The organism is Nonomuraea sp. NPDC004186 (assembly GCF_053603495.1).
This window is the reverse complement of record NZ_JBSGFQ010000019.1, coordinates 1-56,481: the sequence shown is the minus strand read 5'-3', so window position 1 is coordinate 56,481 and position 56,481 is coordinate 1. Positions and strand designations below refer to the sequence as shown.

General features: G+C 69.6%; 55 protein-coding genes (1 of these 55 only partly in view). 33 read left to right on the top strand and 22 right to left on the bottom strand.

The features are described 5' to 3' along the window. The 9 genes in view from ACWEPL_RS17975 to ACWEPL_RS17935 are tightly spaced (at most 55 nt apart) and all read left to right on the top strand, a layout consistent with a single transcriptional unit that may run on beyond the window. Positions 1–2,880, top strand: partial view of an amino acid adenylation domain-containing protein gene (locus ACWEPL_RS17975; RefSeq protein ID WP_452436826.1) — the 3' portion only. 204 nt of this gene lie to the left of the window's left edge; the window shows 2,880 of its 3,084 coding nt (coding positions 205–3,084); the start codon falls outside the window, past its left edge; the stop codon is at positions 2,878–2,880. A gap of 4 nt (positions 2,881–2,884) precedes the next feature. Continuing rightward, positions 2,885–3,061, top strand: coding sequence for an MbtH family protein (locus ACWEPL_RS17970; RefSeq protein ID WP_350734967.1), 177 nt, complete (start codon positions 2,885–2,887; stop codon positions 3,059–3,061). A 17-nt stretch (positions 3,062–3,078) separates the two neighbouring features. Then, entirely contained in the window at positions 3,079–6,372 is a 3,294-nt protein-coding gene (locus ACWEPL_RS17965; RefSeq protein WP_452436824.1) for a non-ribosomal peptide synthetase, read from the top strand. Next, positions 6,372–7,169, top strand: a complete 798-nt coding sequence (locus ACWEPL_RS17960; protein WP_452436823.1) for a thioesterase domain-containing protein — start codon at positions 6,372–6,374, stop codon at positions 7,167–7,169. Before ACWEPL_RS17965 ends, ACWEPL_RS17960 begins: the two co-directional genes overlap by 1 nt. Continuing rightward, positions 7,166–8,302: an acyl-CoA dehydrogenase family protein gene (locus tag ACWEPL_RS17955; RefSeq protein ID WP_452436822.1), complete on the top strand. Its 1,137-nt coding sequence runs from the start codon at positions 7,166–7,168 to the stop codon at positions 8,300–8,302. Before ACWEPL_RS17960 ends, ACWEPL_RS17955 begins: the two co-directional genes overlap by 4 nt. Further along, on the top strand, positions 8,299–9,249 hold the full coding sequence (locus ACWEPL_RS17950) for an acyl-CoA dehydrogenase family protein (protein ID WP_452436821.1): 951 nt from the start codon (positions 8,299–8,301) through the stop codon (positions 9,247–9,249). Before ACWEPL_RS17955 ends, ACWEPL_RS17950 begins: the two co-directional genes overlap by 4 nt. 51 nt (positions 9,250–9,300) lie before the next feature. Further along, a complete protein-coding gene (locus ACWEPL_RS17945) occupies positions 9,301–10,515 on the top strand; it encodes an aspartate kinase (RefSeq protein WP_363964627.1) in 1,215 nt (404 codons plus the stop codon). 34 nt (positions 10,516–10,549) lie between these two features. Beyond that, on the top strand, positions 10,550–11,944 hold the full coding sequence (locus ACWEPL_RS17940; RefSeq protein WP_452436820.1) for an MFS transporter: 1,395 nt from the start codon (positions 10,550–10,552) through the stop codon (positions 11,942–11,944). 55 nt (positions 11,945–11,999) lie between these two features. After that, positions 12,000–12,605 carry a CGNR zinc finger domain-containing protein gene (locus tag ACWEPL_RS17935; RefSeq protein ID WP_363964623.1) on the top strand — a complete coding sequence of 202 codons (606 nt, stop codon included), beginning with the start codon at positions 12,000–12,002 and terminating at the stop codon, positions 12,603–12,605. 12 nt (positions 12,606–12,617) lie between these two features. Here ACWEPL_RS17935 and ACWEPL_RS17930 read toward each other — a convergent pair whose 3' ends face one another. Beyond that, on the bottom strand, positions 12,618–13,196 hold the full coding sequence (locus tag ACWEPL_RS17930) for a GNAT family N-acetyltransferase (protein WP_452436819.1): 579 nt from the start codon (positions 13,194–13,196) through the stop codon (positions 12,618–12,620). Between the two features lie 175 nt (positions 13,197–13,371). On the opposite strand from ACWEPL_RS17930, the gene cysD reads away from it, so the two are divergent. Next, positions 13,372–14,262: a sulfate adenylyltransferase subunit CysD gene (gene cysD / locus ACWEPL_RS17925; protein ID WP_350734951.1), complete on the top strand. Its 891-nt coding sequence runs from the start codon at positions 13,372–13,374 to the stop codon at positions 14,260–14,262. Between the two features lie 8 nt (positions 14,263–14,270). Continuing rightward, the gene (gene cysC / locus ACWEPL_RS17920) at positions 14,271–16,106 is read left to right on the top strand and encodes an adenylyl-sulfate kinase (RefSeq protein WP_452436818.1); all 1,836 of its coding nucleotides are present in this window, start codon (positions 14,271–14,273) and stop codon (positions 16,104–16,106) included. Between the two features lie 25 nt (positions 16,107–16,131). Here the strand turns inward: cysC and ACWEPL_RS17915 are convergent, their stop codons facing one another. Beyond that, complete coding sequence (locus ACWEPL_RS17915; protein WP_452436817.1) at positions 16,132–17,004, bottom strand: alpha/beta hydrolase; 873 nt, start codon at positions 17,002–17,004, stop codon at positions 16,132–16,134. A gap of 269 nt (positions 17,005–17,273) precedes the next feature. Continuing rightward, on the bottom strand, positions 17,274–19,445 hold the full coding sequence (locus tag ACWEPL_RS17910; protein ID WP_452436816.1) for an NACHT domain-containing protein: 2,172 nt from the start codon (positions 19,443–19,445) through the stop codon (positions 17,274–17,276). 635 nt (positions 19,446–20,080) lie between these two features. Between ACWEPL_RS17910 and ACWEPL_RS17905 the strand changes: the two genes are divergently transcribed. Then, positions 20,081–21,619 (top strand): pectate lyase family protein, encoded by a 1,539-nt coding sequence (locus ACWEPL_RS17905; RefSeq protein ID WP_452436815.1) that lies wholly within the window; start codon positions 20,081–20,083, stop codon positions 21,617–21,619. 145 nt (positions 21,620–21,764) lie between these two features. On the opposite strand, the gene ACWEPL_RS17900 is transcribed toward ACWEPL_RS17905, so the two are convergent. Beyond that, positions 21,765–22,154, bottom strand: a complete 390-nt coding sequence (locus ACWEPL_RS17900) for an ArsR/SmtB family transcription factor (RefSeq protein WP_452436814.1) — start codon at positions 22,152–22,154, stop codon at positions 21,765–21,767. A 164-nt stretch (positions 22,155–22,318) separates the two neighbouring features. After that, entirely contained in the window at positions 22,319–23,290 is a 972-nt protein-coding gene (locus ACWEPL_RS17895; RefSeq protein ID WP_452436813.1) for a cation diffusion facilitator family transporter, read from the bottom strand. 175 nt (positions 23,291–23,465) lie between these two features. Between ACWEPL_RS17895 and ACWEPL_RS17890 the strand changes: the two genes are divergently transcribed. The 5 genes from ACWEPL_RS17890 (at position 23,466) to ACWEPL_RS17870 (ending at position 26,004) form a co-directional block, all read left to right on the top strand. After that, positions 23,466–23,639: a hypothetical protein gene (locus ACWEPL_RS17890; RefSeq protein WP_452436812.1), complete on the top strand. Its 174-nt coding sequence runs from the start codon at positions 23,466–23,468 to the stop codon at positions 23,637–23,639. A 104-nt stretch (positions 23,640–23,743) separates the two neighbouring features. Further along, positions 23,744–24,514 carry a glycerophosphodiester phosphodiesterase gene (locus ACWEPL_RS17885; protein ID WP_452436811.1) on the top strand — a complete coding sequence of 257 codons (771 nt, stop codon included), beginning with the start codon at positions 23,744–23,746 and terminating at the stop codon, positions 24,512–24,514. A gap of 22 nt (positions 24,515–24,536) precedes the next feature. After that, the gene (locus tag ACWEPL_RS17880) at positions 24,537–24,698 is read left to right on the top strand and encodes a hypothetical protein (RefSeq protein WP_363964609.1); all 162 of its coding nucleotides are present in this window, start codon (positions 24,537–24,539) and stop codon (positions 24,696–24,698) included. Between the two features lie 20 nt (positions 24,699–24,718). Further along, on the top strand, positions 24,719–25,075 hold the full coding sequence (locus ACWEPL_RS17875) for a BlaI/MecI/CopY family transcriptional regulator (protein ID WP_452436810.1): 357 nt from the start codon (positions 24,719–24,721) through the stop codon (positions 25,073–25,075). Further along, positions 25,072–26,004: a M56 family metallopeptidase gene (locus ACWEPL_RS17870; RefSeq protein WP_452436809.1), complete on the top strand. Its 933-nt coding sequence runs from the start codon at positions 25,072–25,074 to the stop codon at positions 26,002–26,004. The genes ACWEPL_RS17875 and ACWEPL_RS17870 overlap by 4 nt, the downstream gene beginning before the upstream one ends. A 68-nt stretch (positions 26,005–26,072) precedes the next feature. Here the strand turns inward: ACWEPL_RS17870 and ACWEPL_RS17865 are convergent, their stop codons facing one another. Both ACWEPL_RS17865 and ACWEPL_RS17860 read right to left on the bottom strand, forming a co-directional pair. Beyond that, on the bottom strand, positions 26,073–27,284 hold the full coding sequence (locus ACWEPL_RS17865) for a hypothetical protein (RefSeq protein ID WP_452436808.1): 1,212 nt from the start codon (positions 27,282–27,284) through the stop codon (positions 26,073–26,075). Positions 27,285–27,500: 216 nt separating this feature from the next. Continuing rightward, positions 27,501–28,400: an FKBP-type peptidyl-prolyl cis-trans isomerase gene (locus ACWEPL_RS17860; RefSeq protein ID WP_452436807.1), complete on the bottom strand. Its 900-nt coding sequence runs from the start codon at positions 28,398–28,400 to the stop codon at positions 27,501–27,503. A gap of 282 nt (positions 28,401–28,682) precedes the next feature. Between ACWEPL_RS17860 and ACWEPL_RS17855 the strand changes: the two genes are divergently transcribed. From ACWEPL_RS17855 to ACWEPL_RS17845, 3 genes are all read left to right on the top strand, one after another. Next, the gene (locus tag ACWEPL_RS17855) at positions 28,683–29,651 is read left to right on the top strand and encodes a coiled-coil domain-containing protein (RefSeq protein WP_452436806.1); all 969 of its coding nucleotides are present in this window, start codon (positions 28,683–28,685) and stop codon (positions 29,649–29,651) included. Positions 29,652–29,777: 126 nt separating this feature from the next. After that, positions 29,778–31,748: a cytochrome c oxidase assembly protein gene (locus tag ACWEPL_RS17850; protein WP_452436805.1), complete on the top strand. Its 1,971-nt coding sequence runs from the start codon at positions 29,778–29,780 to the stop codon at positions 31,746–31,748. A 199-nt stretch (positions 31,749–31,947) separates the two neighbouring features. Beyond that, positions 31,948–32,121, top strand: a complete 174-nt coding sequence (locus tag ACWEPL_RS17845) for a hypothetical protein (protein ID WP_452436804.1) — start codon at positions 31,948–31,950, stop codon at positions 32,119–32,121. A gap of 183 nt (positions 32,122–32,304) precedes the next feature. On the opposite strand, the gene ACWEPL_RS17840 is transcribed toward ACWEPL_RS17845, so the two are convergent. Continuing rightward, positions 32,305–32,724, bottom strand: coding sequence for a hypothetical protein (locus ACWEPL_RS17840; RefSeq protein WP_452436803.1), 420 nt, complete (start codon positions 32,722–32,724; stop codon positions 32,305–32,307). A gap of 305 nt (positions 32,725–33,029) precedes the next feature. Between ACWEPL_RS17840 and ACWEPL_RS17835 the strand changes: the two genes are divergently transcribed. Beyond that, positions 33,030–34,361, top strand: coding sequence for a sensor histidine kinase (locus ACWEPL_RS17835; RefSeq protein ID WP_452436802.1), 1,332 nt, complete (start codon positions 33,030–33,032; stop codon positions 34,359–34,361). 98 nt (positions 34,362–34,459) lie between these two features. Beyond that, positions 34,460–35,122 carry a DUF4142 domain-containing protein gene (locus tag ACWEPL_RS17830; RefSeq protein WP_452436801.1) on the top strand — a complete coding sequence of 221 codons (663 nt, stop codon included), beginning with the start codon at positions 34,460–34,462 and terminating at the stop codon, positions 35,120–35,122. A gap of 125 nt (positions 35,123–35,247) precedes the next feature. Here the strand turns inward: ACWEPL_RS17830 and ACWEPL_RS17825 are convergent, their stop codons facing one another. From ACWEPL_RS17825 to ACWEPL_RS17790, 8 genes are all read right to left on the bottom strand, one after another. Further along, a complete protein-coding gene (locus ACWEPL_RS17825; protein ID WP_452436800.1) occupies positions 35,248–36,096 on the bottom strand; it encodes a F510_1955 family glycosylhydrolase in 849 nt (282 codons plus the stop codon). Between the two features lie 13 nt (positions 36,097–36,109). Continuing rightward, on the bottom strand, positions 36,110–37,648 hold the full coding sequence (locus tag ACWEPL_RS17820; RefSeq protein ID WP_452436799.1) for a multicopper oxidase family protein: 1,539 nt from the start codon (positions 37,646–37,648) through the stop codon (positions 36,110–36,112). Between the two features lie 66 nt (positions 37,649–37,714). Further along, a complete protein-coding gene (locus ACWEPL_RS17815; RefSeq protein ID WP_452436798.1) occupies positions 37,715–38,107 on the bottom strand; it encodes a hypothetical protein in 393 nt (130 codons plus the stop codon). Positions 38,108–38,315: 208 nt separating this feature from the next. Beyond that, entirely contained in the window at positions 38,316–39,248 is a 933-nt protein-coding gene (locus ACWEPL_RS17810; RefSeq protein WP_452436797.1) for a M56 family metallopeptidase, read from the bottom strand. Continuing rightward, on the bottom strand, positions 39,245–39,604 hold the full coding sequence (locus ACWEPL_RS17805) for a BlaI/MecI/CopY family transcriptional regulator (RefSeq protein ID WP_452436796.1): 360 nt from the start codon (positions 39,602–39,604) through the stop codon (positions 39,245–39,247). Before ACWEPL_RS17805 ends, ACWEPL_RS17810 begins: the two co-directional genes overlap by 4 nt. 79 nt (positions 39,605–39,683) lie before the next feature. Further along, positions 39,684–40,907: a hypothetical protein gene (locus ACWEPL_RS17800; RefSeq protein WP_452436795.1), complete on the bottom strand. Its 1,224-nt coding sequence runs from the start codon at positions 40,905–40,907 to the stop codon at positions 39,684–39,686. Positions 40,908–40,995: 88 nt separating this feature from the next. Next, positions 40,996–41,664: a DivIVA domain-containing protein gene (locus ACWEPL_RS17795; RefSeq protein WP_452436794.1), complete on the bottom strand. Its 669-nt coding sequence runs from the start codon at positions 41,662–41,664 to the stop codon at positions 40,996–40,998. 264 nt (positions 41,665–41,928) lie between these two features. Further along, the gene (locus ACWEPL_RS17790) at positions 41,929–42,453 is read right to left on the bottom strand and encodes an SH3 domain-containing protein (RefSeq protein WP_452436793.1); all 525 of its coding nucleotides are present in this window, start codon (positions 42,451–42,453) and stop codon (positions 41,929–41,931) included. Positions 42,454–42,673: 220 nt separating this feature from the next. Here ACWEPL_RS17790 and ACWEPL_RS17785 point away from each other — a divergent pair, with 220 nt between their 5' ends. The 7 genes from ACWEPL_RS17785 to ACWEPL_RS17755 all read left to right on the top strand — a co-directional run bounded on the left by ACWEPL_RS17785 (position 42,674) and on the right by ACWEPL_RS17755 (position 48,931). Continuing rightward, complete coding sequence (locus ACWEPL_RS17785) at positions 42,674–42,961, top strand: helix-turn-helix domain-containing protein (RefSeq protein WP_452436792.1); 288 nt, start codon at positions 42,674–42,676, stop codon at positions 42,959–42,961. Then, the gene (locus ACWEPL_RS17780) at positions 42,954–44,009 is read left to right on the top strand and encodes a cation diffusion facilitator family transporter (RefSeq protein WP_452436791.1); all 1,056 of its coding nucleotides are present in this window, start codon (positions 42,954–42,956) and stop codon (positions 44,007–44,009) included. Before ACWEPL_RS17785 ends, ACWEPL_RS17780 begins: the two co-directional genes overlap by 8 nt. 713 nt (positions 44,010–44,722) lie before the next feature. Beyond that, the gene (locus ACWEPL_RS17775) at positions 44,723–45,082 is read left to right on the top strand and encodes an ArsR/SmtB family transcription factor (RefSeq protein ID WP_452436790.1); all 360 of its coding nucleotides are present in this window, start codon (positions 44,723–44,725) and stop codon (positions 45,080–45,082) included. Then, entirely contained in the window at positions 45,082–45,981 is a 900-nt protein-coding gene (locus ACWEPL_RS17770) for a cation diffusion facilitator family transporter (protein WP_452436789.1), read from the top strand. The genes ACWEPL_RS17775 and ACWEPL_RS17770 overlap by 1 nt, the downstream gene beginning before the upstream one ends. Before the next feature lie 100 nt (positions 45,982–46,081). Next, positions 46,082–47,308 carry a S1C family serine protease gene (locus tag ACWEPL_RS17765; protein ID WP_452436788.1) on the top strand — a complete coding sequence of 409 codons (1,227 nt, stop codon included), beginning with the start codon at positions 46,082–46,084 and terminating at the stop codon, positions 47,306–47,308. Between the two features lie 551 nt (positions 47,309–47,859). Continuing rightward, positions 47,860–48,327, top strand: a complete 468-nt coding sequence (locus ACWEPL_RS17760) for a DsbA family protein (RefSeq protein ID WP_452436787.1) — start codon at positions 47,860–47,862, stop codon at positions 48,325–48,327. Next, a complete protein-coding gene (locus tag ACWEPL_RS17755; RefSeq protein ID WP_452436786.1) occupies positions 48,308–48,931 on the top strand; it encodes a vitamin K epoxide reductase family protein in 624 nt (207 codons plus the stop codon). The genes ACWEPL_RS17760 and ACWEPL_RS17755 overlap by 20 nt, the downstream gene beginning before the upstream one ends. A 20-nt stretch (positions 48,932–48,951) precedes the next feature. Here ACWEPL_RS17755 and ACWEPL_RS17750 read toward each other — a convergent pair whose 3' ends face one another. The 3 genes from ACWEPL_RS17750 to ACWEPL_RS17740 form a co-directional block, all read right to left on the bottom strand. Next, on the bottom strand, positions 48,952–49,521 hold the full coding sequence (locus tag ACWEPL_RS17750) for a hypothetical protein (RefSeq protein ID WP_452436785.1): 570 nt from the start codon (positions 49,519–49,521) through the stop codon (positions 48,952–48,954). 322 nt (positions 49,522–49,843) lie between these two features. Continuing rightward, entirely contained in the window at positions 49,844–50,698 is an 855-nt protein-coding gene (locus tag ACWEPL_RS17745; RefSeq protein ID WP_452436784.1) for an NAD(P)H-binding protein, read from the bottom strand. After that, the gene (locus ACWEPL_RS17740; RefSeq protein ID WP_452436783.1) at positions 50,695–51,726 is read right to left on the bottom strand and encodes an NADP-dependent oxidoreductase; all 1,032 of its coding nucleotides are present in this window, start codon (positions 51,724–51,726) and stop codon (positions 50,695–50,697) included. Before ACWEPL_RS17740 ends, ACWEPL_RS17745 begins: the two co-directional genes overlap by 4 nt. 90 nt (positions 51,727–51,816) lie before the next feature. On the opposite strand from ACWEPL_RS17740, the gene ACWEPL_RS17735 reads away from it, so the two are divergent. After that, complete coding sequence (locus ACWEPL_RS17735; protein ID WP_350734908.1) at positions 51,817–52,254, top strand: MarR family winged helix-turn-helix transcriptional regulator; 438 nt, start codon at positions 51,817–51,819, stop codon at positions 52,252–52,254. A 209-nt stretch (positions 52,255–52,463) separates the two neighbouring features. Here ACWEPL_RS17735 and ACWEPL_RS17730 read toward each other — a convergent pair whose 3' ends face one another. From ACWEPL_RS17730 to ACWEPL_RS17720, 3 genes are read right to left on the bottom strand one after another with little or no spacing between them, the layout of a single operon-like run. Then, a complete protein-coding gene (locus tag ACWEPL_RS17730; RefSeq protein WP_452436782.1) occupies positions 52,464–52,919 on the bottom strand; it encodes a DUF6069 family protein in 456 nt (151 codons plus the stop codon). Positions 52,920–52,931: 12 nt separating this feature from the next. Beyond that, on the bottom strand, positions 52,932–53,189 hold the full coding sequence (locus tag ACWEPL_RS17725) for a hypothetical protein (protein WP_452436781.1): 258 nt from the start codon (positions 53,187–53,189) through the stop codon (positions 52,932–52,934). 5 nt (positions 53,190–53,194) lie between these two features. Next, on the bottom strand, positions 53,195–54,238 hold the full coding sequence (locus tag ACWEPL_RS17720) for an RNA polymerase subunit sigma-70 (protein WP_452436780.1): 1,044 nt from the start codon (positions 54,236–54,238) through the stop codon (positions 53,195–53,197). Between the two features lie 590 nt (positions 54,239–54,828). Between ACWEPL_RS17720 and ACWEPL_RS17715 the strand changes: the two genes are divergently transcribed. The 3 genes from ACWEPL_RS17715 to ACWEPL_RS17705 are packed head-to-tail and all read left to right on the top strand — an operon-like array spanning position 54,829 to position 56,446. After that, entirely contained in the window at positions 54,829–55,107 is a 279-nt protein-coding gene (locus ACWEPL_RS17715; RefSeq protein ID WP_452436779.1) for a hypothetical protein, read from the top strand. 4 nt (positions 55,108–55,111) lie between these two features. Beyond that, entirely contained in the window at positions 55,112–56,272 is a 1,161-nt protein-coding gene (locus ACWEPL_RS17710) for a hypothetical protein (RefSeq protein WP_452436778.1), read from the top strand. An 18-nt stretch (positions 56,273–56,290) separates the two neighbouring features. Then, the gene (locus ACWEPL_RS17705; protein WP_355192567.1) at positions 56,291–56,446 is read left to right on the top strand and encodes a hypothetical protein; all 156 of its coding nucleotides are present in this window, start codon (positions 56,291–56,293) and stop codon (positions 56,444–56,446) included. Positions 56,447–56,481: the final 35 nt, after the last annotated feature.

Genomic DNA, 56,481 nt, shown 5'->3' with positions numbered 1-56,481 from the left:
ACGGCCAATCGACTGATCCGCAACGGCGTTCCGGCCCGGCAATTGATACCCGTGCTGGCCGCGGACGGGCCCGAATTCCCGATCTCGCTCTTCGGGGTGCTGAAAACAGGCTCGGCCTTCGTGCCGCTGGATCCGGCCTGGCCGATCGACCGGCTCAACGCGATCATGGCCGAGCTGTCGCCGCCCGCCATCGTGGCGTCGCCGTCGACTGCGGAGATCGTCGCCGAACTGAAGCCGTCCCTCCCGACGGTGATCGTCGACTGCGCGGAGCGGCCGTACGATCCGGCTGACCGCACACCCCCGCCGGCCGGCCGTGAACCTCGACCCGAAGACCTGATTTACGGGTTCTACACCTCCGGCTCCACCGGCACGCCCAAATGCGCGCTCAACCACCACCGCGGCCTGGTCAACAGGTTGACCACGATGTCGCGCCGGTTCGGTGACGGCGCCGATCACGTGACGCTGCAGAACAGCCGGTCCACGTTCGACTCCTCGATGTGGCAGGTGTTGTGGCCGCTGGTGTCCGGCGGGCAGGTCGTGCTGCCGCACCGCGACGGGATCCTCGACCTTGAGGAGACCGCGATGACCATCGGCCGCCACGGCGTCACGATGACCGACTTCGTGCCGTCCGTGCTCGCGGCGTTCGTGTCGCTGCTGGAGGCGCGCGAGGACCTGCGGGAGGCGACGTCGAGCCTGCGGCGCATGCTGATCGGCGGGGAGGCGGCCGGCCCCGGCGTGGTGCACCGGCTGCGCGCGCTGCTGCCCGAGCTCAAGGTCACCAACACGTTCGGGCCGACGGAGTGCTCGATCGGGTCGGTGTTCCACGAGGTCACGGACGCCGACGTGGACCGGATCCCTCTCGGTCGCGCCATCGACAACACCGCCGCGATCGTGCTCGACGACGACCTCAGGCCCGTCCCCGTGAACACGCCCGGCGAGCTGTACCTCGGCGGTGAGTGCATCGGCGCGGGCTACCTCGACGATCCCGAGCGCACCGCGCGGGTGTTCGTGGCCAACCCGTTCCCCCAGATCCCGGGCGAGAAGCTCTACCGGACAGGTGACCTGGCGCGGGTCGGCGAGGACGGGCTGCTGTACTTCATCGGCCGGCTCGACGAGCAGGTCAAGCTCGGCGGGGTGCGGGTGGAGCTCGGCGACGTCGCCTCGGCCCTGGCCGAGCATCCGCTCGTGGGCAGCGCGGTGGCGGTCGTGCTCGGTGAGGCGCCCCGATCCACTCTGGTCTGCTGCGTCACGCCACGCTCGCCGGACGACTCGCCGTCCGCGGAGGAGCTTCGCGGGTACGCGGCGGAGAAGCTGCCGGCCGAGCAGGTCCCTCATAAAGTCGTGGTGCTGGAAGCGCTTCCACTCAACCGCAACGGCAAAGCGGACCGCAAGGCACTGGCCGCGCTCATCGTGGCCGGGTCCGCGTGGCAGGCGGACCCGGAAGAGCACGTCGAGCCGCCGGCCAACCCGATGGAGGAGCTGGTCTGCTCGGCGTGGCGCGAAGTCCTCGAGCAAGAACAGGTCTCGGTGGTCGTCCCGTTCTCCGACTACGGGGGCACCTCGCTGATCGCCTACCGGCTCACGGCCGCGGTCAGCCGGCGGCTGGGCAGGCCGGTGCGCCCCAGGGATCTGCTCGTCGCCTCGACCGTGCGCGCGCAGGCGGCGCGGCTGACCAAGGGCATCGACGACGACAGCGCCGAACTGGCCTACATCAAGCACGACCTGGCGTGGCGCCCGCCGCAGACGCTGCTGCTCACCGGCGCGACCGGGTTCGTCGGGGCGCACATCTTCGCCGAGTTGCTGATGCACTCCAACGCCGAGCTGATCTGCCTGGTGCGGTGCTCCGACCCCCCTGACGGTGCCCGGCGGCTGACCGAGGTCCTCGATCAGTACGGGCTGACCTCCGCCTGGCAGCTACTGCCCATGGCGCTCAAGACCGGACGCGTCGAGGTCGTCCCCGGCGACCTGGGCAGCGAGCTGCTCGGCCTGCCGCAGCGGCGATTCGACGCGATCGCGTCGGCCGTGTCCGGGGTCGTCAACGCCGCGGGCGCGGTGAACTTCCTGTCCGGCTATCTGGACCACCGCCCGGCCAACGTGCTGGGCGTGCAGGAGCTCATCAAACTTGCCTCAGGCGGCGCCCGCGTGCACGCCCTGTCCACCCTGAGCATCTTCCCGCCCGCCGGGAGGGCCGCCCCGCGCATCACCGAGGACCAGATCCCGGAGACGGACCAGGTCGCCGCGGACGGCTACAACAGATCGAAGTACGTCGCGGAGAGCCTGCTCGCCGACGCGCACCGGCAGGGCGTCAGCTCGGTGGTGTACCGCCTCGGCGAGATCTGGCCGCACCAGGCGATAGGCGTGGCCAACCCGGATTCGCTGGCACACAACCTGTTGTACGCGTGCGCGCGCACCGGATGCGTGTTCCCGACCGAAGCAGAGACCGACGTGACGCCGGTGGACGTCGTCGGCCAGTTCGTGGCACGCGCCGCGACCGGCGACATCAAGGTGCCCGACGGCGCGATGCACGTGCTGTGGCCGGCGAGGCTGCGCTTCGCCGAGGCGTTCGGCGTGCTCGCCGACCGGTGCGGGCTCGACCGGGTCGGCTACGCGCAGTTTCACGATCGCCTGGAGGCCGTCGCCGAGCCCGACGAGAGGCTCGCCGGGCTGCGCCTGCTGCTGCCGCCTCCGGCCGGCGACTGTGACGCGGCGCCGGTCGAGTTCGACCAGCTGTTCACCGACAGCTCCCGGCACTTCGACGCCCGGCGGTTCAGCCGGCACGCGGTCTCGCTGGCGCGGCCGACGGCGGACGGGCTCAGGACGCTCGATCGCTACCTCAGCGAGCTGACCGACATTCCCGCCTTCGTACCTCAAGAAAGGTAAGCGAATGGAAGAGAAATTCGTCGTGGTGATCAACCACGAGGACCAGTACTCGATCTGGCCCGCCGGCCGGGAGATTCCGACCGGCTGGCGCGAGGCCGGAGCCGAGGGCGGCAAGAGCGATTGCCTGGCCCACATCGCGCAGGTGTGGACCGATCTGCGCCCGCTGAGCGTGCGACGGTGAAGGAGGAACCCGAGATCATGTCTGCCCCGAAGGAACGCAACGTCGCCGACATCAGGCGCGCGTTGCTGGAGATGAAGGTCCGCCAGCGCGTGGCGGAGAAGGCCGAGCGGGAGCGGATCGTCGCCGTCCCGCGTACGGGCAAGATGGCCATCGCCGAGCAGCAGCGGTTCCTGTGGTTCCTGCACCAGATGGTCGCGGGCGCACCGGTCTACAACGTGCCGTTCGCGATGCGCGTGCGCGGGCCGCTCGACGTGGCCGCCCTCTCCGAGGCGCTGCGCGGGATAGTCGCGCGGCACGAGAGCCTGCGCACCCGGTTCGGCGACGAGCACGGCGTGCCCTTCCAGACCGTCGATCCACCGCCCGAGACGTGGGACCTGCCGGTGACCGACGGGACCGAGGAATCCGTCCAGGACTGGATCGACGGGCAGGTGCGCGAGGAGTTCGACCTGCGCAACAGCCCGCCGTACCGGTTCGCCCTGCTGCGCCTGGGCCCTGAGGACCACGTGCTGTCCATCGTCTGGCATCACATCGTCATCGACGGATGGTCCTCGCGCCAGTTCGCCGAGGAGCTGACGGCCCGCTACACCGATCCGAGCGGCGCGGAGTTCCCCCCGCTGGCCCTTCAGCCCGCCGACTTCGCGGCGTGGCAGCGACTCTGGCTGCTCAGCGAGGAGCCGGCCAAGCAGATCGATTACTGGCACTCCGCAGTGGACGGGATGGAACCGCTGGAGTGGCGTACCGACCGGCAGCGCCCGTCGGCACCCACCGGCGCCGGCCGTATCTACGAGACCCGCCTGCCCGACGACCTCGCACGCGGGATCCGCAATCTGGCCAAGGCCGAGGGCGTCTCCCTGCTCGCCCTGACGATGGCCGGATACCAGGTCCTGGTGAACCGCTACACCGGCCAGCAGGACATCGCGCTCGGCTCGGTCCTTTCCGGGCGGACGCGCTCGGAGATCGAACCCATGATGGGGTTCTTCGCCAACACGGTGGTGGTCCGCGGCGATCTCGAGGGCAACCCCGTGTTCCGCGACCTGGTGCACGCCGCCAACGACAACATCCTCGAGGCGATGGCCCACCAGGACGTGCCGTTCGGCCGCCTGGTGGAGGAGCTCAAACCGGAGCGGCTGCCGGGGCGGAATCCGCTGGTCGCGCACCTGTTCACGCTGCTGCCCGAGCCGATGATCGCGCGCTGGCGCCTGCCCGGCGTAGAGGTCGAGATGCTGACCCCGCAGCCGGAGACGACCCGGTTCGACATCACGTTCCAGATCAACGACCTGCCGGACGGCGGCTTGGGCGTGTGGATCGAATACTCCTCCGAGCTGTTCGACCACGAGCGCATCGAGCGGCTGGTGGAACACTTCGCCACGGTCATGGCCGACGCGCTGTCCAGGCCGGACGCCCGGGTGGACGCGCTGGACATCATGCCCAGCAGCGAGTATCTGCGCGTACTCACCGAATGGAATCCCCCGCCCGGCGAGCACGACGAGCGCCTGCTGCACGAGCTGTTCGCGGCGCGTGTGACCGAGACGCCCGACGCGGTCGCGATGCGTTTCGCGGACGAGGACCTGACCTACGCGCAGCTGGACGAGCGGTCCAGCCGGCTGGCGCACGCGCTCGTCGAGGAGTTCAAGGTGACGCCCGGGCGCGTGGTCGGGGTACTGCTCGATCGCGGCTTCGATCTGCCGGCCGCCGAACTCGGCGTGCTCAAGGCGGGCGGGGCGTGGCTGCCGCTCGACCCGCAGTATCCGCCGGAGCGGCTGGCCTACCAGCTCGGCGACGCCGACGTGGCGGCGGTGGTGACGACGTCGGATCTCGCCGACCGCGTGCCCGCGGACGTGGGGCGGATCCTGCTGGACACGGACGCGCTCGACGGGCGGCCTGCTTCGCCGCCTTCGGTGCACGTGGCGCGGGAGGACACGGCGTACGTCATCTACACCTCGGGCTCGACCGGCACCCCCAAGGGGGTCATGGTCCCCCACCGGGCGGTGGTGAACTTCTGCACCACCTTCCGGCGGATGTTCTCGGTGACGCCGGACGACCGGATCCTGCAGTTCTCCAACCCCGCCTTCGACGTGAGCGTGTCGGACGTGTTCTCGACGCTGACCGCCGGCGGGACCATCGTCGGCGCGCCGCGCTCCGAACTGCTCGACCCCGAAGCGTTGCAGCGGCTGCTGGCCCGCGAGCGGGTGACGATGGTGGACATCCCGCCGGCCGTGCTGGGGCTGCTCGATCCGTCCGCTCTGGACGATCTGCGGGTGTGCTTCATCGGTATGGAGCCGTTCGGCCCCGATCTGGTCAACCGGTGGCGCAAGCCGGGGCGCGAGTTCCACAACGGATACGGGCCGACGGAGGTCACGGTGACGTGCGTGGACTACCTGTGCCCGCCGGAGCCGCTGGACGGGCCGCCGCCGATCGGCCGGGCGATGGCCAATCAGCGGGCCTACGTCCTGGACAAGGGGCTGCGGCCCGTGCCGGTCGGCGTTCCCGGGGAGCTGTTCATGGCGGGCGCCGGTCTGGCCATCGGCTACCTCGGCCGGCCCGACCAGACCGCCGAGAAGTTCCTGCCCGACCCGTTCGCCGTCACCCCGGGCGAGCGCATGTACGCCACCGGCGACCTGGTGCGCTGGAACGCCGACGGCGATCTGGAGTTCCTGGGCCGGGTCGACCGCCAGGTGAAGCTGCGCGGGCTGCGCGTGGAGCTCGGCGAGATCGAGCACGCCATCGAGAGCTTCGACGGCGTGCAGCAGTGCGTCGTGACGGTGCGCGACGCGGGCACGACGTCGGCCTGGCTGGCCGCGTACGTGGTCGGCGGGTTCGAGCCGGACGCGCTGCGCGAACACCTGGCCGGGCGGCTGCCCCTGCACATGGTGCCCACCGACTACGTACAGCTGGAGCAGCTCCCGCTGACCTCGACCGGAAAGGTGGACCACGCGCGGTTGCCCGATCCTCGCCCCGACGGCGAGGCGGGACAGGTCGAGCTGACCACCGAGACGCAGCGCCGGCTGGCCGAGATCTGGCAGGGCCTGCTGAGCCTCGACGCCGGCCGCATCGGAGCGCAGGACAACTTCTTCGTCCTCGGCGGCAACTCCCTGCAGGTGACGCAGATGATCTCGCGGGTGCGCGACACCTTCCAGGTGACGCTCGACCCGCGGCGGCTGTTCAGCTACCCGCTGCTCAGCCAGTTCGCCGCCCAGATCGACGATGCGCAGCGCGCGCTGCTGGGCGAGGACGAGGTGGCGCGGCTGGAGGCCCAGGTCGCCGACCTGCCCGAGGACGAGCTCGATCGGCTGCTGAAGGAGTCGGGCTGATGGCCGGTCCGCCTCCCTCCACGGTGGAGGAGAAACGACACGCGCTGCTGCAACGACGGTTACGGCACAAACGGGAGGAAGCCCTCGCTTCCGCCCCGCAGGAGGGGCGGACGATGTCCCCGCTGGTGCCGCTCAGCCCCGCGGGCGCGAAGCCACCGCTGTTCCTCGTGCACGCGGCGGGCGGATCGGTGGCGCCCTACGCCGCGCTGGCCGCGCTGCTGGGCGACGACCGGCCCGTCTACGCGCTGGAGGATCCGGGCCTGCACGGCGGCACGATCGGGGAACGGCGGCTGCCCGGCCTCGCGGCCACCTATCTGGCCGCGGTCCGCGAGGTCCAGCCCGACAGGCCGCTACACGTGGGCGGCTGGTCGGTCGGCGGGGCGGTGGCGCTCGAAATGGCGCGCCAGGACGGCGATGTCGCGCTGACGTTCGTGCTCGACACCGCCATCCCGGACGGCGCGCCATCCCGTCCCGGCGACGACGAGCTGAGCGCGTGGTTCGCCGCCGACGTCGCGGCGATGGGCGCCGAGCCGGACGAGGCCGAGCTGGCCGAGCGGTTCCCGGTGTTCGCCGCGAACGTGCGCGCGCTCCTGGCCTTCCGTCCGTCGCGGGTGGACAGCCGGGTGGTGCTGCTGTCCGCCGCGGACTCGGAGCCAGGACGGCTCGACCGATGGCGGGCCTACGCCGATGAGATCCAGGTGGTGCGGGGCGACCACTACACCATGCTGCAATCCCCACACATCGAAGCGCTGGCGGAAGCCATGCGCGACAGACTGAGCGAGGTGAGTGTCCGATGATGCCGGCCTTCACGCCGGAGCAGGACGGCTTCCGGGAAGAGGTCTGCAGGCTGCTGTGCGAGGACGCGGTACGCGCCGAGATCGCACAGTCCCGGCGGATGCCGTACGGACAGGAGAGCGGACTGCTCGACGTGCACCAGCGGCTGGGCAAGCTCGGCTGGCTCGCGGTCAACTGGCCCGAGCGTTACGGCGGAGCGGACGCCACGATCGTCGAGAAGGCGATCCTCACCGAGGAGATGATCCGCCACGGCGTGCCCGACAACGTGCACTCCCTGGGCATCGACATCGTCGGGATGGCCATCCACCTGTTCGGCACGCAGGAGCAGAAGGAACGGCTCCTGCCGGGCCTCGCGCGCGGCGAGATCACGGCCAACGTGCTGTTCAGCGAGCCGGAGGTCGGATCCGACCTGGCGTCGCTGGCCACGCGCGCCGAGCCGGACGGCGACGGCTGGCGCCTGTACGGCCGGAAGATCTACAACATGAAGGCGCAGCACAGCGATTTCGCGCTGTGCGCGGCCCGCACGTCGACCGGCCCGGTGAACTTCTTCGGGATCACGCTGTTCCTGGTCCCGCTGCAGAGCATGGGCGTGGTCATCGAGCCGGTGTGGAACCTGTCCGAGGAGCGGTTCGACCTGGTCACGCTCGACGGGATCCGGGTCGGGCGCGACGACGTGCTCGGCGAGGTCGACGACGGGTGGCAGGTGCTCGGCAAGGTGCTTCCGCTGGAGCGCACCGGGCTGGACCACTCCGCCAAGGCGGAGCGCACGCTGGCCGCGCTGCGCGAGCACGCGCCGCCCGGGTGCGAGCAGCGGCTGGTGCAGTTGGAGACGCGGGTACGCGCGGCGCGGCTGCTGGCCTGGCGGTGCGTGGCCAACCTGCACGACGGGCGGCCCGACGAGGTGCACTCGGCGACCGCCAAGTGGTACACGTCGGAGACGGCCAAGGAAGTGTCGGTGGCGGCGGTCGAGCTACTCGGGCCGCGAGCGCTGCTGGACGCACGCGATCCCGACGCGATCGCCGAGGGCGTCTTCGACGCCGCGCTCCGGGAGGCTCCGGGGCTCACGCTCGCCCAGGGTTCTTCGGAGATCATGCTGTTCTTTGTCGCGACATCGAAATTGGGGTTGCCGTCATGACCGCGGTGGAGACCACGGCGATCGCCGACTTCTTCGACGAGGATCTGGCGCCGCTGGTGCGGCGGATGGCCGATCGGCCGCGCGCTGAGGGCGGAGGCGACGACAGTCGCGAGATCCGCGCGATGGTGTGGGAGGGGCTGGTCGGGCTCGGCGCGCTCCGCGCCTCCGACACCGTACGGCTGGCCGAACTGCTCGGCTCGGTGCTGTATCAGGGGCCGCTGCTCGACACCCTCACCGCTCGGGAGCTGCTGCGGGACGGCGACCTCGGCCAGGCGCCGGTGGCGCTGGCGGTCGCGGCCGAGCCGTGGTCCGATCAGGACGGGGCGATCTCCGCGCGACGGGCCTTCGTCGGGTTCGCGGCGGAAGTGGACCACTTCGTCGTGGGCGGCGTCGACGACGTCGCCGGGCTGCGCCTGGCGCTCGTACGTGCGGGCCATCCGTCGATCACGATGCGGCGGTACGAGGAGACGAGCCGCGGCGAGGCGTACGAGGTCGAGTTCGCGGGCACGCCCGTGGCCGCCTGGGCCGGCTCCGCCGCCGAGTGGGAGGCGGCGCTGGCCGGCGCGCGGGTGCGCCAGGCGGCGTACCTGGTGGGCCTTGCCCAGGCGGCGCTCGATCACGCCGTCGACCACGCCAGGACGCGCCGCCAGTTCGGCCAGCCCATCGGCAAGTTCCAGGGGCTGGCGTTCCGGCTCAGCGAGCTGTCGATGCACATCGACGCGACGCGCCTGCTGGTGCACGACCGCGACGCGGCCGCGCACGCGGCGGCCAACCTCGCGGCGGCCTCGGATCTGGCCCGCACCGTCACGACGCGGACCATGCAGATCCACGGTGCCGCGGGCATGCGGTCCGACAACGACGCGCAGTTGTACTACAGGCGGGCGGCGGCCGAATCGGTGCGGCTCGGCACGCCGCCCCAGCTGCGCCGCGAAAGCCGGGGGACGTGATGACGGCGGCCGGGAAGCCTGCGGAAGACGACGTGGCGCAGGAGTAGACCGATGGACCTGGTGATACAGAAGTACGGCGGAACATCACTGGGTGACGTGAGCAAGATCAGTCACGCGGCGAAGCGCATAGCCGCCGCGGACGGGTCCGTGGTCGCCGTGGTCTCCGCGATGGGCAGCGCCACCGACACCATGCTCGACCTGGCGCGTAACCTCACGGCCACGCCACACGCCCGGGAGCTGGACCTCCTGCTCAGCACCGGTGAGCAGGCCTCCGCGGCCGCGCTCGCCCTGGCGCTGCACGAACTGGGCGTGCCTGCCCGGTCGTTCAGCGCCCGCGACGGCGGCATCATCACCGACGGAGTGCACGGCTGCGCACGCATCGTCAGCGTCGACCCGGTGCGGATCCGCGAATGCGTCGCGACCGGCCATGTCCCTGTGGTGACCGGTTTCCAGGGCATCGCCGCGGACAGCGGCGAGCTCACCACGCTGAGCCGAGGCGGCTCCGACACCACCGCCGTGGCCCTGGCCGCGGCGCTGCGGGCCGAGGCGTGCGAGATATTCACCGACGTCGAGGGCGTGTTCACCGCCGATCCGCGACTCATCGCCGACGCCCGCAAACTGGACCATCTCTCCTACGAGGACATGGCCGAGCTGGCCGCCGGCGGCGCCACGGTGCTCGCGCACTCCAGCGTGCAGTACGCCAGCACCCATCGCGTCCCCGTTCACGTCCGATCCAGCACGACCGAGACGGCCGGCACCTGGGTGACCGGCCTGCGCTCGGCCGCGCCGCTCGACGGCGAGCGGTTCACCGCCGTCGGCGTCGCCCACCGCACCGGTCAGCTCCGCTGCCGGCTCGACGGAGTCGACCCCGCCGCCCTGACCGCGATCGCGGCCGCGCTGGCCGATCCGCTGCTGCACGTGGACCTGCTCGGGTTCGCCGACACCCCGTGTTCGCTGCGGTTCGTCGTGCACGCCGCCGACCGGGACCAGGTCGACGGGGTGCTCGCCGACCTGCGCGACGCCTTCACCGGGTGCCGCTGGTCCGGGCCCGTGGGGAAGGTGTCGTTGGTGGGCCGCGGGTTCCGTACCCGCCATCCCCAGGTGGGGCTCCTTCTCGACACGCTCAAGGCCCATGGCGTCGCGGTGCGGGACATGACCGTCCATGCCCGGAGGATCTCCATCACCTGCGCCGAGCACGACGTACTCGACGCGGTGACGCACCTTCACCGGATGTTCCTCGACCCGACTCCCGCGAAAGGGATGTGAAATGAGCCAAGCATCGTCGCACGCGACTGGAAGGGTGGAGAGCAGATTCCAGTCCCGGCAGTTCTGGCAGCTCACCGTCATCTGCGGCACCCAGTTCCTGGTCGCCCTTGACTATTCGATCATCAACGTCGCCGCCCCGAGCATTCGCGAGGGCATGGAATTCACCGGAGGCGGCATCGCCTGGGTTCTTTCCGCCTATCCCCTCGCTTTCTGCGGCTTCCTCCTCCTCGGGGGAAGGATCGCCGATCTGTTCGGGAGAAAGCGGGTGTTCATCTGGAGCATGGCCGGCTTCGTTCTCGCTTCGCTCCTTGCGGGCCTCGCCTGGTCGCCGGCGGCTCTCATCGCGGGCCGCGCCTTGCAGGGGGTCGCCGCCGCGTTCATCGCCCCGGCGGGTCTGGGGTTGCTCCAGGCGGCCGTCCCGGAAGGAGCGCAACGCGAACGCGCTCTCGGCATCTACGGGTCGGCGCTGTCGGCGGGGTTCGTCTCCGGCATGGTGCTCGGGGGCGTTCTCACCGAGTACGCCGGCTGGCGGTCCGTCTTCCTGATCAACGTGCCCGTCGTCCTGGTCGCCGGTCTGCTCGCGAGGGCCTATCTCGATGAGAGCCGGGATACGCACGCATCCCGCCATCTCGATCTCATCGGGGTCGCCTTGGCGACGACGGGCATGGTCGCGCTGGTGTTCGCCCTCACCGACGGGGAGAAGTACGGCTGGCTGTCGGCTCCGATCCTGCTCTCCGCCGGGATCGCGGTGCCTGCCGTGGCCCTGTTCGTCTGGGTGGAGTCGCGGAAGGACAGCGCCCTCGTGCCGATCTCCATCTTCCGCACCTCCGCCATCGGCGCGGCCAACCTGGTCAACGTCCTGCTGATCTGCTCCTACGGCGGAATGCTGTTCATTCTCACCCTCTACCTTCAGACGCATCTCGGTCTGGGCGCGCTCACGACCGGCTTGACGTTCGCGGTCTCGGGCGCGATCGCGATCGTCACCGGAATCTACGCGGGCAGGCTGGTCGAGCACTTCGGGCTTTACCGCGTTCTCCTTTCCGGAATCGTCATCGAGACGTTCGGCATCCTGATCATGGTGGGCCTGCCGGAAGGTTACGGACTCGCTCTCGTCCTGATCGGCACCTCGGTGAACGCCTTCGGCCACATCCTCGCGCTGATCACGACCAGCATCGCCGGCACGAACGGCGCCGACGAGGGGCGACGGGCCACGGCCGGCGCTCTGATCAACGTCTCCCAGCAGCTGGGGCTGGCCGTGGGCGTCGGAGTCGTGACGTCGGTGGCGGCCCACTTCGCCAGGGTCACCGGTGGAACCGATGCCGTCCTCGCGGGCTGGCGCTGGTCTCTCTGGTGCTCGGTCGGGTTCGCGGTCGCGGCGGTCATCGCGACCGTCCTTCTCCGGAAACGCTTCAAGGGAGAGGTCACGTAGGTCGGACTCCCGGTGTGCCCTGGCCTGCGAGCAAGAACCATATATACTACTTATAATGGTTACTTTCGCTTCCAAGGCCCGGTCACCCTGGCAGGACGCCCACTTCATCGGCGGCCACCCGGTCCTGGACCTCACGAACACCGTCTTCGATCGCACACACCCGGCCGAGGACGGAGAACTGCTGAAAGCACCCTCGGACGTCTTGACGTGGTGCGCGTCCGCGGGACTGTTCGAGGAGGTGCCGTCCTTGACGGAGGCGTCCGCGAGCGGCCTCGTGCCGGAGGTTCAGGCCGTTCGCGAACAGGCGTGGGCCGTGTTCAGCGCGGTCGCGCACGGCGAGGCGGTGCCGGCCGAACCTTTCGGCGCGCTTCTCGAACGGGCCGGTACGGGCGTGCGGGCCGAGCAGGTCCAGCAGATCGATGCCGCGCTCGACCGCTTCACCGTGGACTGGACGGCGCCGGGAGCGATCCCCGCGGCCTTGTCCTTGCTGGTGGTCCAGGCACTGTTCACCCTTCCGCGCGACCGGATCAGGGCCTGCGGGAGATGCGGTTGGCTGTTCCTGGATTCCTCGCGGGGTGGACGCCGCCGCTGGTGCAGCATGAACATCTGCGGCAATCGCGAGAAGGCGCGCCGCCACCGGCAGGGCCGAACGCACCACTGATCGCTTCTCGCCTCATCCGGCGGCGCGGAGCTTGCGCCGCATGATCGGCCGATCGCCACGCGGGCGGGCCACCTCGGAGAATCCGGCGCCGAGGAAGGCGCTGGCTATCCCGGTCATCGCCGTGTCCGCGCCCGCGCGTTTGCCGTCGCGAGGTTCGATCGGATAGCCCTCGGCGGTCGTGTAACCCGCGGAGGCCGCGTACTCGCAGACGGCTTCGAGAATGTCCGGCAGCAGCCCGGAACCGCGATGCTTTCTCTGCACGAAGACGCACGTGATCGCGCAGACGGGCTCGTCGTCGATGTTCGCGAGCAGCGGCGAACGCTCAAGTCTCGGGAACGACGAACGCGGCCCGAGCGAGCACCATGCCACCGGCGTGTCGTTCTTGTAGACGACGACGCCGGGCACCGGCTCGCGCCGGGCGAGACGTCTCATGGCCTGCTTGTTTCCCTCGCCCTTTCCTTCCGTCCACTCCGCGATGGACAGCCGCCAGTGCATGCACCAGCACCCGCGGGCACCTCCGTTCGCCCCGAGCACCGCCTCGAAGTCGTCCCAGGTCTTCTCGGACAGCTCTTTGACCGTCAGGGTATTCATCGCCGCACCGCCGATCTGGCTCGAATAACCGATATAACGCTTTTATAGGTTACTATAGAAGGGCATGGCCGCGGGGATCAGGAGACCGATCCGCCGGCCGCCCTTGAGGTCGCTCGACACCGCGACCGGCGGCCGGACCACCGAAGAACGGTTAGCGACGACGGAGGGCCGATACGTGGCCGAAGAAGACGTCCTGGACATGCTCGAAGCCGAGGCGATCCACGTGCTGCGCGAGGTCGCCGGGGCCTTTCGCCGGCCGGTGTTGCTGTATTCGATCGGCAAGGACTCCTCGGTGCTGCTGCACCTGGCGACCAAGGCGTTCGCGCCCGGCCGGATGCCGTTTCCCGTGCTGCACATCGACACCCGCTGGAAGTTCCGCGAGATGATCGCCTTCCGGGATGACACGGCCAGGCGGCTGGAGCTCGACCTGCGGGTGCACACCAACCCGGAGCGGGTCACGCCGTTCACCCACGGCGCGCACGAGTACACGCGGATCATGAAGACCGTCGCGCTGCGCCAGGCACTCGACGACAGCGGGTTCGACGCGGCGATCGGCGGCGCGCGGCGCGACGAGGAGCGGTCGCGGGCGAAGGAAAGGATCTTCTCGCTGCGCGAGCCCGGCCATCGCTGGGAGCCGCGCTCGCAGCGTCCGGAGTTCTGGTGGTGGGCGAACACCGAGCTGGCCGACGGCCAGTCGATGCGGGTGTTCCCGCTGTCGAACTGGACGGAGCTGGACGTCTGGCGCTACATCAGGCGGGAGGGCATCCCCGTGGTGCCGCTGTACTTCAGCGCACCACGCCCGGTCGTCGAGCGGAACGGATCGCTGATCATGGTGGACGACGAGCGCTTCCCGCTGTCGCCCGGCGAACGTCCGCTGCTGCGCCAGGTACGCTTCCGCACCCTCGGCTGCTACCCGCTGACCGCGGCCGTCGAGTCGAAGGCCGAGAACCTCGACGAGGTCATCGACGAGATGCGGCTCGACCGGAGGTCCGAACGCGCCGGCCGGCTCATCGACGGCGAGGGCGGCACATCCATAGAGAGCAAGAAGTCGGAGGGGTATTTCTGATGATTTCGGTGCTTCGAGTGGTCGCCTGTGGCTCGGTCGACGACGGCAAGTCCACTCTCATCGGTCGGCTGCTCGCCAACACCGGCAGCGCCACCGAGGACCGGCTCGACTACGCGCGGCGGACCAGGCGCGGCGGTTCCACGATTCCGGCCGGAGCGGTCGACTATTCGCTGCTGACCGACGGGTTGGAGGCGGAGCACGAGCAGGGCATCACCATCGACGTCGCCCACCTCTTCCTGGACCTGCCGTCCGGGCGCCGGGTGATCATCGCCGACGCGCCGGGACACGAGCAGTACACCCGCAACATGGCGGTCGCGGCCTCCACCGCGGACGTCGCCGTGTTACTCGTCGACGCCACCAAAGGGGTCCGCGAGCAGACCCATCGGCACCTGGCGATCTGCGCGCTGATGGGCGTGCGGGCCGTCATCGCGGTGGTCAACAAGCTCGACGCGGTGGGCTACGACCGGGCGGTGTTCGACCAGCTCGCGAGCGAGGTGCTGTCGACGGCGAACGGCCTCGACATGGCGGCGAGCGTGATCCCGGCCAGCGCACTCGATGGGGACAACGTCGTCGACCCATCGCCGAACCTCCCCTGGTACGACGGGCCGACGCTGCTCGGCGCGCTGTCCGCCTGGGAGCCGCCCGGCCCGCCGCGACCGGACGGCGCCGACGGCTACCGGCTGCCCGTCCAGTACGTGATCCGGGCGGACGACTTCCGCGGTTTCGCGGGCACGGTGGTCGGCGGCCCGGTCCGACCGGGCGACACCGTCGCGGTCGCCGGCAGCGGCATGGAGTCGAGGATCGACCGGGTGCTCGGCCCCGGCGGCGGCGACCTCTACGGGGCCTCCCCCGGCACCCCGGTGACGGTGACGCTGGCCGGCGACGTCGACGTCCGTCGCGGCGACCTGCTGACCACGCCGGCCGCACTCGGCGACGGGCTCTCCCCGGCCTCGGCGTACTCCGCCACGCTGGTCTGGACCGCCGAGGAGCCGGTGCGGCACGGCCGCTCCTACCTGCTGCTGGCCGGGTCGCGGACCGTGCCCGCCGTGGTCACGACCGTGCGCGGCCGGATGGACGTGGTGTCCGGCAAGCAGTTCGCCGCGCGTACGCTCGGCCTCAACGACATCGGCACGGTCGAACTGACCACCGACACCCCGATCTGCCTGGACGGCTACCGGACGTGCCGGGACACGGGCAGCTTCCTGCTCGTGGACCGGGTCAGCAAGGAGACCGTGGCGGCCGGCATGGTCCGGCACGCGCTGCGGCGGGGCCGCAACGTCGTTCCACACGCCTACACCGTCGACCGCGACGCCAGGCAGCGGCTGAAGGGGCAGCGGGCCAAGGTGCTGTGGCTGACCGGCCTGCCGGGCGCCGGCAAGTCGACGATCGCCAACGCGCTGGAGCGGCGGCTCCACGCCATGGGGCTGCACACGTACGTGCTCGACGGCGACAACGTCCGAAGCGGGCTGAACAAGGACCTCGGGTTCACCCCGGAGGATCGCGCGGAGAACGTGCGCCGGGTCGCCGAGCTGACCCGCATCCTGCTGGACGCCGGGCTGATCGTGATCGTCGCGCTGGTCTCGCCGTTCCGTACGGATCGGGCGGTGGCCAAGAGCCTGTTCCAGCCGGGCGACTTCGCCGAGGTCTGGGTGGACACCCCGGCCGAGGTGTGCGCGCGCCGGGACCCGAAGGGCCTGTATGCCCAGGCGAAGGCCGGCACGCTGCCGAACCTGACCGGCCTCGGCCAGGCCTACGAGCCGCCGGAGTCCGCCGACCTGGTGGTCGACGGCGCCGGTTCGCTCGATGACGCGACAGACGAGCTGTGCGCCCTGCTGCGTGATTGAGGCCGCTCGGGCAGCTCAGGCCTTGCTAGATTGCGGCCTTGTCCAGAATGGCGGCCACCTCATCGGCCCTGAACAGGAACCCCACGTGTGACGTGTCCAGCGTGTGCACGTCGTACGGGTTGCCGGGCGTCAGGGCGTCCGCTTCGGCGATCAGCCGGTCCTGCATGGCGATCGGGAGGGATCGGTCGCCGGTGAGGCGGATGTAGGTGCGGGCGATCGTGCCCCAGGTGCCGGCCTGGACGCGGGCGTCGGCCGTCATCACCGCGATCGATTCGTCCGGCTGCAGGATGTTGAGGAAGGCCCGGAACCGCTCGTCGCTGACGTCCGCCATGGTCGCGGCCTTGAGCGCGTCGAGCAGTTCCACATCCGCGGTGCGGTAATTGGCCCGGCCGACACCGAGCTGAGCGGGGTCGCCGACGTTGAACGCGGCCAGCGGGCCCATCAGGTTGCCGGCGAACTCGGGCTCCTGCATGTACTCGATCGGGTTGGAGCGCTGCACGCACGACCAGGCGGAGATGTAGACGAGCCGGTTCACCAGCTCGGGGATCGCGTTGCCCACGCCAGAGATGGTCACGCCGCCGAGGCTGGCCGCCACCAGCACCACGGGCCCGTGCTCCGCCACGCGTCGGACCACGTCGACGACCGTGTCGACGTTGTGCTGCAGGGTGACCCCGGCCAGCGTGGACGGTTCGACCGCCCACGTGTCGAGGTCCTGGGGGGCCTGGTAGGCGAGCGGGTACTGCGCGTCGAGGCCATGTCCCGGCAGATCGACGGCGAAGCTGCGGTGGCCGAGCAACGCCAGCTCGCGCTGGACGGGAGCCCACATGAAGGAACTGGCGCCGGAGCCGTGGACCAGCACGAACGTAGGCGACGACGAGCGGTTGGAGTTTGATCTCATGAAGAACAGTCCGTTTCGATGGAAGGCACGGCGAACGTGCCTGGGTTGCCGAAGGCGGGCGTGCGGCTGCCGGGCGAGAACACGGCAGGACAAGCCCTGAAATGAAGCAGGCGGTCGGCTGCGGGCGAAACCCGGGTGGTGCGCCGCTTGTGCCACGGCACCTGTCTGCGGGATCGCCTCAACTGGCGCCGGCCGCTGAACGACCGGCGGGCAGACCGCTTCAGCTGTTACGAAGCCGGATGAACTTCTGGATCATGCCTGACAGCGTATCAGGGGGCGACGCCGCGCATACGTCCCGGCGTGAAGCTGGAGGCAGCTAGATGATCTTGTAGTTCGGCGTGGCGGAACTGGTAGAAGGGCCCCACGGTCCGCAGGACGCCCAGGTGGTGCAGATCGTGCAGGAAGCGCATCAAGCGGAACGGCAGCCGGCCCGATGGCCCAAGGTGCACCAGGGCGATGGTGGACATCAGCCACATGTGCTGGCGTTTGGTCACCAGACCGAATGCTATGCCGCAGATGATGCCCATCCCCATGTCCACGGCCGCGGACGGGTGAGGCGGCACGATGGACGCCTCGTTCATGAAATCGACTGCGAAGCCGACGATCGCCCCCAGGAGAAGTGCGTTCATCAATTGCAGACCCACGAGGCTTCGGTTGACCCGCCAGGTGGATTGCGGGGTGACGGCGGCGGTGAACGGCGGGAGTCGATTCTCGTCTGGCTGGGCGGGCTTCTTGTCCTGCTGCCGCGACACCCGCACCGTCACCCAGCCGATGCCAAGCGCTGAGAACAGGGTGGCCAGCCCCATCTTCCAGCCGTGCACCCACGCGTTGTAGCCCACCGCCGGCAGGCCGAGGCCGACCGGCATGATGACGAAGATCATTCGCACGTCGGACAACAGACCGCGGGTGAAGTCCTGCAGCCGTTGCCGTACGCGTAGCGGAGCGAAGTCGGGAGTGCGGGCGGCCTGCACCGCGGACAGGCCGAAGAAGATGCCGAAGGCCGAGCCGAAGACCGGCCCATAGGTCAGCATGGCGGTCAACGCGGCCGGGAGTGCGAACACCAGACCGGTCAACCCGCCGATCCAGGTACGGGCGAGTGCGCGCCGCGTTCGTGAGGCGGGCAGTGCCTGGTCGGTCAGCCGCCACCAGGCCAGGTCATGACCGCCGGATTCGGCCTGCAGGCGTGCCAGCCGCTTTGTCCATTCGGTGATGCCGGCCGGATCCCATGTCGTAGGCCGGATCGTGGTGCGTGCGTTCAGCAGCGCACCAAGGACATTGTCGAGCAGGTGAGCGCGCAGGGCCCGCGTGTCGTCGGCGTACTCGGTCGCCAACGGAGCCGGATCGGCGTCCGGCTGGTCGATGTAGACGGCCCGGACCAGCCATAGGCCCAAGGCGGTGGAGGTGACATCGGCCAGAGCCGGCGCGGAGCCCTCCCTGAGGGCGCGCAAGACTTTGGTCCACGCCGAGGACGAGGAAAGCGCGGGCAACGCGGCGCTCAGGTAGTTCGCCACGATGTCGGGGAGCAGCGCCTTGGGCGCGATGACGGCGGCGGCCTTGAGCGGGCGCCGCGCGGCGGTGACCGCGTCGCCGTACTCGGTGGTACGCGACGTGATGATCACCTGATCGCGTTCCATGAGCGTGTCGGACAATTTCTCGATCACCTTGGCGCGGGCGGGCTCGGGCAGTTCGTCGAGACCGTCGAGAATGGCCAGAATTGAGCCACGGGCCGCCAGAATGTCGGCGCCGTCCTGCTGGCTACCCGGCGTGCGCAAGGCGGCGTAGTCGGTGCGCACGCGCTCGGCCACCCAGTCCTGAAACCGAGGGTGGGCCTCGATGTCCCAGTCGGCGACGGGCAGGAGCACCGGAACCGGGTCGTTGTCAGCACGCGTGCGGATCAGTTCCAGCATCAATTGGATGGCCAGGGTGGTCTTGCCTGTGCCCCGGCCTCCGGTGATGACCAGGCGGTGACGGCGCAGCGCGCGGAAGGCGACAGCGAGCGCGGCGATGTCGTCCGATCGGCCCGACAGCGCCGGCTCACGGTCGGCGATCAGATGCGGGTGATCCATGAGCTTGGTTCGGCGGGTCATGTGCCAGGAGACCGGGATCGGCGGATCGCCGAGGGAACGCGTCACCACCTCGTCGCTCCACCGCTCGTGGACCAGCTGGGCGAGCTCCCGCATGGTCTCGGTGACGGTCCCGGAGGCGGGGGCGAGCACGCGCCCGGCCCGTTCGACGACCAGCCCGGCCACCACCGCCGCCACGATGGTGCCGGCGAGCCAGGAGCCGCTCCACACGCCGTCGTTGAGCACTTGGTTGGCGGCCACCGACACCACGACCGGCGCGAGCACCATGGACAGCCACAACAGCCGGGCCCGCCACCGCCGCTCGCCCACCACGGCGGCCGTCGTAGTGATCGTGACCTGCGGCCGGCGACCTTCCATCGCGTAACACCTTCCGCTGCGTAAAAGAGGGACGAGGGACCACCTGGAACTCTCGCTCTGCCGGCGCGGGACGTTCGGTCCGCTGCGTGTACGGAGGTCCGGGCGCGAATATGGGCACGATCGCGGGATCAAGCGCCCGTGATGCCGATGGAGGCGATGAGCCTTCTGGTGGCCGAAGCCATGACGCTGCCCCTTCCGCTGTCGATCGGGCCTTGCGCTGATGAAGGTAGGCCGCGACTGGTTGAGGATCCGTTGAGGATCCGTAAGGCGGAGCGTGGCCTGCCCGGCACCGTCGACGAGGTCCTGACCGATGCGGATTGTGCCGGTTCTACGCGCCTTCAACCCCCACCGCTCCTGAGCGAGACGCAGCCGGCCGAGAGCTTCGTGAGGCGCCACCGGGTGGCGACTTGAAAGTTTCACGCCGCATTGACACTCGGAAAGCGCTTTCCTACGGTGTGGGTCATCCCCAACGCGGAGGTGTTCGTTCATGTGAGCGGCTGCCGGCCTCCGCCCTCTCGTCGGAGGCCGGAACCGGACCCCAGCGGCCGGCCTGACCCTGCAACAAGCCCGATGCCGCGGCGGCGACCGCGCAGAGAAGATCGCACCCGTTGTTCGAAGGAGAAGGTGAACCGAGGATGAGACGAGCAGTCGCGTTGCGACTCCAGGTGGTGCTGGCCGCGGTGGCCATCGCGGCCGCGGCCGGTGTGGCCTTGCCGATGCTGCAGGCATCAGCGGCGGCCGGCGGCGCCAGCGGCTACGCGAGCGTCAACGGCGGAACCACCGGTGGCGCGGGCGGGCAGACGGTGAGGGCCACCACGGGGACCGCGATTCACACGGCCCTGTGCAATCGGGCCAGCAGCAGCACCCCGATCATCATCGAGGTCTCAGGGACCATCAACCACGGCAACACCACCAAGGTCTCGGGCGGAAGCTGCAACACCGCCGCCGACGTGATCGAACTCAAGCAGATCAGCAACGTCACGATCATCGGGGTCGGCAGCGGGGCCGTCTTCGACCAGCTGGGCATCCACATCCGCGAAGCCCGCAACATCATCATCCGCAACGTGACCGTCCGCAACGTCAAGAAGTCGGGCTCGCCCACGTCCAACGGCGGTGACGCCATCGGCATGGAGAGCAGCGTCCGCAACGTCTGGGTCGATCACGTCACCCTGGAGGCCTCGGGCGGGGAGGCAGAGGGCTTCGACGGCCTCTTCGACATGAAGAACGACACCCAGTACGTGACCCTGTCCTACAGCATCCTGCGCAACTCCGGCCGCGGCGGGCTCATCGGCTCCAGCGAGAGCGACCGCTCGAACGGCTACATCACCTTCCACCACAACCTGTACGAGAACATCGACTCCCGCACACCCCTGCTGCGTGGCGGCATCGCCCACATCTACAACAACTCCTACGTGAGCCTCCACGAGTCGGGTATCAACTCCCGGGCCGGAGCCCGCGCCAAAGTGGAGAACAACTACTTCAAGAACTCCAAGGACGTCTTGGGCACCTTCTACACCAGCGAGGCCGGCTACTGGCAGGTCGGCGGCAACATCTTCGACAACGTGACCTGGTCCGCGCCGGGCAGCGAGAACAACCCCGCCGGACCCGACCCGCAATCCAACACCACCGTCAGCATCCCCTACTCCTACAGCCTCGACGGGGCGAGCTGCGTGCCGGGCCTCGTCCTCCAGACGGCCGGCGCCAACAAGGGTCTGCAGGAGTCGAACGGCAGCTGCACGCCGCAGACACCGACGGCCACACCGACGCCGACCGTCAGCCCCACGCCGTCACCCACCCCTTCGCCCGGCGGGCCCAACCTCAGCCTCGGAGCCGGCTCCGACGGCTCCAGCAAGGCCGACGGGACCAGCTACGGCAACGTGCGGGACGGCAACATGAGCACCTTCTGGTCGCCGGCCGGCTCGACCGGTGACATCTCGATCAAGTGGGGCTCCGCCACCACGGTCTCCAGGGTCGTCATCCGTGAGGCGTCAGGCTCCGAGGGCGGCATCGGAGCCTGGCAGCTCATCAACGCCGGCACCGGAGCGGTCCTGAAGTCCGGCAGCGGCGCGGGCGCCATCACCTTCACGCCGACCTCACTGAGCAAGATCACCTTCAGGATCACCAGCTCGGCGGGCACGCCGAAGGTCGCCGAGTTCGAGACCTACGCGGGGTAGCGGCCGCTTCCGCCGCCCGCTCCGTCCGCCCAGGGACGAAGGCGGGGCCGTCAGACGGACGACCCCGCCCCGTCCCCTTGGGAAGGTGCCGGCTGGTGCGGCAGGTCGCGGGTTCGATCCGGAGTGGTTGTCCCTCCGGTGCCGATCACGCGTTCCCGTCGCGTTCGGGGTGGATGGCGTCGGTGTGCTCGGTGTGGGCGAGAGCCAGGTCGAGCAGCATCCGTACGTGCGGGTCTTCCAGTCGGTAGTAGGCCATCCGGCCGGAACGGCGGGCGGCGACGATGCGGTGCGCGCGCAGCAGTCGAAGCGCGTGGGAGACGGCCGATTCGCTCTGGCCGGTCACCGCGGCCAGGTCGCACACGCACAACTCGCCGTCCAGCAGGGCCACCAGCAGCTTCAACCGGTTCGGATCCGACAGCAGCCCGAAGATGTCCGCGGTGTCAGTGAGGTCGTCGGCGGCAGGCATCCGCTCGTACACGGCGGCCACCCGTTCACCGTCGACCACCTTGACCATGCAGCCGTCTATTGCCAACACACCATCATCTGAAGAACCGTTCACATGAATAGTTTGTCGGCATTGCGACAAATGTCAATGACACGCCGCGCAGGAACAAGCCTGGCCAACCGGTCACGGCCGAGCCCGCGGCTCCTGCGCGGGGCGGTGGTGGGCCGCGGTGGCGTGTCCCCCGAGTACGGAGTTCATGTCCGAACGTTCGGGTCATGACAGGTGGAAGCCGGCGCCGCAGGCTCGGCCGCGCCATCGTCACCACCGGCCGTCTCATCAGGTCGGCGGGCGTGATGGGTGGGGCCGTGCGGGTCGGCGCAGTGCTGTACGAGCCGACGTAGGGCGCCGTCGTCGTCGAAGGCGTGGCTGTCGGGCGAGGCGTGGTCGACCTGCAAGGTGGTGTGTTCGATGCCGTGCCGGTCCTGCAGCAGGCTCTCGACCGCGAGGCGCGTGGCGTGGCAGTCGGCCCCCGGGGTGACCAGCACGTGGGCCGACAGGGCGGCATATCCGGATGTCACCTCCCAGATGTGGAGGTCGTGCACCTCGACCACGGTGTCGAGGGCGGCGATCTGGCGGCCGACCTCGGTGGGGTTCACTCCGGCCGGAGCGGCTTCCATGAACACCCGTCCGGCGTCGCGGACCAGGCCCCAACCTGCCTTGAGCATCAGGGCGGCGACGATCAGGGCGGCGATGGCGTCGGCGCGGGTCCAGTCGGTGAGCCAGACGACGAGGCCGGCCAATCCGGTGAACACCACGAACAGGCCCTCGACCTGGGGAGGCTCGATCAGACGGCGGATGCCCTCGAAGCTGAAGTAGGCCGCGAGCAGCAGCAGGGTGATGCCGTTGACCTGAGCGGAGATGATCTCGGCGCGCTTCAGCCCGTAGGTGAAGCCGCCGCGCGGTGGTCGGGCCGCGATGCGCATCGCGATCAGGGCCAGCACGATCGCCATCGCGTCGGTGAGCATGTGGCCGGCATCGGAGATCAGCGCCAGCGACTGGGCGATCACGCCGATCACGACCTCGACGGCCATGAAGCCGACGATCAGAGCGAGCGCGCCGCTCAGATAGCGCCGGTCGGCCTGCGCATCGACAGCATGTCCGTGGCCGTGCCCATGGCCGTGGTTCCGTCCGGCCCCTTGTTCCGGGTGCCTGTGTCGATCAGACATGCGCTGAGCTCCTTGGACGACGGTGAATGACGTGTGATGGCCAGGTCATGCCGAGGCGCTCCGCGTCAACACTTCCCGCATGCCTTTCCTTCTACATATGAACACTCAATCATATGTTTAAACTCAACGTAATGAGTCAACTACTTTCCGTAGAAGTGCACGGGAAGGGCAGCGCATGAGAACCGTCCGCAACTCCGCACTGGCGATGGCCGCGACGACCGGATGGCCGGCACTTTCGAGCCTGCCGGCCGACGCCACCCCCGTACCCACCCGCCAGCCTCCGACCGTGTCGTGCCGCTACGCGCTCACAAAACCCGTGGTCGGCAGCCTCCGGAACGACGCCGGATGAGCCTCTCACCCCGCCCCCGGCGGCGTCCGCCGACCGGGGACGGCGCCCTCGACGCACCGCTTCCACGGCACCCGCCCCTGGCACACGGGCGGTGCCGTGCCCTCGTGGCCACGTTCACCGCGGTCATACAGATCGTCACTACGGCGGTCCCGGCTGACGCCGCCCGGGCGGCGGGGCAGTGCCGTGCACCCGGCGTGATCGCCCACCGCGGCTATCCCCCCTCCGGGTCGGAGAACACCCTCACGTCGCTACGGCAGGCGCTGGCGGCCCATGCCCGGCAGGTGGAGATAGACATACGCTTCACCAGGGATCACCAACCCGTCCTCATGCACGACGCCACGCTGGATCGCACCACGAACGGCAGCGGTCTGGTGGCCACCTCGTCCATGGCGCGGCTGCGCACGTTGCGCGGTGGCGACGGCCTCGCGCCACCTGCCTTGGCGCAAGTGCTGGACGCGCTGCGCGGCCGCGTCGACCTGGTGCTGATCGAGCTGAAGAGCGTCCCGGACGACGCCGACGCTCGCACTCTCACCGCCGTCTATCACCGCTATCGCGCCTACGACTGGACCGCGCTGACCTCGTTCCTGCCCACCGCGCTGAACCGCGTCTCCTTCCTGCCGGTCGCCCAGGGGCTGCTGGCCAGCACGACGCCGCCCCCTGCCCAGGCCGAGCACTACGACTTCGTCTCCGTCCGATACGACCAGCTGTCCCGCTCGTGGGTGGACAGCTACCACGCCGCCGGGGTGCACGTTTACGCCTGGACTCCCAACACCCCCACCGCCTGGCGGCGCCTGGCCGGCTATGGCGTCGACCGCATCATCACCGACCGCAGCCTCAGCTATTCGAGCTGGGCGGTCACCCTGTGCAGCCGCTGATACGCCGAGAGAGGAGTCATCGATGACCGCACAGCATCACGAGGACGAAGAAGCCTGCGCCACCGATCCCGCGTGCCGACCGGCGGCGCCGACCGCTGCACGCCTGGCTGCCGGCGCGACGCGGCACTTGTTTGATTGCCCGTCGACGGACGGCATGGGGACGGTAGCCTTCTACCTGGAGTAGAACACGGCAGGAGGGCCACGGTGCAGCTGGGCAATCTGGAGCGATCGGTCATGGAAGCTCTGTGGGAGCATCCGGACGGCATGTTCGCCCACGTCCTCGCGGCCGGCCTGCCGTCCCAGCCCGCCACCACGACGGTGCTGACCGTCCTGATGCGGCTCTCGAACAAGGGCATGGTCTCCCGCGAACGCATCGGGCGAGCACACCTCTACAAGGCGACCGCGGACAAGGACGCCTTCGTCGCCGAGGCCATGCGCGCCGCCCTGGACGAGGCCGGTGACGTCGCGGCGGCCGTGCAGCGCTTCGTCGGCACGGTGACGCCGGAGGTGGCCAGGGCCTTGCGCGAGGCGCTGGGCGAGCGGGACGGATCCGCGCCGTGATCGCCTGGCTGATCGCGGCCGGAATCGCCCTGCTGCCGCTGGCGCTGGGCGACCAGGCCGCGCGCAGGCTGGCCGGGGCGGCCTGGACGCACCGCAGTCCGCACGCGGCGCTGGCGCTGTGGCAGGCGATCGGAGTCGCCGCCGGTCTGGGCGCGGTCGGTCTCGGGCTGGTGGCCGCGGTCGCGCCGCTGGCCGCGGTCTTCCCGCACGGGGCGCACACGCTGGCGCGCCAGATCGTCAGCGGCCACGGCCTCGACGGGCTCGGGCCGATGCACCTGCTGGCCCTGACCTGGTCGGCGGGCCTGATGAGCTGGCTGCTCATCCACACCGTACGCACCACCACCAAGACGATCCGCGAACGCCGCCGCCAGCGCCTGCTGGTCGACGTGGTGGCCGACCATTCCCCGGCCCACGACGTCTACGTGCTGCCGGTCGCCGAACACGTCGCCTACTGCGTGCCCGGCAGGCATCGGCGCATCGTGCTCAGCCAGGGCACCCTGGACTCGCTGACCGGCCAGGAGCTCCAGACGGTTCTCGAGCACGAGCGCGCACACGCCCGAGGCCACCACGACCTGGCGCTGCTCCCCTTTGTCGCGCTGGAGCACGCGTTCCCGTGGCTGGCCTGCGCCCGGACCGCACGGCAGACGGTGGCCGTACTGCTGGAGATGATCGCCGACGATCACGCCAGCCGGGCGCACGGCGAGTTGCCGCTGGCCCGCGCGCTCGTCCGCATGGCGACCTGCGGGCCCGGCCCTGGCCTGGCCTCGTTCGGCCTGGCGGACGCGGGCGTCGTCGAACGGCTGCAGCGGCTGCTCGGCGAGCGCCGTCAGTCTCATTGGGTGCCTGCGGCGGCTTACTCGGCAGCCGGTCTGCTGCTCAGCGGGCCGGTGGCCGTGCTGATCGCTCCCGTGGTGTGCATCACCGTGTAGGGCGTCCCAACTCGCGCGCATGAGCCTGATGCGGTCGATGCGCGGCGCGAGGCGGACTCTTCGGTGGTTCAGTCGCCGTGCAGGCCGTCCGGGTCGCAGTAGTCGATCCGGTTGGTCGGCCTGAAGGAGGAGACGATGATCTCGCGCTTGAACGGGCCGCCCTTCGGCATGTCCTCGGCCGACACCTCCAGCGTGAACTGCTGCATCGCACGCAGTGCGCGGCCGCCGACGACGACCGGACGGCGCACCAGATAGATCGCGGACCAGGGGCAGCAGTAGTAGCAGCCGAACGGTTTCCCCTGGGCGTCGATGGCGAAGGTGATTGCGCCGCTCTCCCGGACGGCGTCGATCTCGGCCTGGATGCGCAGGGTGAGGGCGGGGGCAGGGTCGTACTCCCACATCTCCTTGATCGCCTGGCGTGCCCGCGGATCGGCCTGCCAGAAGCTCCGCTTCTGCGGGTCGGTCAGGCACCAGGGGTCGAAGTCGCGGACGTCGGCGACTTTCAGGTTGGCGGGAGGGACGACCTGCCGTACGCCGGGGCCCCTGTAGCCGCCGATCAGTCCGGGCATCGCGATGAGCTGGCCGAGGTGGTAGTAGATCTCCAGAGCGCGCTGCAGGCGCTGCTCGATGGCCTCGTGCATGCGCGGCGCCGGGTCGGCGTCCAGCAGCCCTTCGGCGTAGTCGGCGGCCGTCGCCGCCTCGGCGGCCAGCTGGCGCAGCCGTTCCAGTGCGTAGCGGTGCCTGTCGGCGTCGGCGACGGTCTGCTCGAAGACGCCGAGCGCGACCTCGGCGTGGCGGCGGATGGCGCGCGAGGCGGCGAGCATGCCGTGCAGGTGCGGCAGCGGGCACGGGCTGGCCTCGGCCCATTCGGGCAGGTCGGCGGGGAGCAGCACCTCTTTCTCCACGAGGTAGCGGGAGTTGCCCGCGGCCTGGCGCGCCCGTGACACCCAGCCCTCCACCTGAGCAAAGCAGGCGTCGACCTGCAGAGCGGTGACCTGCGGCACGTAGCCGACGGTGCTCGGGTCGGCGGCGTAGTCCGCGTCGAGCAGGTGCTCCCCGATGGCCTGCAGGACGAACGCGTTCCAGGTGCACAGCAGCTGCCCGGCGGCGGCCTGCGGGCCGTGCCACAGGTTCACTCCTTCGACGGCCAACCGGGCGCGCAGCGCCTCGGCCCGCTCGAGTTCGGTGTAGACGAGCCCGCCCGCCCGGCGATAGGCCTCGAGCTCGTCTGCCCTGACCTCCCCCTTGAACGCCGCCGCCATCCGCGTCATGAACGACATGCATGCCTCCCCGTTGTTCCCCGTCCGTCGAAGCGTACGGTCGGACATGATCCCCCAACCGGTACATTTCGATCACGACTTGCGAACATCACGCCGAACGTCAATGACCTCAACAGCCGAGGAGAATGGCGTGCCGCCGGCCCTTGGACCTGCTGGCCGGACATCGGCCGAGCCCAGTTCGGTTTGGCAGCGCTGCAGGGTGCCTGCCGAGGGTTGTCAGTACGCGCCCAGGATGTCGATGACGAAGACCAGAGTGTCGTCGTCCTTGATCCCCGCCGCCTCCGGGCCCTTCTTGCCGTACCCGTCCTTGGGTGGGATGACCAGCAGCACCCGGCTGCCGACCTTCTTGCCGGTCAGCCCTTCGAGGATGCCGGGAATCGTGCCGGTCAGCGATGACAGCGGCGCCACCTCTCCTCTGTTCCAGGAGGAGTCGAAGACCTTGCCGTTGCGCCAGATCTGCCCCTGATAGTGGGTGACCAGCATCTGATCGGCGCGGATCGCCGGGCCGTCTCCCTCGATCAAGGCCTCCGCCCGCAGTTCGGCAGGCGGATCCGTCGCCGGGATCGCCACCGCCGGAGCCCCACCCGCCGGCCCTGCCGTGACCTGAGGAAGAGCCGGGTCGGCCGGGCGCGCGCGACCACGCGCGGAGGCGGTCTTCGGATACGTGGCGAGCAGGTCGACAACGTAGATGAGCGTGTCCGTGCCGGTCACCCCGGTCTCCGCGTTACCGCCGGCGCCGTAGCCGTCCTTGGGAGGAATCGACATCACCACCCGGCTGCCGACCGTCTTACCGAGAAGGCTCTTGTTCAGGCCGGGGATGAGCTCTCCGATCCGCATCACCGCCGGTTTGCCGCGGTCATGGCTGTTGTCGAGCTCCCGGTGAGAGGTACCGGTCCAGGCGTAGCTGGCGAACTGGACGACGGCCAGATCTCCCTGGGCCACGGCCACGCCTCTGCCCGCGATCACGGTCTCGGCCTTGAGGTCCTCGCCCGGCTGCCCTCCCTCGGCGAAGGCCACCTGCGGCTGCTCGCCGAAAGGCCCGGTGACCGTCAAAGGGTCTTTTCCGGGGAGCAGGTAGAGCGTGATCCCCGCGACGATCGCCAGAAGGACCACCACCCCGCACACCAGGACGATCAGGCGTGTCGAGCGCCTGCCCTCCGGGTGGCCGGAGACCCTCCTCGGCCGCCCGGCACCGCCCCTTGGGCCGGTGGAGGATGTGACTTGAGCGAGCTGCCCCATCAGGCCTGGTCCCCTCCCGCGGTCCGCCGATCATCAAGAGCTACGCGTCGTCACCGCGGGTGGTTCAAGTACGAAGGAATCGTCCCCTGAGCACCGGTTCGCCCCATAGACTCCCCCATACTTCTACGGAGCATAGAAGAAGCTGGAGAGGGAGCAGGCGTGACGGCTGGATGGCTGAGGGTCGCATATAGCACGGTCGCCTCGTTCCTCACTGTCGCCACGCTCGCCATGCTCCCGGCGCACGCGGAGCCCAAGCCCACCGCCGAGCAACTACGCAAGCAGCTGAGCCGGCTCCAGAAGGACTTCGACCGCGCCGCCGCCGGCTACAACGCCAACCTGGCCGCCCTGGCCACCGCCCGGCGCGCGGAGAAGGAGGCCGCGACCCGGCTGAAGACCGCGCAGGGCGACTATGACGCCACCCGCGAGCAGCTCGCCGAACTGGTGGCGCTCGCCTACCAGAGTCCGCAGGTGAGCCAGAGCGTCCCGATGGGCGCCCAGGAACCGCACGCCGCTCTCCATGCGGCCGCGGTCCTGCAGGTGCAGGTGCAGAACCAGCAGGCGATCATCAGCCGGTACGCCACCGCCCGCGACGCTCGCCGACGCGCCGAGGAGGCCGCCACCGCGAGAACGCGTGAGCTGCGCGATCGCGGAACCCGGCTGCGCGCGGAACGACAGAAGGCCGACAAGCTCATCGCCCAGATCACCGACCGGATCGACCGCCTCATAGTCGCGCCGGGAGTGCGCAGGTCCGACGGCAGCTGGGTGCCGGAGCTGCCGTCGGGCGCCGACAACATCACCCCTCGCACCCGGATGGTGCGAGATCAGGTGAAACGCCGGTTCACGCTGCCCAGCATCGGGTGTTTCCGCTCGCTTCAGGACGGTGGCGAGCATCCGCAGGGACGCGCCTGCGACTTCATGATCACGCGAGGCGGCACGTGGCCCTCCCCCGCCCAGTCGGCCCAGGGCGATGCCCTGGCGGCATGGGCGATCAAGAACGCCTCCCGCCTGGGCATCAAGTACGTGATCTACAAGCAGCGCATCTGGCAGGGCTCCAGCTGGAGAAGCATGTCCGACCGCGGCGGCATCACCGCCAACCACCAGGACCACGTGCACATCTCGATGCGATAGCGAACTCTTACAACCTCTGTATTCGACATGCGATAGAAGTTCTACTTGACGTAGAAGTTTGCAGGTGCGGCGCGGAGTCGCGCCCTCGGCCTCCGGCTGAACAATCCTGCCTCAAGGAGTACTCGTTTGACCGCGCGCATATCCCGGCTGCTCCTCGCCGCGACGGCCGTCGCCGGGGCCGCCCTGGCCGCCGGCCTGGTGGTGGGCGGCGCCGCCACCACTGTCGAGATCGCCGGACTCCCCGACGCCGGAACCGTCACGCGCTGGGGACTGCCGGTCGCCAGGCTCGGCGCCGACCTGTCCGCCGTGACGACGGTGGGCCTGCTCCTCATGGCGACCGTCCTGCTCCCCTCCACCAAGGGACTGCTGTCCCCCGAGGCGCGGGGATACGCGCGCATGGCGTCGTGGGCCGCCCTTTCCTGGGCCGGGATGACCGCGCTGACCATGCTGTTCACGCTGTCGGATCTCCTGGCGGTGCCCGTCACGGGGCTGAGCGGCACAGTGATCGTCAGCTTCGTCACCACCATCCCGCAGGGCACCATGCTGCTGCTGGTGCTGATCCTGTCGGGCTGCGTCGCGGGATACGCCAGAGGGGTGGTGAGCGCGCATGGCGCCGCCGGACTGCTCGCCGTCGCGCTGCTCACGCTGCTTCCACCCGTACTGACCGGCCACTCGGCCAGTTCCCCCAACCACTCGATGGCGATCACCGGGCTGGGGCTGCACCTGGTGGCTCTGGCGTTGTGGGTCGGCGGCCTGGCCGCGGTCACCGTGCACGCCCTGCGCGGCGGGGCCGATCTGGCGCTCGCCGCGGGACGATTTTCCCGCCTGGCGCTGTGGTGCCTGGCAGGGGTGGCGGTCAGCGGCGTGGCCGGCTCCGCGGCCCGCCTCACCGAGATCGGGCAGCTGTTCTCCTCTTCGTACGGGCTGCTCATCCTGGCCAAGGCGGCCACCCTGGTCATCCTCGGAGCGTTCGGTCGGCTACACCGCCGCCACACACTGGCAGCCCTGAGCGCCGGCCGGCCACGGGCCTTCATCCGGCTCGCGGCCGGCGAGGTCGTGGTCATGGCCGCCGTCGTCGGGCTGGCGGTGGCCCTGTCGCGGACCTCGCCGCCGCCCACCGTGCTGCCCGTCGACCTGGTTCGCGACCTGCTGGGATACGCGATGCCGCCCGAGCTCACCACGGCCCGCCTGGCCTCGCTGTGGCGCCTGGACCTCTTCTTCGCCCTGCTGACCTTCGCCGGCGCCGCCGGATACGCTGCGGGGGTCGTCCGCCTGCGCTGCCGAGGCGACTCCTGGCCCCTGGGGCGCTCGATCGCCTGGGCGGTCGGGCTCGTTCTCATCGTCGTTCTCACGCAGAGCGGGATCGCCACGTACGCGCCCGTGCTCTTCAGCATGCACATGATCCAGCACATGGGCCTGGCCATGCTGGCGCCGATCTTCCTGGTCCTGGGCGCCCCGGTGACGCTGGCCCTCAGAGCACTGAGACCGGCCGCCCGGCGCGGCGACCGCGGCCCACGCGAGTGGATCGTCTCGGCGCTGCACAGCCGCGTCGCCGAGATCGTCTCGCACCCGGCATTCGCGTTGGTCGTCTTCGTCAGCGGCTCGTACGCGCTGTACTACACCTCGCTGTTCGAGACCGCCATGCGCCAGCCGGTCGGCCACATCCTCATGAACACGCACTTCCTGCTGTCCGGCACGCTGTTCTTCTGGGTGGTCATCGGGGTGGACCCGGCGCCGCGCCGCCTGCCGTACATCGCCAAGCTCGGCACGCTCATGATGACCATGCCCTTCCACGCGTTCTTCGGCATCTCGATGATGATGATGGGCAAGTCGATCGCCTCGTCCTGGTACGACCAGCTGACCCGCCCCTGGGGAGCGAGCGTGCTGCAGGACCAGAGCGTCGCCGGGGGCATGGCATGGGCGTTCGGCGAGATCCCCACCATGATCGTGGTCATCACCATCGCCGCCCAGTGGGCGCTCAGCGACCACCGCCGATCCAGACGGCTGGACCGCCGTGCCGACCGCCGCGGCGAGGCCGAGCTGGCCGCCTACAACGACTACCTGGCCGGGCTGAACAGGCGTTCCCAGGAACGGTGAGCCGAAGATGACGACCAACGTGAAGATCGCCCTCGCCATCGGTGCCGTCGTGGCCCTGATCGTGATCATGGCGGTAACCGTGATCGCGATGTTCGGCTGAGCCGCAACCGGAAATCGCCCTGCTGTTCAACCTGGTCGGCGTCAATATGGCGTCGCGGGCCCCGCCGCCGAATCCAAGCGCCTGAAAGTGAGAAATCCCTTGTTCGAGATCGTGTCCGCCCTCACGCCTCCCCTCGTGGTCGGCGGAGCGTTCATCGCCGGCGTCGTCTCCCTGGTGCGCTCCGAAAGCCGCGCCAGGTCCGCCGAAGGCCGCCAGGACGCGCCTCCCGCCGAGGCCGGAAAGGACGAGGGAACGGCGCGTCCGGCTTCATGACCTCGAACGAGACGGTGTCCGGCAGGCCCGCGTTCCCGTGGCCGTCGGATCGCCCCTGGGTCGACGAGCTGCTTCACCCTGACCATTATGCTGTGCCTGCCGCAGACCCGTACCGTCCTCAAGTGGCTCCTCGACCGCCTGACGTGGCTGTACCGGCGCCCACCGAAGTGAGCGCGGCCGATCTCAAGCACCGGACGGAGCGGCGCTGCGGCCTGTCTGCAGCTCGCCACCCAAGGTCCTGCGCAACGTCTCCAGAACGGCGGGCGCGGCCGAGACGACCCAGCGGCGTCCGACGAGGCGGGAGCCGCCGTACATCTGCGCGTAGTCCAGCCAGTCCCGCCTGCCCTGCTCCGTGGTGAAGCTGGTGACCACGTAGTTGCCGTCAGCCGTCCTGCACACCCCCTCGCGCAACTCGGCCGCCTTGGTCCGCATGGCGGGCTTACACCCGACCTTCGCGGCGAGTTCCTCGGCGCTCAGGGCGGCCTCCTGATAGAGGCCGGGCGTCGGGCTCGCCGCAGCCTCGGGCCGGGCCGCCGAACCGCACCCGGCGACCAGAACGAGCGCGGCCAGAGTGCCGATGACACCTCGCGACGGACCTGACATGCCGAACCCTCCCACAAGCGATCGATGGGAGATACGCCGGGCACCATGCCCGCAGTTCAGTCAACAGCAAGGATTATCTACACAACAGAGAAGGTCCTTTGGGCGTCAGCACAATCTCGATCCCGGGATGGCCAAATGCACGAATCGCCCTTTTCCTGGAGTCTTCCCTACCAAACGGTCATCCGGCATATGCAAAGATTAATGGTCATTATTGTTGCGAATCCCCTCTCCGGGTACGTGTCACAGATAGTGACACGGGGGATCGGATGGCGGCACGACTGTTTCCGCGCTCGATCCGAGCGCGCGTGACCACGCTCGCGATCTTGATAGCAGCGCTGGTCTGCACCGTCACGTCCACCATCACCCTCGCCACCGTGCCGCCCTACCTGCGCGAACTCGTGCATACCAGGGTGGAACTGGCCGTACACAAAGTCGCCGACCAAACCCGAGCCAGCCGCCTTCCGGCGAAGCTGGAAACGCCGTCGCACGTGCATCTCCTGCAGGTCGTCTCCGAGGACGGCAAGGTGCTTGCCGCCTCCCCCGATCCGCACGCGGCCTCGCCCGTGATGACCGTCCAGGGGGACAAGCGCGAGAAGATCCACATCGCCGAGCGTCGGCTGCCGCCCGTCCAGGGAGAGGACGGGGGTGAGTACCTCGTGGTAGCCAGGCCTGTTCACATGCCGCAGGGTCGTGCCACGGTGTACGGTGCGGCCTCGCTCGCCGAGCTCAACCGGGCGCTGGCGTGGCTTCACGCGCTGGTGTTCCTGGGCACGCCGCTGGCGCTGGTGATCGTCGGCGCGACGACGCGGGCGGTGGTCGGGCTCGCCCTGCGCCCGGTCGAGCGCATCCGCGCGGAGCTGACCGAGATCACCGGCCAGGACCTCAGCAGGCGCGTACCCGTACCCGACACCGGCGACGAGATCGCCGACCTGGCTGCCGCCACGAACCATACGCTCGACCGCCTCGAACGCTCCGCCGAGTCCCAGCGCCGCTTCGTGGCCGACGCCTCTCACGAGCTGCGCAGCCCCCTTTCATCCCTGCACACCCAGCTGGAGGTCGCCAGCGCCTACCCGGACGAAACAGACTGGCGGGCCACGGGCACGCAGGCGCTGGCCGCCGCCGACCGCCTCACCGGCATCATCGACGAGCTCATGATGCTGGCCCGCCTGGACGCCCACGCGGTCGTGCAGCGCCGCGTGGTGGACATGTGCCGGGTGGCCCAAGAGCAGGTGCGTCGCCGAGAAGGCTCCAGAGCCCCCATCGTCATCAACCCATGCAGGCCTGCCCCGGTGTACGGCTCGCCGATCCAGCTCGACCGCATGCTGACGAACCTCCTGGACAACGCCACCCGCCACGCCGCCACCAGGATCGACCTCTCGGTCGAGGTGGCGGACCGCAAGGTGATCGTCACCGTGGCGGACGACGGCGACGGCATCCCACCGCAGGACAGAGAGCGGATCTTCGAACGCTTCACCCGCCTGGACGACGCACGGGCCAAGGACAAGGAGGGCAGCGGCCTCGGCCTGTCCCTGTCCCGCGAGATCGCCATGGCTCACCGTGGCACCCTGGCCGTCTCCGACCACTGGCCCGGCGCTCGGTTCGTTGTCGTCCTGCCGCTGTACGAGGGAGAGCCGTAGCGCGCCAACGCCGGCCAGCACCATCCATGACAGCTTCTACGTGATGTCGAACTTGTTGGGTCAGGCTCGCGTACCTCCGAAGGAACCACAAGCGTCAAGTGGAGGTACGCCGACGACGACGAACATCACCATCCTCGTGTTTCCGCCAAGCCAAGGGGGTGAGCATAGCCGCCGCTCACGTGGGCACCGGGCGGCGAGCAGATCGGCGACAACGGCCTCCGGACAGCGATCCCGCCGCCACCGCGGCCACGCAGACGTCATCAGGCCCCCTCACAGCGGCCGACCGTGATCTGCTCGTCAAGGTTCGGCAGGCGGGCTTGTGGGAGATGCCCGTAGGCGAGTACGCCGCAACCCGCGCCAAGTCGCAGCGCGTCAAGGAGGTCGGCAGGCAGATCATGAACGAACACGCGAAGCTGGACCTGATGACCCGCCAGACCGCGAGGAAGCTGGGCGTCGCGCTGCCCGACGAGCCCAATGCCGACCAGCAGAGCTGGATGGCCCAACTGGCGGCGGAGAGCGGCCCCGCCTTCGACCGGGACTACGCGAACCTGCTGCGCGCCGCCCACGGCAAGGTCTTCAGCACCCTGGCCGCGGTGCGGGCGGGCACCCGTAACTCCGAGATCAGGAAGTTCGCCGGAGAAGGCATGAACTTCGTCATGCGCCACATGACCTACCTGGAATCCACCGGCCTGGTGGACCATGACCAACTGCCGGAACCCCCGGCACCCTCACCCGCCACGCCCCGCGCTGTGGCGAGATGAGGAGACGACCGCCGAGGCGCCTGAGCGGCGTCGGCCAGGCCTGCGGCGGGGTCGCTCAGCTGATCTCCCTGCCACAAGACCCGGCCGGCCCGCTGACATCGCATCCGGGGCAGCGTCGCCCCTCGTCAGGGCTGGTGAACGGTCGTGAAGTCCTTGCCACCGTTCATCGACTCGTAGACCGTGCCGTCCATGGCGGCGGCCAGGAGACGCTCGGCGGATACGGCGGTGAAGGCGACGGCCTGCATGGGCAGGCGCCCGGCCGGCTGCCAGGTCGCTCCTCGGTCGGCGCTGACCTGCACCTGGCCGCCCGGGTCAACGCCGACCAGGCGATCCTTGCCGACCACGTCCAGGAACGACAGCAGCGGGGCTCCCTTCAGCGCTTCGAAGGACCTGCCGGAGTCGCCGCTGACCTGCACGCCATCGGGCGTCGTGGCGTAGAGGCGATCGGGCGCGTCGGCTCCGGCGGCGAGGTCGAGCAGGTCAAGCCGGGCGGCCGGCTTGAGGTCGGCCCCCTGCCCGCGCCAGATCTGGCCGGTCTGGCTGTCGTACCCGTAGGCCGTCTTCCCCGCGACCTGCAGGGCGTGGAAGTCGGCCTTGCCCGCCAGCGCCACCTGCTCCCAGGTGAGACCGGAGTCGGTGGAGCGGATCAGCCCGAGGTGCGGCGGCTCGCCGGCGGTGACATCATCCGCGGCGGGGTGCCCGCTGGCGTAGAAGGTCTTCGGGCCGGCGACCGTGAAACCCATGTGGTCGGCGTCCCGGTCCCCCACCCTGACCAGCTTCCCGTTCTCCAGGGTGAACAGGCCGAAGTGGCCCGCGACGTAGGTCTTGCCGGTCGCGGGGTCCACCCCCAGGCCGTGAACGTGCCCGACCCCCACGTCGGAGGGCCGGGCGGAAGGGGTGGCGGCCGGTTCGCCGGCACCGCACGCCGTCAGACCGATGGCCAGGGCAAGCGCCAGTCCCAGTTTCTTGATCATCGCGCGTGTCCTTTCAGGCCTGGTAGCCGAGCAGGCTCATCATCCCGGCCTCGGCGTGGTAGACGTTGTGGCAGTGGATCATCCACAGGCCGGGGTTGTCGGCGTCGAAGTCGACGTCGAGGGTCGCGCCCGGGAGCACGATCGCGGTGTCCTTCCTGAGGCCGGTCCGCGCCAGGGCGAAGGTGTGGCCGTGCAGGTGCATGGGGTGCCACATCAGGCTCTGATTGACGAACGACAGCCTGACCCGCTCCCCGGACCTGATCGGCTCGATGACCTTCGGGTCGTATTTCCTGCCGTTGATGGCCCAGTCGTACTTGGCCATGCTTCCGGTGAGGTTCAGGGTGATCGTCCGGTCTGCGGCCCGCTGCGGCAGCCGTACGTCCTGCGCGGGTTTCAGCTGGTCATAGCCGACGATGCGGCTGTTCAGCTCGTCAGGCCGGGCATCCGCCTGCGGGGTTCCGGCGCTCTTCGCGGTGCGAACCAGGGCACGGGCCAGGCCCCGCTTGCCTTCCGCCAGCGCGACCAGGGGAAAGGCGCCGTCCTTGAGGGTGACCAGCACGTCGTAGCGTTCGCCCATGCCGAGCAGCAGCGCGTCGGTCTCCACCGGCTCCACCGGGAAGCCGTCGGCGTGGGTGATGGTCAGCCGGTGGCCGCCCAGCGCCACCCGGAACGCGGTGTCGCCACCCGCGTTGATCAACCTGATGCGCACCCGGACACCCGGCTTGGCGGCGAACGTCTCCGGAGCGGCGGCCACCCGCCCGTTGATCAGGAAATGCGGGTAGTAGACGTCGCCGGCGTCTCCGCCGAGCAGGTCGCTCTCGGCGTTCATCATCATGTGCGGCCACTTCGCCGACGCGGTCGGCGCGGGCGTGGGCGTGGGCATGGCCATGCCGCCGTGGCCGTCGTGTCCGCCGCCACCGGTCGTCATGCCCGCCATCGCGGTCAGCTCCGCCAGCACGTCGTCAGGGGTGCCGGTCACGCCGTCCATCCAGTCATCCAGGACGACGACCCATTCCTCGTCGTAGCCGAGCGGCTCGGCCGGGTCCTCGACGATCAGCGGCGCGTAAAGGCCGCGGTCGAGCTGCGTGCCATGGTGCGGATGGAACCAGTAGGTCCCCGGTTGGGCGGCGGTGAACTCGTAGAGGTGCTCGCCGCCGGACGGAACGGGCTGTTGGGTCACGCCCGGCACGCCGTCGGCGTCGTTGCGCAACGCCAGGCCGTGCCAGTGCACGGTCGTCTCCTTCGGCAGCCGGTTGACGAGCCTGGCCCGGACCACCTCCCCCTTGGCGACGCGGATCGCCTGGCCGGGCAGGCGATCGCCGTACAGCCAGGTCCGCACGGTCGGCCCGCCGAGGTCGGCTCGCCCCTCATGGGCGAGGAGCCGAAACTCCCGTACGGAGCCAGGGCGCCGGGCGGCTTCGGCGGCCCGCACCTGCGCCCCACCAGGTTGGACAAAAGCGGTGCTCTCGCTCGACGAGCACGCTGACAACACGGCTCCTCCCACGGCGGCCATGCCGGCACGCAGGAAGAACCGTCGATCGATGGATGTCATGAATCGCTCACGGTTCGAAACGGACGGGAATCCTTGACGCCGGGCTCAGCCCGGCCCAGAGGACTCCTATGTCCGCAGAACCGCGACGCGTCGGAGGGAGAGCGCGTACGGCAGTGGCGACCCGCGCACCGCGGGCAGTTCCCTCGGGCGATGCGTGCCCGAGCCGCCGATGGCATTCGGCCGGCCGAGGCCGAACAGGGCCAGCACGAACACGACGACCACCGCGGCCAGCGCAACCAGGCACAACACCACAGGACCGTGATCGGCGCCGACGGACGACGCGTGGCCTGCGCTCATGCCAGGATGATCGGCACCCGGCGCGGAGGCGCAGGCGCTGACCGCGGTATGGGAGGCCGCGCAGAAGTGCCCGGTGGTGTAGCTGAGCCCGACGCCCAGCAGCACGGCGGCCACGAGCACAAGTTTCGGCAGCACCGCGGCGACCGCGTTTCTCCCGCTCATGACGCATCCCACCGGACAGGCACGATCCCACCCTACCGGCGCAGGGCATCGCCCCATTTCTGGCCTCGGAGGAAGACGCCGGCGACGGCGTCGGCCCGCCCGGATCCGACACCCGCGCGGCGGCCACCACCCGGCGCGCCGCCACCAGCGCCGGTCGAAGGGCTGAGCGGCCGGTATGCGCCTGTGTTCACGGTGACGTGCGGCCCTGTCAGGTGGTGATGAAGATGAGCGGGGCCAGTAGCACCGCGAGCGGACCGCTGAGCAGCAGCATGGCCGTGGCGTAGGCGGTGGCGGGCACCCATGGGGTGTGCTCGCGCTGCGTCAGCAGGCGCTGGAGGCGTTCGGCGGCGCCCATGTCGGTCAGGGCGAAGGTGGCGGGTTGTGGGCCGTCGTCGTGGCTGGCCATCCGGACAAGGGCGCGGGCCAGCGGCAGCTCGCCGTGGGCTTGGCGGGCGTGGTCGTCGGCGATCATCTCCAGGAGTACGGCCACCGCGCGGCAGGCGGTGTGCGCGGCGGACAGACGGGGGAAGGCGTGGGTGAGGGCGAGGAAGGGCAGCAGCGCCAGGTCGTGGTGGCCACGGGCGTGGGCGTGCTCATGGCGCAGCACGGCCTGCAGCTCGCTGGTGGTGAGCAGGTCCAGGGTGCCCTGGCTTACGACGATGCGACGGTGCCTGCCTGGCACGCAGTAGGCGACCTTCTTGCTGCTGGGCAGGACGTAGACGTCATGGTCGGGGTGATGGTCGGCGACGATGTCGATCAGCAGCCGTTGGCGGCGCCGCTCGTGTGCGGTGCGGGTGGTGGCGTGGATGGTGTGCGCCAGCAGCCAGGTCAGCAGGGCCGTCGACAGCAGCAGGGCGAGCAGTTGCGGTGGGCCGAGGCCGTCGAGGCCGTGGCCGGTGACGAGGTGGCGGGCCAGGGTGTGCACGCCGTGGGGGAACACGGCGGCCAGAGGGGCGACCGCGGCCACCAGCCCGAGGCCGATCGCGCCCAGTCCGGCCGCCAGTCCGGCCGCCTGCCAGAGCACGAGTGCGGCGCGGGGACAGCGATGTGTCCAGGACGCGCCGGCCAGCGCGCGGGCGGCCCGGTCACCGAGCGCCACCGGCAGAAGCGCGAGCCCAGGGGGAACCAGCCAGGCGATCATGGCGTGGACCCGTCGCGTTCACCGAGAGCTTCGAGCAAGGCTGCCGCCACCTGCGGGGTGACGGTGCCGACGAAGCGTTGCACGGCCGCCTCCAGGTCGCCGGCCTCGTTGAGGGCGGCATGCATGGCCTCGGCGACGAAGGCGTCCTTGGTGGCGGTGGCCTTGTAGAGGTGGGCGCGGCCGATGCGCTCGCGGGCGACCATGCCTTTGTGTGACAGGCGTACCAGGACGGTCAGCACGGTCGTGCTGGCCGGCCGGGTGGGCAGGATGGCCGCCAGGTGGTTGGCGAAGACGCCCCCGGGATGCTCCCACAGGGCTTGCATGATCGATCGCTCCAGAGTGCCGAGTCGCATCATCACTCTCCTGCCGCATCGTGGTGTGTGAGCTGAAGTGGACGGGCGCTGGTCGTAAGGCCGGGCTGCCGTGCTGCCCACCTCACCGGTGCTGCGACTCCGGCTCGTCGCTCAGCGCGCTGAGCAGGAGATGGCGCTGGCGCAGGGTGAGGTCGCCGATGGCGGTCCCGGTGCCGATCTTGGCCTGGCGCAGTGTCTGGGTGATCTGCTCGGGGCTGTGCTCGGGCAGGGCGCGCAGCAGGGTGGCGGCATCGGCGCTGATGGTGGCCGGGTCGCGGCGGGCGAGCAGTTGTTCGAGGCTGAGTTGCCCGCCGGAGATGGCGGCGCGTAGCTGGGTCGTCGTCATCTGCCGGATCGGTGCGGTGGGCGGGCCGGGTGCACGGGAGTGAGGGACGGGGGCGGCGACCATCGGCTGGGGCAACCCGCCGGCGAGCACGGTTTGTGTGGTGATCAGCAGGCCGCCGACGCCCGCCACGACGGTGGCGGCGATGACGAGGTGGCGCCGGGACAGGCGTCGGCTGTCGCGGGCGATGGTGAGCCCGATGACCGCGGTGCGCAGCAGCACACCGGTGACCATGCCGAGCAGGATCGGCACGCTCTGGGCGGGCAGGGGCGCCACGGTGGCGAGGACGACACCGGCGGCCGGGGCCAGGCAGGACAGGGTCAGCCAGGGGACCGCCGGTTTGCGGGCGAGGTCGAGCAGGGCGGTCAGGGCCAGCCCTTCGCTGGCCGAGTGGATCACCAGGGCGGCCACCACGACAGCGGAGGAGACCAGCGCCAGGGTGGCGCCCTCGATCATGCGGTGCAGGGACAGCGCGGCGGCGGTGCCGACCCCGCCGTAGACCGCGGCGCTGACCGCTTCCTTGACCCGGCGGTGCAGGCCCGGCGCGTGACGTCCGCCGGCAGCGGCGCCGGAGTCGTGGCTGTGGCCGCAGCCTTTGCGGGTGAAGAAGGTGATGACGGCGAACCCGAACAGCCCGGCCAGGCCCACCACCCAGATCGGCACGCCGGTGGCGTCGGCTTCCTGCCAGGCGTCGGGCAGCAGGTCGACCAGGGCGGTGATGAGCATCAGAGCCGAGGCGATGGCCAGCCAGATGCTGATCTTCGCGCTGTTGCGGCGGGCCAGGTGGGCGCCGGCCAGCGTGGACAGCGCGACCAGGACGACGGCGACCCACGTGGTCCAGGCCGGCAGGGCGGCGTCCAGAGGATCTTTCGGGCCCAGGTCGTACAGGGCCAGGGTGTGCAGGGGCGCCGGTCCCCCGGGCGGCACGAACATGGCACGGCCTTTCCTGCGAAGTACGGGCATTGCGGCGATCGCACGGTGCCGCGGCGGCGGTGGGCGCCGGCACCGGTACATCAAGATCGAGTGGGACGGCCTCCGCCCGGAACGTCTGTCAGGGGCCGAGGAGGCTGTCGGCGGTGCTGGGCGGTGCCATGGCCGCCCGCGCGGGTGAGGCTTCGTGCACGCCGTGGCTGGGCGTGGTGAGATCTTCCAGTACGGTACGCAGCTCGTCGAGCCGGCCCTGCAGGGTGTGCTCCAGGTGCCTGCTCTGGTCGGTGACGGCCAGCGTGAGCCGGTCGATGTGTTCGTCGATGGCCTGGCGGGCGGCCTGGGTCAGCGTGTCGGCGGCCGCCGCGGCCTCGCGCTGCCTCTGCTCGGCTTCGGCGTGGGCGGCGGCGATGATCTGGCGGGCTTCGCGCTGGGCGGCCGTGATGGTTTTCTCGGCACTTCGGTGCGCCGCGGCCAGCACCTCCGCCCCGGCGGACGCATCCGGCGGGGCGACGGCGTTGGCGGCCAGGCGCTCGCGCAGCTGGGCGTTGTCTCCCCAGAGCAGGCTGAGGGTGGTCTCCACACGGGACAGGAAGGCATCCACTTCGGCCAGGTCGTAGCCGCCGCGCAACCGCACCACGGTGAAGACCTGGTGGTGCACCGCGGCGGCGGTCAGCACGGCGAACTGGCCGGACATGACCGCCTGAAGCGATGGTGAGGTGGCGCCGTCGGGGGCTGCGTGGCCGTGCGGAAGGTGAGGACCGTGGTCGTGTTCGTCGTGCTCGGCATGCATGGTGACTGTGAAACCTTTCGCCGTCGGCTCGTAGCCATGACTCGACAGGGCGGCGGGAGTGGTCCTGGCAACGCCGCCCAAGGACGCCTGTCGGCAGGACCACGGATCAGCCGCGGGAGCGGGGTAACGGTGTGACCGCCAGGCGGCAGGCCGGCATCACCGGCTGGTGCGAGGCGGCGTCGTGCTCGTCGTGGCAGTGCCCCGGGCCGCAGTCCAGGCCTTGGTGCCGCCCTGCATGCGGGCTCCGTGCCGGTGGTTGAAGCGCTACTTGGTGGAGCGCCGGCTGACGGTGGTGCTCTTGCGCAGATAGCCGTTCCAGGCCCAGCCGCGTACCCCGGCGGGGGTGGTGACTCGCAGCCAGCCGCGCTTGCCGGCGCACGTCCCGGCGATGGCGCGGTTGCCGGCCTTCAGCGCGGCGATCGGGCGATGGCGGAGCCCGGCGCCGGAGCGGACGTTGAGGTGGCTGATGCGGCGCACCCCGGTCACGCTGTAGCGGCAGGCTCCTGCGGGGGTGCCCAGCCTGGCTGCGCCGCCGGTGCCCGTGGGCAGTTTGCGCAGGTGGTGCCCTGATGCCCAGCCGCGGATCCCGGCCGGGGTCGTGACGTGCAGCCAGCCGCCCTTACCGGCGCAGGATCCGGCGACAGCACGATCACCGGAGCGGAGGTGCCCGAGGACGCGCGCGTTCCGCCGGGGTGCGGCCTGGGCCGGCAGCCCGGTCAGCGCCAGGCATCCAGCGGTCACGGCCATCATCGCGGTGGCGGTGGCGGTGGCGGTGTGGACACTTCTCATTGTGTGAGCCCTTCCTGTGCGCGTGGCTGTACGAGGTTGCGGGAACCTGGTACAGCACGGGCCGGACCCTGACCGTCCAGCCTGCAACTTCTACGCAATGCAGTTGACTCATTACAGTGCGTTTAAACATCTGATCAGATATTCATGAGTAGAAATCCCGTCGGCGCGATCTCCCCACGGGCCTTGACCTGGCGCGCCACGACAGGGAGCATCTGTATATATGAACATCCCATCAGGTGTTGATGCCGAACGTCTCGAGGCGATCCGCTGCGTCCTGCCCTCATCGACGATCGCGCAGGATGCGGGGCACCTGCTGGCCGCCGTCGTCGGGCGCAACACCTCGGCGGTCTCACATGCGCTGCGGATGTTGCGCGGCCATCGGATCGTACGGGCGCGCCGCGCCGGACGGCTGGCTTACTACCGGCTGACCGACGCCCACGTACGCAACCTCCTGCAACTGGCCATCGCCCACGTCACCCACCCCCCGAGGAGCTCCGCAGATGTCTGAACATCACGAGCACGACCAGCCACAGGACCACGTCCACGGTCACGGTCACGGTCACGGTCATGGGCACGGGGTCAGCGCGGATGCCGATCGCCGGTATCTGGGCGGCGCGCTGGCATTGATCGTCGGCTTCATGGCCGTCGAGGTCGTGATCGGCGTGATCGCCCAGTCACTGGCGCTGATCTCCGATGCCGGCCACATGCTCACCGACGCGATGGCGATCGTGCTGGCCCTGATCGCGATGCGCCTCGCGGCCCGACCACCGCGCGGCGGCTTCACCTACGGGCTGAAACGCGCCGAGATCATCTCCGCTCAGGTCAACGGCATCACCCTGCTCCTGCTCGCGGCCTACTTCACCTACGAAGGCATCCACCGCCTCATCAACCCACCCCAGGTCGAAGGCCTCTACGTAGTGATCACCGGACTGGCCGGCATCGCCATCAACGTGGCCGCCACCTGGCTCCTGTCCAAGGCCAACCGCTCCAGCCTCAACGTCGAAGGCGCCTTCCAGCACATCCTCAACGACCTCTACGCCTTCATCGCCACCACCCTGGCCGGCCTCGTCGTCTGGCTCACCGACTGGACCCGCGCCGACGCCATCGCCGCCCTGATCGTCGCCGCCCTCATGCTCAAAGCCGGATGGGGCCTGGTCCGCGACGCCGGACGGGTCTTCATGGAAGCCGCTCCGGCCGACATGAACCCCGCCCAGATCGGCCGCCAGATCGCCGCCCTCGACACCATCGTCGAAGTACACGACCTCCACATCTGGGAGGTCACCTCCGGATACGCCGCCCTCTCGGCCCACGTGCTGGTCACCCCCGGCGCCGACTGCCACGCCGCCCGCCTGGCCGTCGAAGAACTCCTCCGCCACAGCCACGGCATCGAACACACCACCCTGCAGGTCGACCACGCCACACCCGACAGCCACACCTTCGACGACAACGGCACCCCACGCCCCCTCGAACCGCACTGCGCCGACCCCCACGGCCCCACCCACCACGCCCAGCCACGCGACGAGATGACCGTCAGCGACAACCACGCCGACCACTGAAACGCCGGCCGTGCGCAGCTCGAACAGCTCGCCCGGCTGGGCTCCGGTGAACAAGCTCGTGCGTGATCGATGAAGGACTGCATGTCAGATGTCTCCTGCGCGCCATGCGGCGCGTTCAGTGCCGTTGGGGTCGTACGTTCACGGCCTGAGCGACGGGCAGCGTCGTACGAGACGGGGCCGCTCCGCGCGCTCGGGCGACCCCGATCAGCAGCGGAACACCTGGAGCAGCGCACCGCTGGGTTCTCTGCGCAGCCCGTACGGCGGGGCCTCGGCCTCCGCCGCGGTGGTGAGCGCCGGCGCCACAGGTTCCGGCACCATGGCGTCCGACGGGCTCGTCGCATCGAGGGGCCAGCCGGCCCGCTGGCGGTCAAGGGCCCAGGCGTGGAGCGAACTCCTCCTCCGAGGTCGGGAAGTGGTCGCAGTGGCCCGTCTCGCCCGCGGCCACGGCAGTCGCGGGAGCGTACGGATCATCCGCGGAAGGCACCCCATGGGAGAGCAGGATGATGGCGAAAGGGTCATGGCCAGCGCCACCAGCGCGCTCCAGGCCGGCCTCGTCACCGCCGTGTTCCCCCGATAGTAGTCACGTCGCCCTACACGACATCAGCCGACAAAGCGGACGCTCTTGACACGGCATCCAGGCAACGCCATATCTTGATTATATGAACGAATCTTCAGATGAGCGTGTGTTGAAGATGGACGGCTGTGCTGTCAAGGTGGTCGACGCAGACAGGGTGTCCGCCGTCTGCGAGCGGATGCCGGCCGCCGACGACCTCACTGACACCGCGGACATCTTCGGGCTGCTGTCGGATCCGAACCGGTTGAGGCTGCTGGTGGCCCTGCTGGACGGCGAGTTGTGCGTGTGCGACCTGGCCGCGGTGACCGGCCAGAGCGAGTCCGCGGTGTCCCACGCGCTGCGACTGCTGCGCGCGCACCGCATCGTCGCCGCCCGCCGTTCCGGCCGGATGGCCTACTACCGACTGGAAGACCCGCACGTACGGATGCTGCTCGACCTGGCTCTCGCCCACACCGAGCACACCGAAGCCATCCACCCCGAACGCGACGGGAACACCTGATGGGCGCCGGACACGGACACGGGCACGCGGGAAGCCGGCACCGCTGGCGCCTGGCGGTCTCCTTCGCACTCATCGGCTCCTTCTTCGTCGTCGAACTCGCCTACGGCCTGATCTCCGGCTCGCTGGCACTGATGTCCGACGCCGGGCACATGGCCGCCGACGTCGTCACCCTCGGCGCGGCCCTGGTCGCCACCAGGATCGCCACCCGGCCGGACACCACAGGCCGCCGCAGCTATGGCTCGTACCGGGCCGAGGTGTTCGCGTCCCTGCTGGCCGTCGTGCTGATGCTCGGGGTCGCCCTCTACGTGGTCGCCGAAGCCGTCGGCCGGATCGGTGGGCCCGCCGAAGTCTCCTCCGGCCCGATGCTCGTCGTCGGCGCCATCGGCCTGGTCGTCAACCTCATCGCCCTGCTCCTGCTGCGCGCAGGCGCCGGCGAGAGCCTCAACGTCAAGGGCGCCTACCTGGAGGTCGTCGCCGACACGGCCGGATCCGTCGGCGTCATCATCGCGGGCGGGCTCGTCTCCGCCACCGGCCAGACGTTCTGGGACACCGTCGTCGCCCTGGCCATCGGCGTCTTCGTCGCCGTACGCGCCATCTCGCTCGGCCGCCAGGTCTTCGCCGTGCTCGGCCAGCACGTACCCGAAGGCATGGACGCCACCGCCGTCGCGCAGGACCTGGCCGCCATCGACGGTGTACGCGACGTCCACGACCTGCACCTGTGGACCCTCACCTCCGGCATGAACGTCGCCACCGCCCATCTCGTCACCGCCGACCAGAACGGCAACCACGCCGTCCTGGACCAGGCCCGTGACGTGCTGCTGCGCCGCCATGGCGTCGCCCACGCCACCCTCCAGGTCGAACCCGCCAACCACACCGGCTGCGACGAACTCGGCTGGTAACCGGCTACCGAGGCTCTGTCTCACCTGGATCATCGGCTTAACCGCCTCTTATGCGGCTCCTGACACCCTTCGAGAGCATCGGGACTCAAGGAGATGACGGATGAACGTGAGCGAGCCCCATCAGCAGGGGACCGGCGGGTGGAGTCAGTTCGGCAGTGCGCCGCCGGTGGCCGGAGGCTTCCCCCGACGTGACACGATCGTCATGGAGCAGCCGCCACCGCCGCCGCCTCCCGTGAATGAGCCCGGTTTCGGTGTCGGTCGAAGGGCCGTCGCCGCGCTGGCCTTGGCCGCCATGGCCATCGGCGGCGGCGTTGTGGGCGCCGTCGTCGCCAACGCGTTCCGGCCCGAGCCGGTGGCCACCGCCGGCGCGCCGAGTCCTGTCTTCAAGTCGGCCGCCGACCAGCTCACGGTGGCCGAGGTCGCGGCCAAGGTGCAGCCGACCGTCGTGATGATCCAGGGCCAGAGCGGCGAGGGCTCCGGCGTGGTGCTGTCGCCGGACGGGCTCATCCTCACCAACAATCACGTGGTCGAAGGGGCCGGCCAGGGCGGCGGGCAGATGACCGTCAAGTTCAGCGACGGCAAGACAGCCAAGGCCAGCGTGGTCGGCACCGACCCGGCCACCGACCTCGCCGTCATCAGGGCCGCAGGCGTCTCCGGGCTGGCCGAGGCCACCCTCGGCGACAGCGCCACGCTCAAGGTCGGCGACCCGGTGCTGGCCATCGGAAGCCCGCTCGGGCTGGACGGATCGGTTACGGCGGGCATCGTCAGCGCGCTCGACCGTACCCTCACCACCGGTCCTGACCAGCGGCAGCAGATCCCGCCGGGCTTGGGCCAGGAGCAGCCGCAGAGCGCTGGGACCACGATCGGCGGCGCCATCCAGACCGACGCCGCCATCAACCCCGGCAACTCCGGCGGCGCGCTGGTGAACGCCACCGGCGAACTGATCGGCATCAACACCGCGATCGCCTCGAACGCCGCGGGCGGCGGCGTCGGCTTCGCCATCCCGGTCAACACCGCCAAGCAGGTCTCCGAGCAGCTCATCAGCAACGGCAAGGTCACCCATGCTTTCCTCGGCGTGAGCGTCACCGACGCGACCGGCGACGTTCCCGGCGCCCTGATCGGGCAGATCACCGCGGGGAGCCCGGCGGACAAGGCGGGCCTGAAGCAGGGAGACCTGATCACCAAGATCGGCGACACGACGGTTGACGCAGGGGAAACAGTGGTGGGGCAGGTGAGAGGTTTCAAACCGGGCCAACAGGTCAAGATCACGTACATGAGGGACGGCAAGCTCAACGAGGTCGCCGTCACCCTCCAAGAGAAGAAGTAGCGGCACTCCCCTGCCCGTCGGACCTTGTCCACCAGGAGAAGGTCTGACCTCATCTTGCGCGCCATACCACCGGTACGGCGAGAAACTCTCGTCCATAAGGTCGTGAGCCGACCGCAGCGGACGCCGCCCGACCATCGAGCTTCCATCACCGTCGAAGCCCCGGCTGACGCGGAGCCAGCAGCAGCCCAAAGCGATTTATGCCGAGAGCATCCCCGCATCTTCTACACTGCGTAGAATTTCGGCCGCCCCGGGCCGATCAGACGTGGTTGGGAGGAGTCGCAGGTGTCGCGAGAGCAAGAGCGGACCGAGACCCGGCGCGCCAAGGTAGAGGCAGTCCGGGAGGAGGGTAGACGGCAGGACGCTCGCCGCCGCAATCTCAAGGTCTCGCTCGTGGTGATCGGCGTGTTCGTCATGGTCGTGGCCGCGTTCGTGTTGATCAACCGGCTGGAGGCCGCCGGCGAGCAGGCGGGGAGCCGGCGGCAGGTGAGACCCAGTTCGTCCGCAAGGACAGCCACAAGCTGCAGACCGCCCCTGACGGCAAGGTCACGCTCGTGGAGTTCCTCGATTTCGAGTGTGAGGCGTGCAAGGCGTACTTCCCGACCGTGGAGGAGATCCGGAAGCAGTACGCCGGGAAGGTCACCTTCGTGGCGCGATACTTCCCGATCGCCAGTCACTTCAACGCCGAACGGGCCGCCCGCGCGGTCGAGGCGGCCGCTCAGCAGGGCAAGTTCGAGCCCATGTACCAGCAGATGTACGAGACCCAGAGCCAGTGGGCTGAGAAGAAGGTGGCGGCCGATCCTTTCTTCCGCCAGCTTGCTCAGCGTCTGGGATTGGACATGGCAGCCTGGGACAAGGCCTACGACGACCCGGCCACGCTGGCCCGGGTGAAGAAGGACGCAGCCGACGGGCAGGCTCTGGGAGTCCAGGGCACCCCCACGTTCTTCCTGAACGAGAAGAAGATCGAACCGCGCTCATCCGACGAGTTCAAGGCGGCCATCGATGCTGCGCTCGCCAAGTAAGCTCGACGAGCCGCGGGCGGCCACCGATCCGTTCCCCCGGCTCCTGCCTCGGCTTCTGCTGGTCGGCGGCTTGATCGGGTTCGTGGCGTCGTTCGTGCTGACGGTCGAGAAGATCGCACTGTTGAAGAACCCGGCCTACGTGCCCAGCTGCAGCATCAACCCGGTCCTGTCCTGCGGCTCGATCATGCGTACGCCACAGGCAGAGCTGTTCGGCTTTCCCAACCCGCTGCTGGGCATGGCCGGGTTCGCCGTTGTCACCACCGTAGGGGCGGCACTCCTGGCGGGTGCACGTCCACGCCGCTGGTTCTGGCTCGGGCTGCAGGCCGGCGTGACCGCCGGGGCGGTTTTCATCCACTGGTTGATCTTCCAGAGCCTCTACGTCATCGGCGCGCTCTGCCCGTACTGCATGGTTGTCTGGGCGGTGACCATGCCGATCTTCTGGTACGTCAGCTTGCACAACCTCAGTGGCGCGTCGAGCGGGCCGAGGCGCAAGCTGACTGAATACCACACGGTGACGCTTACGGTCTGGTACCTGGCCGTCCTCACGTTGATCGGGATCCGGTTCTGGTCGTACTGGAGCAGTCTGCTGCAGTCGTCGCGGTGACGGCCGGAGAGATACGGCAGTCAGCCCTGTATGTACGTCTCCCAGACCATCTCGGGCGTGAAGCGGTTGTCGCTGCAGTCCTTGAGTCTGAGGAACTCCGGATTTCCCGTCGTGCTCTTGCTCAGACACATCGGGTGGGCCGGGGCGTTGGCGCGGGAGCGGAAGGCGTACCTGTTGGGGCCCATCGGGATGGCCATCCAGACGGTGTTGCTACTGCACGGCCCCAGGCCCGCCGCGGTGCCCCCGCCGTCCTGCATGCGCCCGCCGCCGAACAGGATGCATCGTCCCGTCAGTTTGTTCTCGAGTTTGACCTCGCCAATTTTTCCGGTACTGGGAAATCTCACCTTCCATAGCTGCGAATCCTTGGCGAACGTGCTCGCGTTCAACCGGACCAATCCAGTGATCTTGCCGTCGGGGGCCCATTGCACGTCCATGGCGCGAAGGGCGAAGGGAGCGGTCTTGTCCTTCGTGGTGCCCCGGAGATGGAACCATCCGGCGGGCATGGCGTTGGCGGGCGTCGCCGTAAGGGGAACGAGTCCTGCCGCCAGAATCGCGGCGCCGATCAGAGCGGTGAATTTCGCGCGACGCATGGGAGTCTCCTCGCACCAGTGGTCGAGTGGGGCACGCCTTGTGTATGGCGGATCGCTTTCATGCCGGCTGATGGCGGCTTGCGATCGGCCTTGCCAGTAGACGGTGCAGCCAACACGGACCGCGACCTTGGGCGATCAGCGGCCCAGCCCCCGCGAGACCGGCGCGCCTGACCAGGCCCGCGGTGCAGGGACGCGCCGGCCCCTCGAATACGCCGTCTCGCGGCGCGAGGGGGGCCGTTGTCGTGTCCCCTGAGGCCGCCTGATCACGACGAGCCCGTTGTCAGGCGCCGAGTTCTTGGTGCCAGCCCCGACCGGTGCGCGGCTATGGGACCGGCATCGGGCTTGTCCTCCATTCGTCGAGGTGGGCGTCGATGAACTCGCGTATCGACGTGGGCTCACGTCCGGTGATCTGCTTCACGGCCGCCGAGAGATCGCCGAAGCCGCCGTGTCGGACGCGGCGGTAGAGGTCGTCGAGAATGTCCGCTGTCCAGGGGTCGAGGCCGTGGAGGGTCGCCTGCGGGTCGGGGTCCTCGACACGGATCCGGTGGCCGAGGCGCGCGGAGAGCTCCTGCGCGACGGACGCGACCGGCACCGGCTCCGGACCGGTGATCGTGTACGCCTGGTCGTGATGCTCCTCCGGCGCGCCGAGGACGGCCACGGCGATGTCCGCGATGTCGCGTGCGTCCACCCACGCGATCGGGGCACCCCCCGAGGGCAGGCTCAGGACGTGGTCGTCCCGTATGGCGTCGCGGTAGAACCGAGGGTCGGTCAGGACCTGGTGGAACCAGGACGGACGGAGCAGTGTCCAGGAAGCGGCCCGGGTGACCACCGCGTCCTCGACCCGGCGCGCCCAGTGGTCCGGCGAGAGGGTTTCGGCTCCCTGCTCGGACAGGAGGACGACGTGCGCGTCCGGGTTCACCTCGATCAGGCCGGCGACGAGTTCGGGGGCGGCGGGAAGGTCGGGGCGCATCAGGTAGATCGCGTCCACGGCTGTGGCCGCCTCGCGCCAGGTCTCCTGGTCGTGCCAGTCGAACCGGACCGGATCGGTCCCGGTGGCCGGCGTCCTGGCGGGCTGCGACGACCCGGCGCGGACGAGGATCCCGGAGCGGCGTAGCCGGGCGGTCACCTCGCGTCCTGTCTTGCCTCGGGCTCCGGTCACCAGCACTGCACGGGTCATGCCTGCTCCCCGAGCCGGACGACGGCCTTGCCGATCGTGGGTGCTCCGCCGTGCAGCAGGCCCAGCAGGGCTTCGGGCACCCGCTCGATGCCGTCCAGCACCGTCTGCCGGTGGACGATCTCACCCGAGCGCACCCAGGAACCCACCTCGGCGCGGAAGGCGGGCATCTGGTCCTGGTGATCGGTGACCAGGAAGCCGCGCGCGGTCGCCCGTTTGGTGACCAGCTGGTACAGGTTCCGCAGGCCGTGCGGCTCCCGGCCGTCGTACTGGCTGGCCATCCCGCACAGGGCCAGCCGGGCGCCGACCCGCAGCCGGTCGATCGCGGCCTCCAGCTGGGCACCGCCGACGTTGTCGAAGACCACGTCGATGCCGTCCGGCGCGGCCTGTGCAAGGTGCTCACCGGCCGCACCGCCGTGATAGTCGAAGGCGGTGTCGAAACCGAGGTCGTCCACCAGATGGCGTACCTTGGCGGACGATCCCGCGCTGCCGATCACCCGCTTGGCTCCCCGCAGCCTGGCGATCTGACCGGCGATGCTCCCGACCGCCCCGGCCGCTCCCGTGACGAACACCGTGTCGCCGGATCGCACCGACGCCACCTGGGTGATGCCCAGCCATGCGGTCAGGCCCGTCACACCGAGCACGCCGAGATAGGTTTCGGCGGGCAGGTCGCCGGTGTCGATCGGGACGACCCCGGCCGCATCGATCACGGTGGCCTCGCGCAGCCCCAGGAAGTGCTCGACCACCTGGCCCGGCTTGACGCCGTCCGCGCGGGACTCGACGACCACGCCGACCGCTCCCCCCTCCAGCGGCGCGTTCAGCGGGAACGGAGGGATGTAGGACGGGCGGTCGTCCATCCGGCCACGCATGTACGGGTCCACCGACAGGTGTGTGTTGCGTACCAGGACCTGTCCGGGCCCCAATTCGGGAATCCGGGCTTCGACCAGCGCGAAGTCGTCTGCTGACGCCTGCGCTTGCGGCCGTCGTGTCAGGTGCCACGCCCGGGCCCGTCCCCTGCTGGTGACCGTCATCGGAATGCCTTCCCGTAGATACTTGATTCACTCAAGCATCCACCCTGACATACATACTTGATTGCATCAAGTTCTTGGTAGAGTGGCCCTATGGCCGTACCCACGGGGCCCGTCACCGCCTCGACCGATGCCGAACGGGCGATGTTCGACTTCGTCGATGCCTACGACCGCGCCTACGAAACCGCCGCCCTGGAGCACGGCCTGAGCGTGGCGCAGGCCTGTGTGCTCGGGCGGCTCACCCGGCAGATCGGAATGCGGGAACTGGCCGACGAACTCGGCTGCGACGCATCCAACATCACCCAGATCATCAGCAGGCTCGAGGCGCGCGATCTCGTCCGCCGGCACCCCCACCCCGACGACCGCCGCTCCCGGCAGATCGTCCGAACCCCCGACGGAACCGCCCTCTACGCCGCCTTCGAGGAGTCCTTCGAGTTCGCCCGGTCCGCCACCGCCAATCTGAGCTCCCGCGAACAGGACCAACTGGCCACCCTGCTCCGCAAGGCCCTCAACGGAACAGCCAAACCGTGAGCTCCTGGGCACCGGTGCGCGTCGTGTCAACCCCCCCGGGGGTCCCCCATTTGACGGCGCAGTGATGGTCGATCATGAACGCGTCCACGTCCTTGAAGTACGTCTTGGAGCTCTGCCCCGGCTGCAGCCACCGGAGGTGATACCTCCTCTTCTTGTCGTCCCACGTCCGCCAAGGCGCTCGCGCCGCGCGTTGTCCCGTTGCGGGATCGTCAATCGGTCCGGGTGCGGAGGCTGCGCGCCAGGATGGGGATCATCACCGTCGCAGGGACGAGGTGTAGCCCGAGGAGGGCGGTGATGGTGGCGGTGTTCGCCCCGGAGAGGAAGGGCGGGACCAACGAGATCGCGGTCAGCGACACCGCCGTCCACACGAACCGCTCGGCGGGGCGAGCGCTCCAGCGAAGCAGAGCGACGGCAATGACGATGCCCGCGACCGAGAAGAAGCCGGTCACCACGGCGAACCCGGCCAACGGGATCGTCTCGCCACCATCGGGGATCTCGAAGTCGACGCCAACGGCCTGGGCGAGCGCGGCGGCGAGGGTGGTGGCCACCATCGCTGCGAGCGCGGCAACGAAGCCGGTGCCGGCGAGCCCGCGGAGTCGGTGGGTGTGGCTGGTCTGGCCCGATGCCGGGCCTGCGACGTCCCCGGTGTCATTCATGCTGTTCATGTCGTTCCTCCATCATTCGGTAACTGGCGTGACGGTCCTGACCCCGGGGATGACGATGCGCACCCTCGCCGTGCGACGGCCGGGGTTCCGCAGGGCGCGGACGCCGGTGCCGCGGAGCCAGAACCCGGCGCCGCGTCCGAGGACCGGCCCGGGCTCGCCGTCGCGCAGCTCCAGCTGCACCCGACCGCGGGTGACGACGCCGAACGCGTCGTACCACTCCTCCGCGACCACCGCGACACGCGCGCCACCGCGCAGCGCGAGCGTCCGCACCGGGACTACTCCGTGCCGTCCGCCGGCAGGCGCTCCGGCAGCCCGAGCCGCGGGAACCGGTCGTCGTGGAACGTGACGATCTCGGTGATCGCCCCGCCGGTGACGCGCAGGACGTCGATCGTCAGCGGCAGGTACGCGCCCTCCCGCTTCCGCCAGAGGTAGAAGGCGACGGCGGGCTGCCGGTTCACGGAGGTGAGGACGGCGCGCAGGTGCTTCATGTCCTCGAAGCCGCTCTCGACCCAGTCGTTCACCACCGCGTCGCGGCCGACGTACAGGCCCGGCGTGGGTGGCATCGAGCAGCGGACGTCGTCACGCAGCAGTGCGGCGAGCCCGTCGATGTCCGTGGCCACGCTGGCGTCGGTATAACGGCGCACCAGCTCGCGCGTCCCGGCGTCCTCCTCGCCGCCGGTCCAGTCCTGCCGCTCGGCGGGCAGGTGCTCCCGCATGCCGGCGCGGGCCCGCTGAAGCGCGCTGTTCACGGAGTTGACGGAGTCCCCGAGGAGCTCCGCGACGTCCTTCGCCGGCCAGCCGAGCACGTCCCGCAGGATCAGCACGGCCCGCGGGCGCGGCGCGAGGTGCTGGACTGCGACCAGGTACGCCAGCTCGATCGTCTCCCGCGCGACGGCGACGGCCTCCGGCTCGTCCGCGTCGCCCGCGGGCAACTCGTCGAGCAGCCGGTCCGGGTAGGGCTGCAGCCACGGCACCTCGCCGCCGGTCGCAGGCTCCGGGCGGCACTTGGCGAGCAGGTCCAGGCAGGCGTTGGTGGCGATCCGGTACAGCCAGGCCCGGAACGTCGACCGCCCCTCGAAGGTCTCCCGCCGCCGCCAGGCACGGAGGAACGTCTCCTGCACGGTGTCCTCGGCGTCCTCGAACGACCCGAGCATCCGGTAGCAGTGCACGTGCAGCTCCCGCCGGTGCCGCTCCGCCAGCCCCGAGAACGCCGGCTCGTCGACCTCGCCCAGACCGCTCACACCCAGCCCGCTCACGCCCAGCCCGCTCACGCCCAGCCCGCTCACGCCCAGCTCCTCCAGCCGCGTGTCCGCACTCATCACGTCATCCTTCCGCCTCGTCGTGTCCCGTCGTAGGTGTGACGGGTACGAGCGCGACAACTCATCACTCGGGTCGGTCGGCATCGCTGATCCGGTGGCGGAGCACGACACGCGGTAGGGCGAGGAGGGCGCGGGTCCGCCGGGGTGGGCGCGGGTGCGCGACCGCCTGGCGCGTGACGGGGTCGCCTGGTTCACGACGACGCGGCGGGCCTGGGGTGTCATGCCGCCCGTATGCCTGTGGAACTAGGCGAAGCCGGCTTGCACCATAGATCAGCAGCCGATCGGCGCCGACCCAACGCTCGGCTGTCGCGTTGGCTCGCGGCGCACGGACCGGCGTCCTGATGACGCGGACAGCGAGCCCCCTCCGCACATCAAGACCGATTCAGGCCTGACCTGATCACAAAGATCCGGGTCAAACCATAAGCAATATCGCACAATATTTATGATCCCATGAAAATAGGAGCGTCCAATCCAAACCCGGCATGGACCACTCACAAGCCCGAGTGGATAACAGAAAATCCTCTTGTCAGCCAATCGACGACATTGCTATGGTCAGTAGTCGGAGACGAACCGCGACCTTCGGGAATCACATGGCCGATTCTGTTATTCGCCGGACCATGGGCTGGGAGTTGGAACGCTTCGCCGATCTGACGGGCGCCTTCATATTCGTTCGCAAACCCGTCGCGACATTGATCGTCGACAGATTCAAGCTCTATTTGCTGGAGATCTGCGACGGTCGGACCGCAGCGGCGACAGCGCAGCGCGTTTCTCACATCATGCCCGCAGTAAACATCGATCAGTGCATTGCCCTGGTGAACGAGCAACTACGCCAACTCGCGGCCCACGATCTGATTTCCCTGGAAGGGTAATACCGTGTCGTCGACCCCAGTGCATCAATCGACCGTCGAGGCGGAGACAACGGTTTCGGAGGTGGAGAGCCGCCTGGGCACAGGAATGTTCGGCGATGGCGACAACGCCGACCAGACGGCCGACGTTTATTACCGAGGGCTCGGCAGACTGTGCGCCGATGTGATGCAGCTCGATCGGGAGGCGCTCAACGCCTGTGCGGCCCCTCAGCTTGAGGCCCTGCGCCGGGGTGCTCTGGATATCGCGCTCCGCGAATTCCAAGCCGGGCGGACGGAAGCCGCTCACGCGGCCATCAACGATTTCCTGACCATCGCAAGCGGCAGCGACGGGCAGCTCACCGCCGACGAGTCGCGGTCCAGGCATTTCCGTCCTCGCGTATGCCGCGCCATGCGGGGCACGTGCGCCGGCGAGGAGGTCCTGTCCCGCTGGAACGCGCAAACCGTCGCGGACGGCGAAAACCTTCTGGTGGCAGCCGTTGAGGTCGGAGACGACCTGGAGCGGGCCGCTGACCACGCGATGGACCTGCTCGCCGAAGCTCTGCCCGTGGTCGCTCCCGACGTCCTGCGATGCGCCTACGGTCTCGTGCCGATCACCGGAGCGATCATCAGCGGGCACTTCGCCCAGACGCCCAAGCTGATTTTCGTCAATGTGTCCGCGCTGCGGAATGTCTACGATGCAGCCGAGTCGATCCTGCATGAATCGCTCCACCAGAAGCTCTTCGACATCGGGCTTGCCCGCACGATCTTCCGGCCAGGCTACGTGGACGCGGAGAGTCACACCATTCCCATTCCCTGGAGCGGGGACGAACTGAGGGTCCGCCAGTTCAGCGCCGATCGCGCCATCAGCGCCTACCACGTGTACGTGCACCAAACTCTGCTCTACCTGGCGTTGCTGACCCGCCGTCGCTCTTATGCCGAACCGGACCCGGAGATTCTGCACAGAACCGCGGTCGCATGGGCGCGGGCGCGTGAGTTCAGGCGAGGCCTGCACGGCGATGGCGCCCGGACCGAACTCGGCGAGGACGGGCTGGCCTTCCTCCACTGGCTGGACAGGGCGCACGACGCTCTCGGAGCCGTCGTTCTGCCCGACGGCTCCGCGCTTGCCGGCCATGAAGGGAGTTACGCCTCGTCCGCTTACAGACGACCCGCGGCGTCCGCCACGGGTTAGCCAAGAAAGGGGAGCCAAATGAATGCGATTGAGCTGCTCGAACGGGATCTGGCCGACTTGTTCGCCGATGTGGAATCGCTCGACATCCGGGAGACCCCCGTGGTCGGCACCGAGATCCGTGAGATCCGCGACGACCTCACGATCCTGGCGATGAACAAGCCGAAGACCAACTGACTCCTTCCGGCGTGCCCTGCCGCCACGGCGGCAGG

Bases quoted from the DNA above. Each gene is read 5' to 3' on its own strand.
- ACWEPL_RS17970 (WP_350734967.1), top strand. From the start codon at position 2,885: ATGGAAGAGAAATTCGTCGTGGTGATCAACCACGAGGACCAGTACTCG.
- ACWEPL_RS17965 (WP_452436824.1), top strand. From the start codon at position 3,079: ATGTCTGCCCCGAAGGAACGCAACGTCGCCGACATCAGGCGCGCGTTG.
- ACWEPL_RS17960 (WP_452436823.1), top strand. From the start codon at position 6,372: ATGGCCGGTCCGCCTCCCTCCACGGTGGAGGAGAAACGACACGCGCTG.
- ACWEPL_RS17955 (WP_452436822.1), top strand. From the start codon at position 7,166: ATGATGCCGGCCTTCACGCCGGAGCAGGACGGCTTCCGGGAAGAGGTC.
- ACWEPL_RS17950 (WP_452436821.1), top strand. From the start codon at position 8,299: ATGACCGCGGTGGAGACCACGGCGATCGCCGACTTCTTCGACGAGGAT.
- ACWEPL_RS17945 (WP_363964627.1), top strand. From the start codon at position 9,301: ATGGACCTGGTGATACAGAAGTACGGCGGAACATCACTGGGTGACGTG.
- ACWEPL_RS17935 (WP_363964623.1), top strand. From the start codon at position 12,000: ATGGTTACTTTCGCTTCCAAGGCCCGGTCACCCTGGCAGGACGCCCAC.
- ACWEPL_RS17930 (WP_452436819.1), bottom strand. From the start codon at position 13,196: ATGAATACCCTGACGGTCAAAGAGCTGTCCGAGAAGACCTGGGACGAC.
- ACWEPL_RS17915 (WP_452436817.1), bottom strand. From the start codon at position 17,004: ATGAGATCAAACTCCAACCGCTCGTCGTCGCCTACGTTCGTGCTGGTC.
- ACWEPL_RS17910 (WP_452436816.1), bottom strand. From the start codon at position 19,445: ATGGAAGGTCGCCGGCCGCAGGTCACGATCACTACGACGGCCGCCGTG.
- ACWEPL_RS17905 (WP_452436815.1), top strand. From the start codon at position 20,081: ATGAGACGAGCAGTCGCGTTGCGACTCCAGGTGGTGCTGGCCGCGGTG.
- ACWEPL_RS17895 (WP_452436813.1), bottom strand. From the start codon at position 23,290: ATGTCTGATCGACACAGGCACCCGGAACAAGGGGCCGGACGGAACCAC.
- ACWEPL_RS17890 (WP_452436812.1), top strand. From the start codon at position 23,466: ATGAGAACCGTCCGCAACTCCGCACTGGCGATGGCCGCGACGACCGGA.
- ACWEPL_RS17880 (WP_363964609.1), top strand. From the start codon at position 24,537: ATGACCGCACAGCATCACGAGGACGAAGAAGCCTGCGCCACCGATCCC.
- ACWEPL_RS17865 (WP_452436808.1), bottom strand. From the start codon at position 27,284: ATGTCGTTCATGACGCGGATGGCGGCGGCGTTCAAGGGGGAGGTCAGG.
- ACWEPL_RS17840 (WP_452436803.1), bottom strand. From the start codon at position 32,724: ATGTCAGGTCCGTCGCGAGGTGTCATCGGCACTCTGGCCGCGCTCGTT.
- ACWEPL_RS17825 (WP_452436800.1), bottom strand. From the start codon at position 36,096: ATGATCAAGAAACTGGGACTGGCGCTTGCCCTGGCCATCGGTCTGACG.
- ACWEPL_RS17820 (WP_452436799.1), bottom strand. From the start codon at position 37,648: ATGACATCCATCGATCGACGGTTCTTCCTGCGTGCCGGCATGGCCGCC.
- ACWEPL_RS17815 (WP_452436798.1), bottom strand. From the start codon at position 38,107: ATGAGCGGGAGAAACGCGGTCGCCGCGGTGCTGCCGAAACTTGTGCTC.
- ACWEPL_RS17810 (WP_452436797.1), bottom strand. From the start codon at position 39,248: ATGATCGCCTGGCTGGTTCCCCCTGGGCTCGCGCTTCTGCCGGTGGCG.
- ACWEPL_RS17805 (WP_452436796.1), bottom strand. From the start codon at position 39,604: ATGATGCGACTCGGCACTCTGGAGCGATCGATCATGCAAGCCCTGTGG.
- ACWEPL_RS17800 (WP_452436795.1), bottom strand. From the start codon at position 40,907: ATGCCCGTACTTCGCAGGAAAGGCCGTGCCATGTTCGTGCCGCCCGGG.
- ACWEPL_RS17795 (WP_452436794.1), bottom strand. From the start codon at position 41,664: ATGCATGCCGAGCACGACGAACACGACCACGGTCCTCACCTTCCGCAC.
- ACWEPL_RS17790 (WP_452436793.1), bottom strand. From the start codon at position 42,453: ATGAGAAGTGTCCACACCGCCACCGCCACCGCCACCGCGATGATGGCC.
- ACWEPL_RS17785 (WP_452436792.1), top strand. From the start codon at position 42,674: ATGAACATCCCATCAGGTGTTGATGCCGAACGTCTCGAGGCGATCCGC.
- ACWEPL_RS17780 (WP_452436791.1), top strand. From the start codon at position 42,954: ATGTCTGAACATCACGAGCACGACCAGCCACAGGACCACGTCCACGGT.
- ACWEPL_RS17770 (WP_452436789.1), top strand. From the start codon at position 45,082: ATGGGCGCCGGACACGGACACGGGCACGCGGGAAGCCGGCACCGCTGG.
- ACWEPL_RS17765 (WP_452436788.1), top strand. From the start codon at position 46,082: ATGAACGTGAGCGAGCCCCATCAGCAGGGGACCGGCGGGTGGAGTCAG.
- ACWEPL_RS17755 (WP_452436786.1), top strand. From the start codon at position 48,308: ATGCTGCGCTCGCCAAGTAAGCTCGACGAGCCGCGGGCGGCCACCGAT.
- ACWEPL_RS17750 (WP_452436785.1), bottom strand. From the start codon at position 49,521: ATGCGTCGCGCGAAATTCACCGCTCTGATCGGCGCCGCGATTCTGGCG.
- ACWEPL_RS17745 (WP_452436784.1), bottom strand. From the start codon at position 50,698: ATGACCCGTGCAGTGCTGGTGACCGGAGCCCGAGGCAAGACAGGACGC.
- ACWEPL_RS17740 (WP_452436783.1), bottom strand. From the start codon at position 51,726: ATGACGGTCACCAGCAGGGGACGGGCCCGGGCGTGGCACCTGACACGA.
- ACWEPL_RS17735 (WP_350734908.1), top strand. From the start codon at position 51,817: ATGGCCGTACCCACGGGGCCCGTCACCGCCTCGACCGATGCCGAACGG.
- ACWEPL_RS17730 (WP_452436782.1), bottom strand. From the start codon at position 52,919: ATGAACAGCATGAATGACACCGGGGACGTCGCAGGCCCGGCATCGGGC.
- ACWEPL_RS17720 (WP_452436780.1), bottom strand. From the start codon at position 54,238: ATGAGTGCGGACACGCGGCTGGAGGAGCTGGGCGTGAGCGGGCTGGGC.
- ACWEPL_RS17715 (WP_452436779.1), top strand. From the start codon at position 54,829: ATGGCCGATTCTGTTATTCGCCGGACCATGGGCTGGGAGTTGGAACGC.
- ACWEPL_RS17705 (WP_355192567.1), top strand. From the start codon at position 56,291: ATGAATGCGATTGAGCTGCTCGAACGGGATCTGGCCGACTTGTTCGCC.